This is a genomic window from Streptomyces sp. NPDC104309 (genome assembly GCF_055584025.1).
On sequence record NZ_JBVJMV010000015.1, the window covers coordinates 57,672 to 113,990 of the forward strand.

The following is a 56,319-nucleotide window of genomic DNA, read 5'->3' on the forward strand; positions in this document are numbered from 1 at the left end:
ACCCGGGACCCGGCCGACGGCAGCCTCCACGACGTCACCGCCCTCGACCCACGCACGGCGGGCGCGGCCGGGGAGCTGATCTCCACGCTCACCGACCTGAACCGCTTCTACGCGGCCCTGCTGAGCGGACGCCTCCTCCCGCCCGTCCAGCTGGCGACGCTGCTGAACACCGTTGCCACGCACGGCGTCTACGGTCTGGGCATCTATCCGCAGAAGCTCTCCTGCGGCACCACCGTCTGGGGCCACAACGGTCGCATAGCGGGCAGTTACGTCCGTACCGCCACCACGCGCGACGGCCGGCACACCCTCACATTCCGCGTCGACACGGACACCCTGAACGACGCGGCGACACTCGAACCGGCGCTGCTCAAAGCGGAGTTCTGCACTCGCGTCCCCCGCGCCTGAGCCCCGGCCCCCGCGAGCCCGGCAGGACCCGGACGGGAGGCCCGGCCCAGCAGGACCCGAGCGGGCGCCCCGCCCGAGCCCGATCCGGACGAGCGGCCCGTACGAGCCCGATCCGAGTGGGCGGCCCGTACGAGCCCGATCCGAGTGGGCGCCCCTACAACGGCACGATGTCCGGAGCACCGAGCCGCGCCGCGTCCGCCGTGAGGTCGTCCGGCTGGCGCTGCGACTCCCGCTCCGCCTGCACCCGCTTCTCGTAGCGCTCGACCTCCCGGTCCATCTGCCCGTCGTCCCAGCCCAGCACCGGCGCCATCAGCTTCGCGCAGAGCCGGGCGCTGAGCGTGCCCCGGTCGAAGGTCTCGATGGAGATCCGGGTCCGGCGGGTCAGTACGTCGTCGAGGTGGCGGGCCCCCTCGTGCGAGGCGGCGTAGACGATCTCGGCCTTCAGGTAGTCGTCCGCCGACGGCAGCGGCTCGCCCAGCGTCGGGTCGTCGACGATCAGATCGAGGAGTTCCTCGGTCATGGAGCCGTAGCGGTTGAGCAGATGCTCCACCCGGGCGACATGGAGCCCCGTCCGGACCGCGATCCTCGCGCGGGCGTTCCACAGCGCCCGGTATCCCTCCGCCCCCAGCAACGGAATGTCCTCCGTGACGCACTCCGCCACCCGCTGGTCGAGACCGTGCACCGCCTCGTCCACGGCGTCCTTCGCCATCACCCGGTACGTCGTGTACTTGCCGCCCGCCACGACCACGAGGCCCGGCAGCGGATGCGCCACCGTGTGCTCGCGCGAGAGCTTGCTGGTCGCATCCGACTCGCCGGCCAGCAGCGGCCGCAGGCCCGCGTAGACGCCTTGGACGTCGTCCCTGGTCAGCGGCGTGGCCAGGACCGAGTTGACGTGTTCGAGCAGATAGTCGATATCGGCGCTGGACGCCGCCGGATGCGCCTTGTCCAGGTCCCAGTCGGTGTCCGTTGTCCCGACGATCCAGTGCCGTCCCCACGGGATGACGAAGAGGACGGACTTCTCGGTGCGCAGGATCAGGCCGGTCGAGGAGTGGATGCGGTCCTTCGGGACGACGAGGTGGATACCCTTGGACGCCCGGACGTGGAACAGTCCGCGCTCCCCGATCAGCGCCTGGGTGTCATCCGTCCAGACCCCGGTCGCGTTGACCACCTGCTTGGCCCTGACCTCGTACTCCCCGCCCGCCTCGACGTCCTCCACCCGGACACCGACGACCCGCTCGCCCTCCCGGAGGAAGCCGATGACCCGCGCCCGGTTCGCCACCTGGGCGCCGTATCCGGCGGCGGTGCGCACCAGGGTCGCCACATAGCGGGCGTCGTCCATCTGCGCGTCGTAGTACTGCAACGCCCCGACCAGGGCGTCCTTCCTGAGCGCCGGGGCGACCCGCAGGGCGCGGCGGCGGGAGAGATGCCGGTGGAGGGGCAGGCCGCGGCCGTGCCCCGACGACACCGACATCGCGTCGTAGAGCGCCACACCGGAGCCGGCGTAGAGCCGCTCCCAGCCCTTGTGCTGCAGCGGATAGAGGAACGGCACGGGCTTCACCAGGTGCGGGGCCAGCCGCTCCAGGAGCAGCCCGCGCTCCTTCAGAGCCTCCCGGACGAGCGCGAAGTCGAGCATCTCCAGATACCGCAGCCCGCCGTGGATCAGCTTGCTCGATCTGCTCGATGTGCCCGAGGCCCAGTCGCGCGCCTCGACCAGACCGGTCGAGAGCCCTCTCGTCGCCGCGTCCAGCGCCGTACCGGCGCCGACCACGCCCGCCCCCACGACCAGCACGTCCAATTCGCGCTCGGCCATCGCGGCGAGCGCCTCGGCGCGCTCCGCGGGTCCCAGTGTCGCTGTCCTCACCGCTGCCTCCCGGGGTAGATCGGGGTGGTCCGGCACGGGACGCGACCCGACCGAGCGGTCGGACGCCCCGCGCCCACCTCTCGATTCTGTCCGCCGTCCACGACTTCGGCCACCGCCTGTGGACAACACCAGGACGACGGGAGCCCGACAATGCGACATATAGGTCATATTTACGCCTAGTCTGACATTGCGCTGTCCCCAGCGGTTGCGCTTTCCGCTCTCTCGGTCCAAGGGAAGGACGGCCCATCCACATGCCCGCAGACCTCGCTGTCATCGGACTCGGCCACCTCGGCCTGCCCCTCGCCCAAGCCGCTGTCGCCGCCGGTGTCCAGACCGTCGGCTACGACACCGACCCACGCGCCTACGCGGAGCTCTCCGCGGGCCACACCCCCGTCGAGGGATCGCTCACCGCCTCGGACGTCCGCCGGATGCTCTCGGGGGGTTTCCGGCCCACCACCGACCCGGCCGAACTGGGCCGGGTCCGTACCGCGGTGATCTGCGCGCCCACCCCGCTCGGCGCCGACCGCGCCCTCGACCTCACCGCCGTCGGCGAGGCGACCCGCGCGCTCGCCGCCCGGCTGCGCCCGCACACCACCGTCCTGCTGGAATCGTCCGTCCAGCCCGGCACCACCGAGGGCTACGTGCTGCCCCTGCTCGAAGAGGGCTCGGGGCTGCGCGCCGGCCGCGACTTCCACCTCGCCTGCTCCCCCAACCGCCTCGACCCCGGCAACAGGACACACGTCTACGCCAACACCCCCAAGGTCATCGGCGGCCTCACCCCCGCCTGCACCGAGTCCGCCGCCGCCTTCTACGGCCGCCTCACCGACAAGGTCGTCCGGGCCCGCGGGCCGCGCGAGGCCGAGATGACAAAGGTCCTGGAGACCAACTTCCGGCACGTCAACATCGCCCTGGTCAACGAGATGGCGGTGCTCTGCCACGACCTCGGCGTCGATCTGTGGGACGTCATCAGGTGCGCCGAGACCAAGCCCTTCGGCTTCCAGCCGTTCCGTCCGGGCCCCGGCGTCGGCGGTCACGGCGTCCCCGTCGACCCGGGCTACCTCCCGTACCACAGCCGCACCCCCGGCCACCCCCTGCGGATGGTCTCGCTCGCCCAGGAGATCAACGACCGGATGCCGCAGTACGTGATCCAGCGCTGCGCCACCCTGCTGAACGAGCACGGCAAGTCGGTACGCGGTGCCCGGGTGCTGCTCCTCGGTGTCACCTACAAGCCGGACCTCGCGGACCAGGAGGCCTCCCCCGCCCGGGAGGTCGCGACCCGGCTGATGGACATGGGCGCCCAGATCGGCTACCACGACCCGCACGTCCTGGACTGGCGGGTACGTGAACTCCCCGTTCCGCGCGCCGACTCGCTGTACGAGGCGGCATCGAGCGCCGATCTCACGGTGCTGCTCCAGCACCACCGTACGTACGATCTCCAGGGCCTCGCGGTGAAGGCCCAGCTCCTCCTGGACACCCGGGGCGCGACCCCGGCGGGGGCCGCACACCGGCTGTAGGAACGACCTCCCCGGGGATTTCGGTGGGCTGTGTCACAGGCGGCTGCTAGCCTGCGGCGTCACTTCTCGCACAGCCGTGCGCTTCCGTCCCAGGGGGATACCACCATGAGCCAGCCCGTGCCACCGCCGAACCAGCCGCAGCAGCCGTACGACGCCCAGCCCGGTGGCGGCAACCCGTTCGCCGGCCAGCAGCCCGGCCGGCCCGGTGCCCCCACCGGCAACCCGTTCGCGGGTCAGCAGCCCGGCCCGTACGGCCAGCCCGGTCAGCCCGGCGCCGCGTTCGGCGGAGCGCCGTTCTCCCCGCCGGCCCCCGCCCGCGACAACCTGGGCCTCGGCCTGCTCACGGCGGTGGTCACGGCGCTCGTCGCGGCCTTCCTGTACGGCGTCATCGCGGGTGCGATCGAGCGCGAGGTCGGCTACATCGCCGTCGGCGTCGGATTCCTCGTCGGCTTCGCGGCGAGCAAGGTCGGCGGACAGAACCCGGTGCTGCCCGTGGTCAGCGCCGTTCTGTCGGTGGGCGCCGTCTACCTCGGCCAGCTCGTGGGCATCTCGATCACCTTCTCCGACCTGGCCCACCAGTCCGCCTCCAGCCTCTTCTTCGACCACTTCGACGTGCTGACGAAGGCGTGGAGCGAGGCGGCGAACTTCAAGACCTACCTCTTCCTGCTGCTCGGTGCCGTGGCCGCGTTCGGTGGCGCCAAGAAGGCCGCGTAGCGCCTGTACGGACACGGCAGGAGGCCCGGACCGCGTCTGCGGTCCGGGCCTCCTGCCGTGCTGCCGGGCGTACTCAGCGGCGGTGCTGCGAGTCCGCCACCGTCACCTCGACGCGCTGGAACTCCTTGAGGTCGCTGTACCCCGTCGTCGCCATCGCCCGGCGCAGCGCACCGAAGATGTTCATCGAGCCGTCGGGGGTGTGCGAAGGACCGGTGAGGACCTCCTCGGTCGTGCCGACGGAGCCCAGGTCCACCAGCTTGCCGCGCGGCACGTCCTCGTGGACGGCCTCCATGCCCCAGTGCCGGCCGCGGCCCGGCGCGTCCGTCGCGCGGGCCAGCGGGGAGCCCATCATCACGGCGTCCGCGCCGCAGGCGATGGCCTTGGGCAGGTCGCCGGACCAGCCGACGCCGCCGTCCGCGATCACGTGCACGTACCGGCCGCCGGACTCGTCCATGTAGTCGCGGCGGGCTCCGGCCACATCGGCGACCGCGGTCGCCATCGGGACCTGGATGCCGAAGACGTTGCGCGTGGTGTGCGCGGCGCCGCCGCCGAAGCCGACGAGGACACCGGCCGCACCGGTCCGCATCAGGTGCAGGGCGGCGGTGTACGTGGCGCAGCCGCCGACGATCACCGGGACGTCCAGCTCGTAGATGAACTGCTTGAGGTTGAGCGGCTCGGCCGCACCGGAGACGTGCTCGGCGGAGACCGTCGTACCGCGGATGACGAAGATGTCCACGCCCGCGTCGACCACGGCCTTGGAGAACTGCGCGGTGCGCTGCGGGGAGAGCGCGGCGGCGGTGACGACGCCGGAGTCGCGCACCTCCTTGATGCGCCGGCCGATCAGCTCCTCCTGGATGGGGGCGGAGTAGATCTCCTGCAGGCGGCGGGTCGCCGACTCGACGGGCATCTCGGCGATCTCGTCGAGCAGCGGCTGCGGGTCGGCGTGCCGGGTCCACAGGCCCTCAAGGTTGAGGACACCGAGGCCGCCCAGCTCACCGATGCGGATCGCGGTCTGCGGGGAGACCACGGAGTCCATGGGAGCCGCCAGGAACGGCAGCTCGAAACGGTAGGCGTCGATCTGCCAGGCGATCGAGACCTCCTTCGGGTCGCGGGTACGGCGGCTCGGAACGACGGCGATGTCGTCGAATGCGTACGCCCGGCGGCCGCGCTTGCCGCGCCCGATCTCGATCTCAGTCACGATGGTGTGGCCTTTCCCTCTATGTCTGCGCTGTCCAGTATCCCCGACACACGACTGAGGGGCGGTCCCGGGAACCCCGGGCCGCCCCTCAGCTGCGCTGACGCGTTACTTCCTGCTGTAGTTCGGCGCTTCGACCGTCATCTGGATGTCGTGCGGGTGGCTCTCCTTGAGCCCCGCCGAGGTGATCCGGACGAACCTGCCGTTGGCCTGGAGCTCCGGGACGGTACGCCCGCCGACGTAGAACATCGACTGGCGCAGGCCGCCGGTGAGCTGGTGGACGACCGCCGAGAGCGGGCCGCGGTAGGGGACCTGGCCCTCGATGCCCTCGGGGACCAGCTTCTCGTCGGAGGCGACGCCCTCCTGGAAGTAGCGGTCCTTGGAGAAGGACTTGCGGTCGCCACGGGTCTGCATCGCGGCGAGCGAACCCATGCCGCGGTACGACTTGAACTGCTTGCCGTTGATGAAGAGCAGCTCGCCCGGGGACTCCTCGCAGCCCGCCAGCAGCGAGCCGAGCATCACGGTGTCCGCGCCGGCCACCAGGGCCTTGGCGATGTCGCCGGAGTACTGCAGGCCGCCGTCGCCGATGACCGGGACACCGGCCGCCTTGGCGGCGAGCGACGCCTCGTAGATGGCGGTGACCTGCGGGACGCCGATGCCGGCGACGACTCGGGTGGTGCAGATGGAGCCGGGGCCGACGCCGACCTTGATGCCGTCGACGCCGGCGTCGATCAGCGACTGGGCGCCGTCACGGGTGGCGATGTTGCCGCCGATGACGTCGACACCGGAGGTGTTCGACTTGATCTTGGCGACCATGTCGCCGACCAGCCGGGAGTGTCCGTGGGCGGTGTCGACGACGATGAAGTCGACGCCCGCCTCGATGAGCGCCTGGGCCCGCTCGAAGGCGTCGCCCGCGACACCGACGGCCGCGCCGACCAGCAGCCGGCCTTCCTTGTCCTTGGCGGCGTTCGGGTACTTCTCGGCCTTGACGAAGTCCTTGACGGTGATGAGGCCCTTGAGGACCCCCGCCTCGTCGACCAGCGGAAGCTTCTCGATCTTGTGGCGGCGCAGCAGTTCCATGGCGTCCACGCCGGAGATGCCGACCTTGCCGGTGACCAGCGGCATCGGCGTCATGACCTCGCGCACCTGGCGCGTACGGTCCGACTCGAAGGCCATGTCACGGTTGGTGACGATGCCGAGCAGCTTGCCCGCGACGTCCGTGACCGGGACGCCGCTGATGCGGAACTTGGCGCACAGTTCGTCGGCGTCGCGCAGCGTCGCGTCCGGGTGCACCGTGATCGGGTCGGTCACCATGCCGGACTCGGAGCGCTTGACCAGGTCGACCTGGTTGGCCTGGTCGGCGATGGAGAGGTTGCGGTGCAGCACACCGGCGCCGCCCTGCCGGGCCATGGCGATCGCCATGCGGGCCTCGGTGACCTTGTCCATCGCGGCGGAGAGCAGCGGGATGTTCACCCGCACGTTCCTGGAGATGTACGAGGAGGTGTCGATCTGGTCGGGCGCCATGTCGGACGCGCCGGGCAGCAGCAGCACGTCGTCGTATGTCAGCCCGAGCGTCGCGAATTTCTCGGGCACTCCGTCGACGTTTGCAGTCATGACACCTTCCCCAAATGGCCTTGATCGGTGCGGATGTCCATGCTAACGGCCTTCGGGGGTGTCTCATTCCACGAGCAAGATCACCTAGAGGTTCTGTAGCTTCGTACGGACCGCGGCGGGAGCCGGCTCACTGCTCCGCGAGGGCCCGCAGCCTGCTCAGCGCCCGGTGCTGGGCGACCCGGACCGCACCCGGTGACATGCCGAGCATCTGTCCGGTCTCCTCCGCGGTCAGGCCGACCGCGACCCGCAGAACGAGCAGCTCGCGCTGGTTGTCCGGGAGGTTGGCGAGAAGCTTCTTGGCCCAGGCGGCATCGCTGCTGAGCAGGGCGCGCTCCTCGGGACCGAGTGAATCGTCGGGGCGCTCGGGCATCTCGTCGGAGGGCACGGCCGTCGATCCCGGGTGGCGCATGGCGGCCCGTTGGAGATCGGCGACCTTGTGGCCCGCGATGGCGAAGACGAAGGCTTCGAAGGGCCTGCCGGTGTCCTTGTAGCGCGGCAGCGCCATCAGCACCGCGACACAGACCTCCTGCGCCAGGTCCTCCACGAAGTGACGGGCATCACCGGGCAGCCGGTTCAGCCGGGACCTGCAGTAGCGCAGCGCGAGGGGGTGGACATGGGCCAGCAGATCATGGGTGGCCTGCGCGTCCCCCTCGACAGCACGGTGCACCAGTGCACCGATCACCGTCGTCTCGTCGTCGCGCATCGGACCATGGTGCCTCGGAGCCGCGTCTTCCGCTCCGCCACGTCCGTAGTTGTGCACCGAAGCGTTATGAGCGGGTGCGCCGGAAGTCATGTCCTGCGCCCTCCCCTTCCCCTTGACCGAATCGTTCCCGAGGAACTCCACGTCTCAAGGATGCGGCATCGGCCGGGAAGCGTCACATACCGTCGGCGCGGGGGGCACCACCGGCGGGGCGGAGCCCGCCCCGCGCACGTCGGTCACATCACCCCGTCCGCCGGTGGGCGGACGGGGAACCGCACGACTGCCGGCCATGGCAGGACCTCAGCGGACCAGGCCCCAGCGGAAGCCGAGCGCGACGGCGTGCGCCCGGTCCGAGGCACCGAGTTTCTTGAACAGACGCCTGGCGTGCGTCTTCACCGTGTCCTCGGAGAGGAACAGCTCACGGCCGATCTCGGCGTTCGAGCGGCCGTGGCTCATTCCTTCGAGCACCTGGATCTCACGCGCGGTGAGCGTCGGCGCCGCACCCATCTCGGCCGACCGCAGCCGACGCGGGGCGAGCCGCCACGTCGGATCGGCCAGCGCCTGGGTGACGGTGGCCCGCAACTCCGCACGGGAGGCGTCCTTGTGCAGATAGCCGCGGGCCCCGGCGGCGACCGCGAGCGCGACACCGTCCAGGTCCTCGGCGACGGTCAGCATGATGATCCTGGCGCCGGGATCGGCGGAGAGCAGCCGCCGGACCGTCTCCACACCCCCCAGACCGGGCATGCGTACGTCCATCAGAATCAGATCCGAACGGTCGGCGCCCCAGCGGCGGAGGACTTCCTCGCCGTTGGCCGCCGTCGTCACACGCTCGACGCCGGGCACGGTCGCGACCGCGCGACGAAGCGCTTCTCGGGCAAGCGGGGAGTCGTCGCAGACGAGGACGGATGTCATGACCGTCCTCCGCAGCTGATGCGCGTCACCTTGAGCCTCCAGGCTGTTACAAGTCGTCACCTGAGCGGTTGACGCTCTCGGACACCTGCCCGATCGCTTTTTCTGTCAACCGCCTCCGCCCTCTCAACGATGGTCACTCGAAAGAGTTACGGGTCGGACGGCCGGGATCGGCACTCTACGTGAGGACGCGTGCACAGAGGAGAGCGGCGCGGATCGTCCAACAGTCAACCGAAACTTCACATCAAGATATGCCCCATTTAGCGGGTTTTCTTCCCTTTTGCTGGTGTCTGTGGCTAGATTCGCAATCAGTCATATTTACATCTACTTACACCGTAGATGTGAATGTCATGAACACGGTCACCAATGGACGACAACGACGATTCCGACGCAGCATGGTTTCGAGGGGACAAGCAATGGCAGATTTCTCCCGCCTTCCCGGACCCAACGCCGATCTGTGGGACTGGCAACTGCTGGCGGCCTGCCGCGGGGTCGACAGCTCGCTGTTCTTCCACCCGGAGGGTGAACGCGGGGCGGCACGGAGCGCCCGCGAGAACTCGGCAAAAGAGGTCTGTATGCGATGCCCGGTACGTGCCGAGTGCGCGGCCCACGCACTCGCGGTACGAGAACCCTACGGAGTATGGGGCGGACTGACCGAGGACGAGCGCGAGGAGCTCATGGGGCGGGCCCGCAATCGCCTGATCGCGGCGGCGCCGTCGGGCGTTCCGTCCCCGTCGGGGCACGGCTGACACCGCCCGCCCCGCCCACCAACTAGAAAATCGTTTCCGCACTTCACCCGGCCACCGAGGGGGGCCGGGCCACAGGCAGGCCCCTCAACGGGCGGCGGCCAGGGACAGCCGGTCCAGGGTGGCCGCCACCGCCGGCACCTGGGCCAGGTCGGGCAGGGTCAGGGCGACGATCTCGCGCTCGATGGCCGGTTCCACCGTCACCGTGCGGGCCCCCTTGGGACGCACCGACTCGATCGCCAGCTCCGGCAGTACGGCCACCCCCAGCCCGGCGCCGACGAGACCGACGACCGCCGGGTAGTCGTCGGTGGCGAAGTCGATCCGGGGCGTGAAGCCGGACTCCTCGCAGACTTCCACCAGCTGGCGGCGGCAGCGCGGGCAGCCCGCGATCCACGGCTCCTCGGCCAGTTCGGCGATGCCGACCACCGCCGAACCGGACAGCCGGTGCCCCTCGGGGACCAGGCCGATCAGCCGGTCGGTGAGCAGCGGGCGCACGACCAGGTCGTCCCACTCGGCGCCGGGGACGCCGTAGCGGAACGCCAGCGCGATGTCGCAGTCGCCCTCGCGCAGCATCTCGACCGAGCGCGGCGGCTCGGCCTCGACCAGGGAGACCCGGGTGCCGGGGTGGGCCGCGCGCAGCGCGGCGAGGGCGCAGGGGACCAGAGTGGAACTGCCGCTGGGAAAGGAGACCAGCCGGACCCGGCCGGCCCGTAGTCCGGCGATCGCGGCGACCTCCTCCTCGGCGGCGGTGAGCCCGGCGAGGATGCCGGAGGCGTGCCGGACGAGGGCCTCGCCCGCCTGGGTGAGCCGCATCTCGCGTCCCGTACGAATCAGCAGGGTGGTCCCCGCGGAGGCCTCCAGCGCCTTCATCTGCTGGCTCACCGCGGGCTGGGTGCAGCCCAGTTCGCGGGCGGCGGCGGAGAACGAGCCGGTGGCGGCCACGGCGCGCAGGACACGGAGATGACGGGCTTCGATCACCCTTCAACCATAAGACACTCTTGGATCACATGCGAATTATTGGCATGCATCTTTGGGACTCGATTGGTTAGCGTTTCCCGCATGAAGCCGATGAAGTTGCTCACCGTGAACGTGGGACGGCCCAGGACCGTCGACTACACCGACGCCCCCGGCGGCGCGACCGGGATCGACAAGCAGCCGGTCGACGGCCCGGTACGGGTCACCGACCCAGGCCCCAAGGGCACCGGCGGCAGCGGACTGGCCGGGGACGCGGTGTGCGATCTGCGTCATCACGGCGGCTCCGACCAGGCCGTGTACGCCTTCGCCCGTGAGGAGCTCGACGCCTGGGAGCGGGAGCTCGGCCGGCCACTGCCCAATGGCGCGTTCGGCGAGAATCTGACGACCAGCGGGCTGGACGTGAGCAGCGCGAGGATCGGCGAGCGCTGGCGGATCGGCCCGGAACTGGTGCTGGAGGTCGCGTCGAGCCGGATTCCGTGCCGCACGTTCGCCGCTCATCTCGACGAGCGCGGCTGGGTCAGGCGGTTCACGCGGGCGGCCGCCCCCGGCGCGTATCTGCGAGTGATCGAGCCGGGCGCGATCCGTGCCGGGGACCCGGTCGAGATCGTGCACCGGCCCGCCCACGACGTCACCGTGGACCTGGAGTTCCGGGCCACGACGACGCGGCGCGATCTGCTCCCGGAGCTGCTCGCGGCGCGCGACGCTCTGCATCCCGAGACGCTGAGTGCCGCGCTGAAGTACGTGGAGAAGGAGGCGGCGGGCGGCTGATCGCGGGGGTGCGCGGGGCGCCGGTGCCCGACCGGCCGTGATCCGCCGGACAGGCACTAACGTGCCGCGTATGACGACTGCACTGATTACGGGCGCGACCGCGGGGATCGGAGCCGCCTTCGCGCGGCGGCTGGCGGCCGACGGGCACAACCTGGTGCTGGTGGCACGCGACACCGAGCGGCTGCGCGAGCAGGCGACCGAGCTGCACGACCGGCACGGCATCGAGGCCGAGGTGCTCCGGGCCGACCTGTCCGAGGACAAGGGGATCGCCGCGGTCGAGGACCGCTTGACGGACCTTCACCAACCGGTCGATCTGCTGGTCAACAACGCCGGGTTCGGCAACAAGGGCCGTTATCTGGACGTGCCCATGGCCGACGAGCTGACCATGCTGAAGGTGCACTGCGAGGCGGTGCTGCGGCTGACCTCGGCGGCTGCGGCCGGGATGCGGGAGCGCGGGCGCGGCGGGGTCGTCAACGTGGCCTCGGTGGCGGCGTTCGTGCCGCGCGGGACGTATGGCGCCTCCAAGGCGTGGGTCGTGCAGTTCACCCAGGGCGCGGCGAAGGACCTGGCGGGTTCGGGGGTGCGGCTGATGGCGCTGTGCCCCGGTTTCGTACGGACGGAGTTCCACCAGCGGGCCGGGATGGGGACCGGCAACATCCCCGGCTGGATGTGGCTCGACGCGGACAAGCTCGTGGCGGCGGCCCTGGTGGACCTGGCACGCGGCAAGTCGGTCTCGGTGCCGGACCCGCGGTACAAGGCGTTGATGGGGCTCGTGAAGCTGACGCCGCGCGGCCTGCTCGGAGGGGTCACCTCCAAGACAGGCCGCAAGTACGGTCCTCAGTGAGCGGTCGGTTACCGCACTCCCCGGCCCGCGTAGGCGCCGATGTCGGGGGCGCCGGGCTTCAGCACGTTGCCGAAGTAGTCCTTGCCGCCGTTGTTCTCGATGACGGCTCCGGCGGCGAGGGCGGGCGAACCCGCGCCGAGCCGGAAGTCGGCCCGGAGCTTCGGGTCGGCCGTGATGCCGCCGGGGTTCGGGCGAGTCATGTCGATGCCGTAGAAGGCGTTGTGGTCGAAGGAGAGCCCGGCCGTCGGGTTCTTGAAGGCGTAGCCGCCGACGCCCTCGCTCACGAAGACGTTGTTGCGGATGGCCAGTTCGTGCTGGGTGGTGGCCGGGCTGCCGGCGTCGTCCTGGACGAGGTATCCGGGGATCTGGTCCTTGTTGTGGAAACTGTTGTTGTAGATCTCCGTGCCGAGGATCGGGCCCCAGCAGTTCTGGATCAGGCGGGCGCCGTCGTCACGGCTCACGTTGTAGCGGGCGACCGTGCCGATGGTCCTGGCGCCGCTGTACGGGCAGATCAGCAGGAAGCCGCCCTTGTTGTCGTGGCTGTAGTTGTACTGGAAGACCGTGTTCTGCGAGGCACCGTCGGCGTCGAAGGACATCCCGTCGTGGGTGTTTCCGCCGCCCGAGACCTCGTTGTACTCGACGGTCGTGTCGTCGGTGTTGAAGGTCCAGATGCCCGCGTTGGCGGAGGGCGATCGGAGCTGGAAGCCGTCGACCCGGTTGTGGTCGACGCGGGCGCCGCTGGTGGTGTCGAGCTTCATGCCATCGCCGGCCAGGGACTTCAGCGTGTTGTGGTGGATGCGGACTCCGGTGCTGGGCGTCCACTCCCCCGGGTAGACGTTCGGGTCCTGCTGCTGTCCGACCAGATCGCGCTTGGAGAAGGTCGACTTGAAGTAGATGCCCTCGCGGTCCACGTCCTCGATGCGGTTGTGCCCGATGTCCAGGCCGTCGTACCAGCTGGCCTTCGCCGTGCCCTCGACCGCGACATGGATCGCGCTGGAACCGGACACCGTCTTGTAGTCGCCGCCGCGCACATCGTGGATGTAGAGGCCGGAGAGGCCGAAGCCGCGGGCGACGCCGTAGTCGGTGAGGCGGATGCGGACGCCGTTGCGCTCACTGCCGGGGTTGTCGGCGTTGGTGATCTCCAGGGCCTTCAGGTGCACGTACTGCGTGTTGGAGAGCAGGACGACATCGTGGGCGCCCGCTCCGTCGAGCCTGGCGCGGGCCGGGCCGTTCCCGTAGTCGGCGATGGTGAACGGGGCGCGGGCGGAGCCGGAGCCCTGCGGGGCGAGGGTGCCGGTGCAGGTGGCGCCGCGCTTGAAGAGCAGCCGGTCGCCGGGTCCGTAGGTGTGCGTGTTGGCCTCGGCGAGCGTGGTCCAGGGGTGCTGCTTGCTTCCGGTGGCACCGGCCGGCGCGGCGGCGCAGTCGACATGGAAGGTGCGGCCGGCGGGTGCGGCCTGTGCGGCGCTCTGACCGGCGACGGTCAGCCCGGCGGCGGCCGTCAGGGCCACGAGCGCCGCGGCGGTGACGCGATGTCTCACAATTCCTCCGTACGAACAGTCAGGGACGGGACGAGTCGGCATCGCCGGAATCCTGGACTCGGATTGATCGAACGTCAATGGATTGCCTTTGAATGATCGAAACTCCCATCGTTCGATCACGTTGCTCTAGGGTCGGAGAACGTCCCCGGCACCGGCCGGACCGGGGGCCGGGCCACACACTGCGAGGGGACTGCCGCCGTGCGCGAAAGTGCTGCTGAACGTCATGACCGCCTGCTGGGACTGGTACGGGAGCGGGGCTCGGCCCGGGTCTCGGACCTGGCCTCGCAGCTGGGCGTCTCGCCCGTCACCGTGCGCCGGGACGTGGAGGAGCTGGCCGGCCGGGGCCTGCTCGACCGGGTCCACGGCTCGGTCTCCTGGCCGCAGGACGCCGCCCCCGCGTCCGCCGCTGGGCCCGGCAGCGGCATGGTCCTCGGCATGCTCGCACCCTCGTCGACGTACTACTTCGCGGAGGTCATCCGCGGGGCCCACGAGGCGGCCGCCCGAGCCGGGGCCCGGCTGATCCTGCGGATCTCCGACTACCGGCCGCAGGAGGACCAGGCCCGCACCGAGGGCCTGCTCTCCGCCGGAGCGGAGGGCCTGCTGGTCGCCCCGGGCTGGCAGCACCCCGGCGATCCCGCCGCGTTCGGCGACTGGATCGCCTCGCTGCCGGTGCCGACCGTCCTGCTGGAGCGCAGACCCACCGCGGGCTCCCCGCTGGACGGCCTGGACCGGGTCTGCTCGGACCACGCGCACGGGGTGCTGCTCGCCGTACGCCACCTGGTGGACCTCGGGCACGGGGCGCCGCTGCTCATGGCCCGCGCGGACTCCCCGACGGCCGTCGCGGTGCGGTCCGGGTACGCGGAGGCCCTGGCCCTGCTCGGACTGGGCGCACCGCAGGACGTGATCGAGTCCGTACCGGCGGAACTCGCCCCGGACGCCTTCGAACAGGCCGTGCGGGCACTGCGCGAGGCGGTCCGCTCGGGCGTGGCGACGGCGGCGCTGATCCACAACGACGTGGACGCGATCCAGGTCGTGCAGCGCCTGGCCGAACTGGGCGTACGGGTGCCGGACGACCTGGCGCTGATCGCCTACGACGACGAGGTGGCCGCGCTCGCGGACACCCCGCTCACGGCGGTGGCGCCGCCCAAGCGCGACGTGGGCCGCCATGCCACGGAACTGCTGGTCGAGCGGCTCGGCCAGGGTGCGGGCGCGCCCCGGCGCCATCTGACACTGTTGCCGCAGCTGCGGGTCAGGGACTCGTGCGGGGCACCCCTCCCGTAGGCCGCGGACGGGCGGTGGGCCTGCGCCCGTCGGGCCCAGGCGCAGGCGACGGCGACCGCGACGGCGACTTCGGAACGAGCTCCGGAGCCGGTGTTCCCTCGGTACTCGCGAACCCCTCACGCAGGGCATTCCACCCACTTCCGTACGCAACTTATCTGATCTTTTTTCGATCAATCGCTCTTTCGCTCTTGACTTCGGTCACGGCTGGTCCAAGGATCACGGCCAACGCCAATGTCGCCGCCTGTTCAGGAGCTTCGCTGTGAGCCGCAGTTCGAGCAGAACGTCCCTCGCCGTAGTCGGCGCCGCCACCGCCCTCGCCGTTCTCACGGCCTGTGGCGGCAGCGGCGACGACCATGCCGCCGCCGGAAGCGACGGCAAGCCCGTCAGCATCACCTTCTGGGGCTGGGCCAAGGGGTCCAAGGAGGTCGTCGACGCGTTCAACGCCTCGCACAAGGACATCAAGGTGGTGTACGAGGAGATCCCGTCCGGCAACGCGGGCGGCTACGCCAAGATCTCCAACGCGGTCAAGGCGGGCAACGCCCCCGACCTGGTCTCCATCGAGTACCCGCAGCTTCCGGAGTACGTCAGCCAGGGCGCGCTCCAGGACATCGGCCAGTACTTCACCGACGACATCCGCAAGAAGCTGCTGCCGCAGGCGGTCGAACTGACCACGCTCGGCGGCAAGAACTGGGCCGTCCCGTTCGACGCCTCCCCGCAGTCCTTCTACTACCGCAAGGACCTGTTCGAGAAGTACGGCGTCGAGGTCCCCACGACCTGGGCCGACTTCCGCAAGGCCGCCGAGAAGGTGAAGAAGGCCGACAAGAACGCCCGCATCGGCACCTTCTTCCCCGACGACCCGACCACGTTCCAGGCGATGGCCTGGCAGGCGGGCGCCCAGTGGTACAAGCCCGAGGGCGACACCTGGAAGGTGAGCACGGCAGACGCGGCCACCAACAAGGTCGCCGACTACTGGCAGGGCCTGCTCGACGACGACCTGATCCGCGCCAACGCCTCGTTCAGTCCCGAATGGACCAACTCGCTCAAGAACGGCGGCACCGTCGGCTACCTCGGCGCCGCCTGGGGCGCGGGCGTCCTCAAGGGCACGCTGCCCGAGCAGAGCGGCAAGTGGGCCGTCGCCCCGATGCCCAGCTGGGACGGAAAGCCCGCCAGCGGCATGCTCGGCGGCTCCACCTTCGCGGTGACGAAGACCAGCAAGAAGGCCGAGGCCGCGGTCGAGTTCGCCACCTGGATGTCGACCACCGAGGAAGGCATCAAGGCCCGCATCGAGTCCGGCACTTCGAGCGCCTTCCCGGCCGCGTCGGCGCTGCGCCCGGTGGCGAAGAAGGCCTTCGACGCGGCCTTCTACGGCGGCGAGGACATCTACCAGGTGTTCGAGGGCGCCGCGACGTCCATCGGCCCGAACTGGAACTGGGGCCCGACGACCGGCACCACGAACACCACCATGAAGGACCAGTTCGGCAAGGTCGCCAGTGGCGGCACCACCATCAAGGACGCGGTGCGGGCCGGGCACGACGCCACGGTCGCCGAGCTGAAGAAGCGCGGTCTGAAGGTCGAGGACGCAGGCTGATGAAGCGCGCCCGGACGACCAGAGCCGCCGCCATCCTGCTGGGGCCCTTCTTCGTACTGTTCACCGTGGTCATGGTGCTGCCGATCGGATACGCGGTCTGGCTCAGCCTGTTCACCGAGAAGCAGTCCGGCCTGGGCTTCGGCGGCACCGAGACCGTCTTCAGCGGACTCGACAACTACACGGCGGCCCTGGGCGACCCGGCGTTCCGCGAGGGCTTCGGCGTACTCCTCGGATACTGCCTCTTCTACATTCCGCTGCTGCTCGTCGGGGCCCTCGCCCTTGCCCTGCTGCTGGACTCCGCGCTGGCCCGCGCCCGCAGGTTCTTCCAGCTCGCGCTCTTCCTGCCGCACGCCGTGCCCGGCATCATCGCCGCGCTGATCTGGGTCTACCTCTACACACCCCAGCTCAGCCCGGTGGTCAGCGCCATGGAATCCGGCGGAATCGGCTTCGACTTCTTCTCGCCCGAGGGTGCCCTCCCCTCCGTCGTCAACATCGCCCTGTGGGAGTGGCTCGGCTACAACATGGTGATCTTCTACGCCGCGTTGCAGGCCATCGACCGCTCCGTGCTCGAAGCGGCCACGGTCGACGGGGCCGGTGCCTGGCGCGTCGCGCTCAGCATCAAGGTGCCGTTGATCCGCGCCTCGGTCGTGATGGTCGCGCTGTTCACGGTCATCGGCTCGCTCCAGCTGTTCACCGAGCCGCTGATCCTCAACAAGGGAACCGGCTCCGCCGTCTCCTCCACCTGGACGCCGAACATGTACGCCTACACCGCGGCCTTCGAACGCAACGACTACGGTCTCGCCGCGGCCGCCTCCATCCTGCTGGCGCTCACGGCCGCGCTGCTGTCCTTCGTCGTCACCCGCTTCACCGGCCGGAAGGGCAAGAAAGCATGAACTCCCCCGCCTCCCGCGGCCGCTGGATGTCGAAGACCGCGGTCAACGGCTTCCTGCTGCTCGCCGTCGTCTACATGCTCTTCCCCCTCGTCTGGCTGGTCACCGCCGCCACGAAGGACACCGGCGGTCTGCTCGCGGGCAACGCGTTCTCCTTCGAGGGCTTCAACCTCGGCGAGAACCTGTCGAACCTGGCCTCCTACGGCGACGGGATCTACTTCCGCTGGTACCTCAACAGCCTCCTCTACGCGGGCGGCGGGGCGATCGTCTGCTCGCTGATCTGTGTCGCCGCGGGCTACGCCTTCGACAAGTACGAGTTCCGGGGCAAGGAGAAGCTGTTCGGCCTCGTGCTGATGGGCGTGCTCGTCCCCACCACGGCGCTCGCCCTGCCGATGTATCTCCTGGCCTCCAAGACCGGCCTGGTCAACACCTACTGGTCCGTGCTGATCCCGGTGCTGGTCAACCCGTTCGGCGTGTATCTCGCCCGGGTGTTCAGCACCGGCTACATACCGAACGAGGCCCTGGAGGCCGCCCGTATCGACGGGGCCGGCGAGCTGCGCGTCTTCTGGTCCATCGGCCTGCGCATGGTCATGCCGGGCTTCGTGACCGTCTTCCTCTTCCAGTTCACCGCGATCTGGAACAACTTCTTCCTCCCCCTCGTGATGCTCTCGGACCGCAAGCTCTTCCCGCTGAGCCTCGGTCTGTACTCCTGGAACACCAACACCCATGGCGAGCCGAGCTTCTATCCGCTCGTCGTCACCGGCTCGCTCCTCGCCGTCATCCCCCTGATCGTCGCCTTCGTCTCGCTGCAACGGCACTGGAAGGCCGGTCTGACCGCCGGCAGCGTCAAGTGACCACCGCGCGAGCCCTGAGGAGTACGAGTCCCACCATGTCCCACGCCACTGACAACCGGCCGACGGCCCTGCTCGCGATGGGCCCCGACGTCGCCGACCGCCTGCTCGCCGACCGCCATCGCACCCGGCTGGCCGCCCTCACCCGCACCGACCCGTACCTCGTCGCCCACGACCTGGCCGACCCGACGCCCGAGGTGGCCGCCGCGCTCGCCGATGCCGAGGTGCTGTTCACCTGCTGGGGCGCGACTCCGCTCACCGCCGAGGTGCTGTCGGCCGCGCCCCGGCTGCGCGCCGTGGTGCACGCGGCGGGTTCCGTGAAGCACCACATCACCGACGCCTGCTGGGAGCGCGGGCTCGCCGTCACCTCGGCGGCCGGCGCCAACGCGCTGCCCGTCGCCGAATTCACCCTCGCCGCGATCCTCTTCGCGGGCAAGCGGGTCCTGAGCTCCGCGGACCGCTACCGCACCCTGCGCGCCGACCACGACTGGCTCGCGGAACTCGACGGCTCCGGCAACTACCGCCGTACGGTCGGCATCATCGGGGCCTCCCGCATCGGCCGGCGCGTGATCGAGCTGCTGCGCCCCTTCGATCTGGAGGTCCTGCTGTACGACCCGTACGTGGACGAGCCGCAGGCGGCGCGGCTGGGCGTACGGCTCAGCTCGCTCGACGAGCTGTGCGCGCGCAGCTCGGTCGTCTCGGTGCACGCGCCGCAGCTTCCTCAGACGCGCCATCTGATCGGCGCGGCTCAGCTGTCGGCCATGGCGACCGGGACGACGCTGATCAACACGGCGCGGGGTTCGCTGGTCGACGAGGAGGCGCTGCTGCCGGAGCTGACGGCCGGTCGGCTGCACGCGGTGCTGGATGTGACGGAACCCGAACTCCCGCCCGCACACTCGCCGTTGTACGACCTGCCGAATGTACTGCTCACGCCGCATGTCGCGGGTTCGCTGGGCGATGAGCTGCACCGGATGGCCGACCAGGCGCTGGACGAGACGGAACGGTACGTACGGGGTCTGCCCTTCGCGGACCCGGTGCTGCCGGAGGTGCTGCCGCACTCGGCCTGACGCGGGCTCCGTACCCTGCCCGCACCACCCCGCCGGCGTCCCCGGCCCAAGGGCGCCGCACATGCCGAGGCCCGGTACCCCGCGACGGGGTACCGGGCCTCAGTGGCAGGTGGAGCTACACGCTAGTGCGAGTGGCCGTGGCCGTGGCCGGCCTCGGCCTCTTCCTCGGCCGGCTTCTCGACGACCAGCGTCTCGGTCGTGAGCAGCAGCGACGCGATGGACGCGGCGTTCTCCAGCGCGGAGCGGGTGACCTTGACCGGGTCGATGACGCCGGCCTTCACCAGGTCGCCGTACTCGCCGGTCGCGGCGTTGAAGCCCTGGCCCTTGTCGAGCTCGGAGACCTTCGAGGTGATGACGTAACCCTCCAGGCCCGCGTTCTCGGCGATCCAGCGCAGCGGCTCGACCGCGGCGCGGCGCACGACCGCGACACCGGTGGCCTCGTCGCCGGTCTTGCCGAGGTTGCCGTCGAGGACCTTGACGGCGTGGACGATGGCGGAGCCACCACCGGAGACGATGCCCTCCTCGACCGCGGCGCGGGTCGCGGAGATGGCGTCCTCCAGACGGTGCTTCTTCTCCTTCAGCTCCACCTCGGTGGCGGCACCGACACGGATCACGCACACGCCGCCGGCCAGCTTCGCGAGGCGCTCCTGGAGCTTCTCGCGGTCCCAGTCGGAGTCCGTGGCCTCGATCTCGGCCTTGATCTGGTTGACCCGGCCCTTGACGTCGCCGGGCTCGCCGCCGCCGTCCACGATCGTCGTGTCGTCCTTGGAGACGGTGACGCGGCGGGCGGTGCCCAGTACGTCCAGACCGGCCTGGTCGAGCTTGAGGCCGACCTCCTCGGCGATGACGGTCGCACCGGTGAGGGTGGCGATGTCGCCGAGCATGGCCTTGCGGCGGTCACCGAAGCCCGGGGCCTTCACCGCGACGGCGTTGAAGGTGCCACGGATCTTGTTGACGACGAGGGTCGACAGCGCCTCGCCCTCGACATCCTCGGCGATGATCAGCAGCGGCTTGGAGCCACCGGCCTGGATGACCTTCTCCAGCAGCGGGAGCAGCTCCTGGATCGAGCCGATCTTGCCCTGGTGGATCAGGATGTACGGGTCGTCGAGGACGGCCTCCATACGCTCCTGGTCGGTCACCATGTACGGGGACAGGTAGCCCTTGTCGAAGGCCATGCCCTCGGTGAAGTCGAGGTCCAGACCGAAGGTGTTGGACTCCTCGACGGTGATGACACCGTCCTTGCCGACCTTGTCCATCGCGTCCGCGATGAGCTCGCCGACCTGCGGGTCCTGCGCGGAGAGCGCGGCGACGGCGGCGATGTCGCTCTTGTCGTCGATCGGACGGGCGGTCGCGAGGAGCTCCTCGGACACGGCCTTGACCGCGGCGTCGATGCCCTTCTTCAGGGCGGCCGGGGAAGCACCCGCGGCAACGTTGCGCAGACCCTCGCGGACGAGCGCCTGGGCCAGCACGGTGGCGGTGGTCGTACCGTCACCCGCGACGTCGTTGGTCTTGGTCGCCACTTCCTTCACCAGCTGGGCGCCGAGGTTCTCGTACGGGTCGTCGAGCTCGACCTCGCGCGCGATGGTGACACCGTCGTTGGTGATGGTGGGAGCGCCGAACTTCTTGTCGATGACGACGTTGCGGCCCTTGGGGCCGATCGTCACCTTGACCGTGTCGGCAAGCTTGTTGACGCCGCGCTCAAGGGCGCGACGGGCGTCCTCGTCGAACTTCAGAATCTTCGCCATGGGAGCTGAGCTTTCCTCTCAAATGAACTGCGCCCCCGACCGCCCGGCTGGTTAGTTCGCAGGGGGCCAGGGGCGCAGAACAGAAGCAAACGTGGGTGAATTACTTCTCGATGATCGCGAGAACGTCGCGAGCCGAGAGGACGAGGTACTCCTCGCCGTTGTACTTCACCTCGGTGCCGCCGTACTTGCTGTACAGCACGACGTCGCCGGTCTTGACGTCGAGCGGCAGGCGCTCGCCGTTCTCGAAGCGGCCCGGTCCCACGGCCAGGACGACGCCCTCCTGGGGCTTCTCCTTGGCGGTGTCCGGAATGACCAGGCCGGAGGCCGTGGTCTGCTCGGCGTCGAGCGGCTGGACCACAATGCGGTCCTCGAGCGGCTTGATCGCAACCTTGGAGCTGGCGGTCGACACGATCCGGTCTCCCCCTTCGGAGATCTCACGGGGTTAAGAGTCTTTGGGTGGCGATCAGGTGGATCCGTCGTCGCGGGTGCCGGACCTGCCAGTCGCACAGTACTGCTGGCACTCTCCAGTGGTGAGTGCCAGCACCGAGACTATGACCGGGATTAGCACTCGGTCAAGCGGAGTGCCAATTCAGCCAGTCGTGGCGTGCCGGTGACCCTGCCCATCCCCGCCGCTCCCCACCCCCGCACAGCAGTCCGCACAGCAGTCCGGGCAACAGTCCGGGCAACAGTCCGGGCACCATGAGGACAACGCGGGGACGGACCGAACCGTTCCGTACGACCGTGGGTTCATGCTCGAACCTCCGCACGGACCGTCGAACCCGCTGCCGCCCCGCCCCTGGGCCGCGCAGCACCCCTCGCGCACCGTGAACGGCTGCCTCGACGTGCTGCTGGGTCTGCTGTTGGTGGCCCTGGAAGGGCTGATCTGCGCGGTCGCCGCCTACTCCCTGACGGTCTCGCGACTGGACCTCGACGGCCGGGAGACGCCCGGTCCGCCGCCGATGGACTGGAGGCCCGTCCTCGTCTTCGGCGGGATCACCGCGGTGGTCTCCTTGTTCGCCGTGGTCCTGATCCGCTCGAACTGGCCCTGGGCGGGCGGCATCCAGGTCCTGGCCGCGCTGCTGCTGTGCCTGGTCACGGTACTGACCGGGCACGAGGACTACCGCCGCTCGCACCCGGCACCGGCCCCCGCACCCTCGTACGATCCAGGCCGGTCCGGCCACCAGTGCCTCAGCGGCGGCGACAACCACGAGTGCCTGGACTCCGGCGGCTGAGGGCAGGCGACGACGACCAGCGACCCCAGCGCCCCGTGATCGCCGCGCGGACGCGCCCGCGGGCCGGCCTCGGGCGCCGGCCGCGGCCGGGTCATCTTCTGCGCGGCCTTGCGGCCCAGCCGTTCGATCGGATCCACCGACTGCGCGCACGCGGTGGTGGCGGTCAGCAGCGCACCGGCTGTCAGCAGTCCGGCGAGCAGCCGGTGCGCCCTCCTCATACGTAGTCCTCCAGCCGGGCCACGGCGTACCCCTTGTCCGTGATGGTCTTCATGACCGCGCGGACCAGGTCGGTCATGCTGCCGCTCCACTCCTTCCGGCCGCGGAAGTGCGTGAGGATGATGTCGCCGGGGCGCAGGTCCTGGTCCCCCTCGCGCCATTCCATGTGGTCCGGGAACGCCTCCTCGTTCCAGAGCGGCACGGCCTTGATGCCGCAGGACTTCGCGATGCGGAGCGTGTCCCCGTTGTAGTTGCCGTACGGCGGGCGGAAGAGGGTCGGACGCTTGCCGAACTGCTTCTCGATGATGTCCTGCTGGCCGCAGATCTCGCGCTTCTGCCCGCTGTAGGAGAGGCCGGGCAGGTAGGGGTGGCTGAGCGTGTGATTGTTGAGCGATACGCCCAGCCGCTGCGCCTCGCCGAAGTAGCCGTAGTTGTCTCTCACCTCGTAGTCGCTGAGGAACGCGCTGTACGGGATGTCCAGCTCGTCCATCATCCGCAGCAGTTCGGGGTCCTTCTCGGCACCGTCGTCCATCGTCAGGAAGACGACCCGGTCCTTGGTCGGGACGGTGGTGAACACCGGCGGCAGCGAGTCGTCGCCGCCCTTGACCTCGAACCCCTCCCGGGTGGTGAGGTGCGGCTTCACCGCGGGCGGCGGGGGTGCGACCAACGGCGGCCCGCCCAGTCCCCATTTCTTCGCGAGGGCCGCCCGTACGGCCGGGGCGAACTTCGCGTTCTCGTGGGATCCGGCGGGCGCGCGGCCCTGTTCGGCCGGTTGCCCGGGGCCCGCCTTCTGCCCGGGACCGCCCGGGTGTCCGGCGGAGGGTCGGGCCCGGTGCTCGGTGTCCGCGTCGCCCCGGCCGCCGGCTGCGGACGCACAGCCCGAGCCGACGGCGGCGAGCAGGAGTACGGCCAGGACCACGCGGGCCGGCCGGTGCGCGCCGGGAGCCCGGCGCGCACCGGCATCGAGTGTGCCCGATTGTCGCCTTTCCATGCTTAATTCTTCCTTTTGTCGCATAAGTCACATGGCGTCGCATCCTGCCAGCCCGTGAGGGACCCCGGGGTGCGACACCGCCGCCGGGTCCGCCGGTCAACCCGCCTGGCTCACAATGGGACGGGTGAACGCTCTCGCCCCGAACGACCCGTCCGACGCCCCCGACCCGTCCGACGCCGACGGCCGGCCCGGCGCCGACGCCCCGTCCGACGCCGACCCGCTCGCCGCCTTCATGGCCCTGCGCACCCCGGAGGGCGCGGCGCTGCTGGAGGGGCTGCGCTCGTACGACCCCGCCCAGGAGCTCGCCACCGCCACCCGGCTGCGCCGCACCCACCCGGCCTCCCTGGTGTCGGCCGCGCTGGGGCAGGCGCGGCTGCGGCAGCGGGCGGTGGCGAAATTCGGCGCCGAGGACGCGTACCGGATGTTCTTCACGCCGAACGGCGTCGAGCAGGCGACCCGTACCTCGGTGGCCACCCATCGCGCGCAGCGGTTCGTGGCGGCGGGGGTGCGGAGCGTCGCCGACCTCTGCTGCGGGATCGGCGGCGACGCGATCGCGCTCGCGCGGGCGGGCATCCCGGTCCTGGCCGTGGACCGCGATCCGCTGACCGCCGAGGTGGCGCGTGCCAACGCCGCCGCGCTCGGTCTGGACGGTCTGATCGAGGTGCGCCGCGCCGATGTCACCGGGATCGACACCTCGCCGTACGACGCGGTCTTCGTCGATCCGGCGCGGCGCGGCGGCCGGGGCAGGATCTTCGACCCCGAGGCGTACTCGCCACCGCTCTCCTGGGCGACCGGCGCGGCACTCGGGGCCCCGCGCGCCGCGCTGAAGATCGCCCCCGGCATCCCGCACGAGGCGATCCCGGCGCGGGCCGAGGCCGAGTGGATCTCGGACGGCGGCGATGTGAAGGAGGCGGTGCTCTGGTTCGGCGAGGGCTTCACGGCCGGTTCCTACCGCGCCACCGTGCTGCCGGCCGGCGCCTCGCTGTGGTCCGCGGCCCCACTGCCCGCCCCGCCCGTCGGCCCGGTCGGCCGCTATCTGTACGAGCCGGACGGCGCCGTCATCCGCGCCCATCTGGTCGCCGACATCGTGGCGCGGTGCGACGGCCGGCTGATCGACGAGACCATCGCGTACGTCACCAGCGACGAGCTGTACGACTCCCCGTACACCACCGGGTACGAGATCACCGACCGGCTGCCGTTCAACATGAAGAAGCTGAAGGCGCTGCTGCGGGAGCGGAAGGTCGGCGTCCTGACCGTGAAGAAGCGCGGCTCGGCCGTCGAGCCGGAGGAGCTGCGCCGCAGGATGAAGCTCCAGGGGCCGAACGCCGCGACGGTCTTCCTCACCCGGGTGGCCGGAGCCCCGACGATGCTGATCGGCCACCCGCTGACCGGTCCCGCCTGACCGGCGGGGGCGGCCGTCAGGCCAGGTCCGTCAGGTCCTCGGCATACACCTGGGAGAGTGGCTGAGGACCCACGTACTGCTGGCAGTTGCACTGGCCCGCCTCGAAGCGGACCGGCTTCTTGGCCTCGTCCCAGGCCGTCGGCACCTCGACCCGCTCATGGCACCTGCCCCGCTTGTCGTGCTTGGCGAGATGGTGCGTGCAGCCGCAGACCGGCTCCGGCGGCTTGTGGGCCGCTTCGACGGCCAGCCGCTCCTGCCTGGCCGCCTCCAGCAGCTCCAGCTTGCGGCTGTGCCGGTTGCGCAGTGCGGTACGGACGTTGTCGACGGCCCATCCGAAGCCGCCCGTCCAGAAGATGATGAGCACCCACCAGTACCACTCCATGCGACACTCCTCCCCCTGCGTGACTCATGTATCCGGCCAGGATAGGTCCGGGCTCACGACGCCGCGACGCCCCTGACCATCGTGGGCGAGGCCGTCAGCGGTGCGCGCCGCCCCCGGCGGAGAACAGCGGCTCCGGGGCGGGCGCCCCGACCAGTACCCGCAGCACCCAACGACGGTGGGCGAAAGCCTTGGTGACGCCGATCAGTCCGACGATCCAGCAGGTCATCCCGAGTCCCATGACGAGGGCGCCGAGGCCGAGACTGCCCCGGGCCGCCTCGTCGGTCGCCGGGACCGCGATGCAGGTGTACAGCCCGAGTGCGCACAGCGCGAAGGACAGCAGCAGCCAGACGAGACTGACGCCCGGCATCCTCAGCCGCGCGTCGCGCACCGGATCGCGGTCCAACCCGCCCCAGGCCACGAGCAGTCGGCGGATCTCACTGTCGCGGCACAGCCCGACGACGACGAAGACGACCGCGGGCACCGCGCAGCAGGCCCCCATTCCGGCGAGGATCAAGGCGAGCACGGCGCTGAAGATGTCGTAGGTCTCCTCGAACGTGATGAGCGCCGCGCCCACCAACGACCAGCCGACCGCGCAGAGCGCCCCCACAGCCACAGCGTCACCAGCCGCGCCGGGGAGACATGCCTCTTCACCAACTCCCCCAGCACCACGGCCCGGTCGGCGAGCAGCGCCTCGCGGTCGGGCCAGGAACGTATCTCCACGGATGGTGGGGGCGGCGGCAGTTGTGCGCGGCTGAACATGGGCCAGACCCTATCGACCGTGCGCACCTGTGGACGGCACGGTGCGTCGGGGCCGCCGGGGTGCCATGCTGGGAAGGAACACACGGAGGTTCACGATGGGGTTCTATGCCGAACGGATCGTGCCCCGGATCGCCGATGCCGCCGGCCGCTCGAAGGCGTTCGAGCCGCTGCGGCGCCGGGTCTGCGAAGGCCTGTACGGCGAGATCATCGAGATCGGGTTCGGCTCCGGGCACAACGTCCCGTTCTACCCGGAGGCCGTCACCGACGTGGCCGCGGTCGAGCCGTCCGATCTCGGCTGGAAGCTGGCCCGGGACCGCATCGACGCGGGGCACGCCCTGGTGCGGCGCGCCTGCCTGGACAGTCAGTACCTGCCGTTCGAGGACAACACCTTCGACGGCGCCCTCTCGACGTGGGCGCTGTGCACCATCCCCGACGCCGACGCGGCGCTGCGCGAGGTGCGGCGGGTCCTCAAACCCGGTGCGACCCTGCACTTCCTGGAGCACGGGCTGGCGCCGGAGGAGGACGAGGACGTACGCCGCTGGCAGCGCCGCCTCGATCCACTGGAGCGGCGGCTCTTCGGCGGGTGCCATCTGACCCGGCCGATCCCCGAGATGCTGGCGGCCGCGGGGTTCACGATCGTCGATCTCGACGTGTTCTACGCGAAGGGCGCCCCGAAGCCGATGGCGGCCGACTCGATGGGGATCGCCGCCCCCTGACCCGCGTGGCCCGGCCCGGCGCCCGGAACTCATCGCCCGGCGCGGTCCGGATGGGCGGCGCGGTCCAGGAGCAGCGCGCGTTCCCGTGCGTTGCGGGTCAGTCCGGCCGCCCGTACGAACTCCGCCCGTGCCTCGTCCGTACGGCCCGTCCTGGCCAGCAGGTCCCCGCGGACGCTGGGCAGCAGGTGGTAGTTCCTGAGCGCCGGATCGTCGGCCAGGGCGTCGGCCAGGGCGAGGCCGGCCGCGGGGCCCTCGGCCATCGCGACCGCGACAGCCCGGTTGAGCTCGACGACCGGGGACGGCGCGATCGCAGCGAGGCGGCCGTAGAGCGCGGCGATGGTGCTCCAGTCCGTGTCCTCGTACGTCACCGCCCGCGCGTGGCACGCGGCGATCGCCGCCTGCACGGTGTACGGGCCGAGCCCGGCACCCTCCTCCGTCGCCGCCACGGCCCGTTCCAGGGCCGCGACGCCGCGCCGGATCAGCAGGTGGTCCCAGCGGGCCCGGTTCTGGTCGGCGAGCAGCACCGGCGCTCCGTCCGGCCCGGTCCTGGCGGCGGTGCGTGAGGCCTGGAGTTCCAGCAGCGCCGCCAGGCCGTGGACCTCCGCCTCCCGTTCCATCAGGGCGGCCAGCACCCGGGCCAGCCGCAGCGCGTCCTCGCACAGCGTCGGCCGCAGCCAGTCGTCGCCCGCGGTCGCGGCGTACCCCTCGTTGAAGATCAGATAGATGACGTCGAGCACGGAGGCGAGGCGGGCGGCGCGCTCGGGTCCGTACGGCACCTCGAAGGGGACGCCCTCCCGGCCCAGGGTCCGTTTCGCCCGGACGATGCGCTGGGCGACGGTCGGTTCGGGGGCCAGGAACGCGCGGGCGATCTCTTCGGTGGTGAGTCCGCCGAGCAGCCGCAGGGTGAGGGCGATCCGGGCCTCGGTGGACAGCACCGGATGACAGGCGGTGAAGATCAGCCGGAGCAGATCGTCGTCGATGTCGTCCGCTTCCGCGGGCTCGGGCGGTGGCACGTCCTCCAGGGTCCGCCCCACCTCGGCGAGCTTGCGCGCGTACGTCTCCTTGCGGCGTACGAGATCGATCGCGCGGTGTCTGGCGGTGGCCATGAGCCAGGCGCCCGGCCGGTCCGGGACACCCGACTCCGGCCACTGTTCCAGCGCGGCCACCAGGGCGTCCTGCGCGAGTTCCTCGGCGATGCCCACGTCCCGCACGATGCGGGTGACACCTGCGATGATCCGCGCGGACTCGATCCTGAAGACCGCTTCGACCGTCGTCCTCGCACTTGCTGCCGTCACGGTCACCCATCAGAGCAGCGGTACGGGGGCGCGGCAAACGGGGCCGGTCAGATGCCCGGGGCCTCGTCGATCTGCCGGACCTCGGAGGTGACGGTCCAGCTCTCCGGGTGGATCTGCAGGAACCGCTTGGTCCATTCCAGGGCTTCGGCCTTGTCCTTGACCTGGAGGATGGCGTAGCCGCCGACGACCTCCTTGGTCTCGGTGAAGGGGCCGTCGGTCAGGCTGAGCCTGCCGCCGGACCAGGTGACCCTGGTGCCCTGGGAGGTCGGGGTGAGTCCGGCCGTCTCCAGCATGACCCCGGCCTTGGTGATCTCCTCGAACAGGGCGCCCATGCGCTTCTCGAAATCGGGGCCCGGGTTCTCGGAGGGGATGTTCTGCTCGTCGATGCGGATCAGCGACATGAAGCGGGGCATGGTGACTCCTCGGTCGGAAGGGGCGGGGTCCTTCCCCGCCTCTCACCCTTGCGTCGAACGGGAGACACCCGGATCGACAGCTCCCATGGAATTCTTCTGAGAATCTTCCAGAGCGGCCACCGGAGCGGCCACCGCAGCGGTCCGTTCCGGTGCCGGGAGCAGCACCAGGGCCACCAGCGCCGCAGCCGCGAGCAGCCCCGCGCAGACCGGAACGCCGCCGCGTACCCCGCCGCCGGATCGGCCGGCCGGTCCCCGCCACCGGTGACCTGTGCGGCGACGGTGACCAGCACCGCGCGTCCCGGCGAGCCGCCCACCCGGCGGGAGCTGTTCAGCAGCCCGGAGGCCATCCCCGCCTCGTCGGGCGCGACACCGGTCGTGGCCGCGGTGCCGAGCGGTACGAAGCACATCCCGATGCCGATGCTGCAGACCGGGGAGCCCGCCCGGGTCGGTGCGCGCGTACCGGGTGGTCCGGAGCCATGTCCACGGCGACGCCCCCGGCCGAAGGGCCCCTCCCGCCGAGGGGCTCGCCCCGCCCCGAGTACTCCCCCGTCCGCGAGCCTCTACGACCCCAGGGACTCGAAGCGCCAGCGGTGCACCGGACGGGTGATCAACTCGGCGGCCGGTTCGGGGAGTTCGGGCAGCTCGTCGCCGTAGGCCGCCGCCCACCAGGTGATGACCAGGACCCGGTCCTTCGGGGCGCGCAGCAGCTCGCGGCGCAGCGGCTCGCGGGCCAGCTCGGCCGCGCGGGCGCGCGCCCACTCCAGGAGTTCGGGGCCCCTGCCGTCGACGGCGCGGGCCTCCCACATCAGCGCGACGGTCGTACCGCCCGTGCCGCTCATGAGTACAGGTTGTCCTTGCTGATCTCGTGCACGTGGTCGTGATCGTGCGCGTGGGCACCCGGGACGTGCGGGTCGGTCACCGGCAGCGACGAGTCCGCGGACAGCTCCAGGTCCGACGCCGGCCTGCCCCGGGCCACCATCTCCGCGCCCAGCGCCGCGACCATCGCGCCGTTGTCCGTGCACAGCCCCGGCCGCGGCACCCGCAGCCGGATGCCGGCCCGCTCGCACCGCTCCTGGGCCAGCGCCCGCAGCCGCGAGTTGGCCGCGACGCCGCCGCCGATCATCAGGTGGTCGACGCCCTCGTCCTTGCAGGCCCGGACGGCCTTGCGGGTGAGCACGTCCACGACGGCCTCCTGGAAGGACGCCGCCACGTCCCTCACCGGTACCTCCTCGCCCGCCGCCCGCTTGGCCTCGATCCAGCGGGCCACCGAGGTCTTCAGACCGGAGAAGGAGAAGTCGTACGCGGGATCGCGCGAACCGCTCAGACCGCGCGGGAACGCGATCGCCTTCGGATCGCCCTCCCTCGCCAGCCGGTCGATGACCGGACCGCCGGGAAAGCCGAGATCCAGCACCCGGGCGATCTTGTCGAAGGCCTCGCCCGCCGCGTCGTCGATGGTCGCGCCCAGCGGCCGTACGTCGTTGGTGATGTCCGGTGCGAGGAGCAGCGAGGAGTGGCCGCCGCTGACCAGCAGCGCCATCGTCGGCTCGGGCAGCGGGCCGTGCTCCAGCTGGTCGACGCAGATGTGCGAGGCGAGGTGGTTCACCCCGTAGAGCGGCTTGTTCAGCGCGTACGCGTACGCCTTCGCCGCCGAGACGCCGACGAGCAGCGCGCCCGCGAGTCCGGGGCCCGCGGTGACGGAGATGCCGTCGAGGTCGCGGGCGCTGATCCCGGCCTGCTTCAGGGCGCGCTCGATGGTGGGGACCATCGCCTCCAGATGCGCCCGGGAGGCGATCTCCGGGACGACGCCGCCGAAGCGGGCGTGCGTGTCGACGCTGGACGCCACGGCGTCCGCCAGCAGCGTCGTACCGCGGACGATGCCGACGCCGGTCTCGTCGCAGGAGGTCTCGATGCCGAGTACGAGCGGTTCGTCAGCCATCAGTCAGTCTCTGTCTCTTGTACGGGCTCTTGCACCGTCAGGCGCATGACGAGTGCGTCGATGTTGCCCGGCTGGTAGTAGCCGCGGCGGAAGCCGATCGGTTCGAAGCCGAAGCGTTCGTACAGCTTCTGCGCCCGGGTGTTGTCGACGCGGACTTCGAGGAGCACCTCGGCGCACTCGAAGGCCGTGGCGTGCTTCAGCAGATCGCCGAGGAGTTCGGAGCCGAGGCCGCCGCCCCAGTGGTCACGGGTGACACCGATGGTCTGTACGTCGGCGAGGTCACCGGCCGCGGCGAGCCCGGCGTAGCCGACGATCCGGCCGGTGACGGGGTCCTCGGCGACGACGTAGCGGCGGGTGGCCCGCGCACCGCGGGAGTGCGCCAGCTCGGACCAGAACATGCCGGCCGACCAGGCGTCGTCCGGAAACAGCTCGTGTTCGAGCTCCAGCACCGGATCGATGTCCCACCAGCGCATCTCGCGCAGTACGGCAGTCGTGCTCGTCACTTGGGGGTGACCACCTTGTAGTTCTTCGGGACCTGGGCGTCGGGCCTGCGGAGGTAGAGCGGCTGCGGCGGCAGCAGTTCCGCGCCCGCGGCCAGGCGCTCGGCGGCGAGGGCGGCCAGCGCACCGGCGCCGACGTGCTCGGGGCCCCGGGCGTCCGGGAATGCCTCCGGGTAGAGCACGGCGCCCGCGCCGACGACGGGAAGTCCGGCGAGCCGCTCGGCGATGTCGGCGGGCCGGTCGACGGCGGGCTCCGTGGCACGCGTACGGAAGTCCTCGTATCGCGCCCAGTACACCTCCTTGCGGCGGGCGTCCGTCGCGACGGCGAACGGGCCCTCCAGGCCGCCTTGCCCGGCGGCGTACGCGAGAGCGTCCAGGGTGCACAGCCCGTGCACGGGCACGGAGAGGGCGGAGCCGAAGGTCGCGGCCGTGACGAGGCCGACCCGCAGCCCGGTGTACGGGCCGGGGCCGACACCCACGACCACGTCGGTCACGGCGTTGAGTTTCATCCCGGCCTCGGCGAGGACCCGGTCGACGGCGGGCAGCAGCAGCTCCCCGTGCCTTCGGGCGTCGACCTGGCCGTACTCGGCGACGACGGAGCTTCCGTCGTGAAGGGCGACGGTGACGGCGGGGGTGGCGGTATCCACGGCGAGCAAGAGCACGCAAACAGCCTACGGCTCCTCCGACGGGGGCACGGCGTCCCGTACGGCGTCCCGGTACGACCGGCACCGGCTGCTACCGTCACCGTGTACACGCGGGTACGACGTAAACGCTTGTACTACATACGGAAGCGAAAGGGGCGCGCACGGTGGCTAGGGGCAGCTCGGGAATCGTGGCCGGGCTCACCGCGGCGGCTCTCGCCGTGGTCGGTTTCCTGGCCTACCAGGCATCGGCGAACGCCCCCGATTCCGTGGCCGCGCCCAAGCCGAAGGTCTCCAGCACCGCCCCTGCCGCCGGCCATGACAAGCCGAAGGACAAGAAGAAGTCTCCGCCCGCGCTCCCGGCCGGCTCCGGTACCGGCAAGCGCGTGGTGTACGCCCTCAAGGACCGTCAGGTGTGGCTCGTCGACGAGGCCGGGAAGGTGACCCGGACCTTCGAGGTCATGCCGAGCGCGCTGAGCCCGAAGCCCGGGACGTACCAGGTGGGTACGCCGCGCCAGGGGCCGCCCACCAAGGGCTCGGACGGCGTGATGATCGAGCACGTGGTGCGGTTCACGATGGTGGACGGCGTGTCCGTCGGATTCAGCGCGGCGGTGGACGGCTCGATGGAGAGCCCGAATCCGGCACTGAAGACGGGCGGCGTACGGATGGCCCGGGCCGACGGGGACGCGGTGTGGGAGTTCGCGACCGTACGCACGCCGGTGGTCGTCGTCCCGTAACCCGCGGGTTCAGCCGGCCCGGCGTCCCGGGACGGATGCGGCAGGTTCCGATTCCGTTTCCGCGTCCGCGTCCGTTTCCGTGTCGTCCGCGGGAACGGCGGTGGCCCGGTCCTGGTCAGCGGACGGCGCGGGCGGGGTCGAGACCGCCGTGGCCGCGGCGCAGGCCGACAGCAGGTCTCTCATCGATGGCGGCGGCGGCACTTCACGGTCGGCGGACGTCGTCATGGATGCCTCCTGAGGCTCCGGCGGAAGGCGTGGTTAGGCAGACCTAACCCGCTCTCACCATCCATGTGACCACGCCCGCCCCGCTCGGCGCAACAATGTGCCGACACACTGTCGGAAAGCGCGTCCCGCGCTCAGACCTCGCCCAGCCCCGCCCAGCGCGCGCCGATGCCGACCAGCGTCACCGTGCGCCGTTCGTCGTCCGTGTCACCGACCGCGCGGTGGATCACCACCTGCAGCCGGTCGTCCGAGAGCTCCTCGACCTTGCCGTCGCCCCACTCCACGACCACCACCGACTCCGGCAGCGACACGTCGAGGTCCAGGTCCTCCATCTCGTCGAGCCCGCCGCCCAGGCGATACGCGTCGACATGGACCAGCGCGGGACCGCCGGTCAGCGACGGGTGGACACGGGCGATCACGAAGGTGGGCGAGGTCACGGCGCCACGCACCCCGAGGCCCTCGCCGAGCCCCCGGGTCAGCGTCGTCTTCCCGGCGCCGAGCTCACCGCTGAGCATCACGAGGTCGCCGGGGCGCAGGACAGCGGCGATCCGGCGGCCGAGGGCCTGCATCTGTTCGGGGGATTCGACGGCCAGGCGCACGGTGACGGTGCCCGGCGCGGCGCCTTCGTCTGGCTCAGCCGTCAGGCTGTTGTGCGGTGCTTCCATGCCCGCCAACGTTAGCCGCTGCCGGCACCGCTCCGACGCGTACCAGCAGGTCCGCCAGCCGGTCCGTCACCGTCTCCGGGTGTTCCAGCATCACCAGATGACCGGCGTCCGGGACGATGACCAGCTCCGCCTCCGGGAGCTGGTCCGCGATGGCCTCGCTGTGCGAGCTGGGCGTCACCAGGTCCTTGTCGCCCGCCAGGATCAGCACCGGGAGGTCGCGGAAGGCGGGCAGCACGTGGCTCTTGTCGTGTTCGGTGAAGGCCGGGTAGAACTCGGCGACCACATCGATCGGGGTGGATTCGATGAGCCGCTCGGCGAACCGTTCGACCGCCGGGTCCACGTCCCGCGAGCCGAACGAGTACCGCTTGATCAGACCGGCGAAGAGATCGGCGGTCGCCCGCCGGCCCCGTTCCACCAGTTCGGCCTGGGAGCCGAGCGCCCTGAGCACCCCGGGCAGCACCCGTCGCACCGCGTTCACGCCCGCGATCGGCAGCCCGAAACTGACCTCGCCGAGCTTCCCGCTCGATGTGCCGACGAAGGCCACGGCGGCGACCCGGTCCCGGATGAGCTGGGGGTACTGCTCGGCGAGCGCCATCATCGTCATGCCGCCCATCGAGTGCCCGACCAGCACCAGCCGCCCTTCCGGGGCGGCCGCGTCGATGACCGCCTTCAGATCCCGGCCGAGCTGGTCGATGCCGACCGTCACCCCGTCCGCCTGGGCCCGGCCCCGCTCGGAGCGGCCATGGCTGCGCTGGTCCCAGTGGACGGTACGGACCAGACCGCGCAGCGCCGCCCGCTGGAAGTGCCAGGAGTCCTGGTTGAGGCAGTAGCCGTGACTGAAGACCACGGTGACGGGTGCGGGCGCCTTGCGGCCGAAGAGCCGGCGGCGGCGGGTGCCGGCCCCGGTGGCGGTGGTGCTCTCGCCGTCCGGACCGGTCCCCGTACCGCCGTCCGGTTCGACCTCGTCGACCTCGTAGTACAGCTCGGTGCCGTCGTCGGCCGCGGCCCGGCCGGGCAGTCCGCGCAGCGAGCCGTACGGCCCCGAGGCGTCCAGCGCCAGCCTGGCCCTCCTGCGCATGCCCCGGCCCACGGTCAGCCGCTCGACCGCGACGCCCGCGGCGGCTCCGGCCGCGATCACACCTATGGCGGCGCCGGCGAACCCCGCCCGGCGCCAGCCGACCGCCGTAGCGGCGTCCGTCACCGCGTCCCCCGCGCTGATCTCGCTCACCGTGCCGCGCTCCTCGTCGGTCGTATCCGTCAGGTCAGGGCTGGTCTGTTCCAGTCGTGCTCAGATCGTGCCTGGTCAGGGGCGCTTGATCGGTCAGGACTCGGCCGGGGTGCCATGCAGATGGACGCGCGGCACACGGGTGCCGATCCGGGTGACGATCTCGTAGGCGATCGTGTCGGCGGCCTGCGCCCAGTCCTCGGCGCTCGGCTCGCCCCGGTCGCCGGGGCCGAAGAGGACCGCTTCGCTGCCCACCTCGATCTCGTCCCCGTCGAGGTCGACGACGAACTGGTCCATGGCCACCCGGCCCGCGATCCGCCGCCACACGCCACCGACCAGGACGGGCGCGCGGCCGGAGGCATGGCGCGGGATGCCGTCCGCGTAGCCGACCGGCACCAGGCCCAGGGTCGTCTCGGCGGAGGTCGTGTAGTGGTGTCCGTAACTGATCCCGTGACCGGCCGGCACCTGCTTGACCAGGGCGATCGACGCGACGAGCGTCATGACGGGACGCAGTCCGAAGTCGGCCGGGGTGCCGAGCTCGGGGCTGGGCGAGATGCCGTACATCGCGATCCCGGTCCGTACGAGATCGAAGTGCGCCTCGGGGATCGTCAGGGTCGCCGGGGAGTTGGCCATGTGGCGCACCTCGGGATCGACGCCCTCCTTCTCCGCGTACGCGACCATGTCCCGGAACACGTTCAGCTGGGCGGCGATGGAGGGGTGGCCCGGTTCGTCGGCGCAGGCGAAGTGGGACCAGAGGCCGGTGATCCTGACCGTGCCCGCGTCCTCGGCGGCGCGGGCGGCGGCGACCAGCTCGGGCCAGTCGGCGGGCTGGCAGCCGTTGCGTCCGAGGCCGGTGTCGGCCTTGAGCTGGACACGGGCCGGGACGCCGGCCTCCGTGGCCGCGGCGACGACCTCGCGCAGGGCCCACATCCCGCTCACCGACACATCGATGTCGGCCTCGATCGCCTCGCGCCAGGGACCGCCCGGCGTCCACAGCCAGCACATCACCCGGCCGCCGAGCCCGGCGGCCCGCAGCGCGAGCGCCTCCTGCGGCGTCGCGGTGCCCAGCCAGGTCGCCCCGGCCTCCAGCGCGGCGCGGGCGCAGGGCACCGCCCCGTGCCCGTACGCGTCGGATTTGACGACGGCCATGAGTTGCGCACAGGCCGCCCGCGCGCGCAGTTCACGCACATTGGCGCGCAATGCGTCGAGGTCGATCTCGGCACGGGCTCTCAAGGACGCTGTCTCGTTCATCGCGCCCAGTCTCTCAGAGGCGTACGACAGGCCCTGCGGGCGACGGGTCGGGCCGGGGCCGTCACCCGGGGCGTCCGCTGTGCCGCGGGGGTCCATCTCAGTGCCGGCGCAGCTCGTGTTCCAGATGGTCGACGAGGACCGGGACATGGCTGTGCGGTACGTCCTTGACCGCCGTGACGAGCGTCACCGGGCCGCCCTCGCGGACCAGTTCCACCAGCTCGTCGACGGCCGCCGTGTGGGCGGGGTCGGCCAGTTCGGCGCGGTAACGGTCGGTGAACTCGTCGAAGCGGGTGCCGGTGCGGTCCTCGTGGTACCAGGCACGGAGCTCGTTCGACGGGGTGACGTCCTTGAGCCACTTGTCGATCCGGGCCCGGTCCTTGGCCACGCCGCGCGGCCAGAGCCGGTCGATGAGGACGCGGGTGCCGTCGCCGTCCTCCTGCGGGTCGTACACCCGGCGTACGCGCACGTCGCTGCCGCTGCCCTTGCTGGTGCCCACGATCGGCCTCCTGTCGGCGTCCGCCCGCCGTGCCCCCTGCTGCCCGGCGCTCTCCGGCCCAGGATCACTCAGGCCCGTACGTCCCGCCACGCCGCGGGAATCGCCTCCGCGACGTCCTGCGCGGCGACGGGAGCGCCGTCCGCGGCGTGGCGGGCGGCCAGGCCGTGCAGATACGCGCCGACCGACGCGGCGTCGCGCGGGGCGAGGCCCGCCGCCAGCAGGGAGCCCGTCAGGCCGGAGAGGACGTCGCCGCTGCCGGCCGTGGCCAGCCAGGAGGTGCCGGTCGCGTTGACCCGTACGGGGGTGTGCGCGGTGTCGGTGGCGACCAGGGTCGTCGACCCCTTGAGCAGGACCGTGGCGCGGTGACGGGCGGCCAGTTCCCGTACGGCGGCGAGCCGCCCCGCCTCGACCTCCCCGCGCGGGACGCCGAGCAGGGCCGCCGCCTCACCGGCGTGCGGGGTGAGGACGGTCGGCGCGGTGCGCGCGCGTACGACGGCGGCGTCGAGCAGCCGAAGCCCGTCCGCGTCGACGAGCACCGGGACGTCCGTGTCCAGCACGTCTCGGACCGCCTCGACGGCCTCCGCGCCGTCACCGAGCCCCGGCCCGACGACCCATGCCTGCACCCGTCCCGCCTTCGACGGCGGGCCCTCGTGGACCAGCGTCTCCGGATGGCGGGCGATCACCGCGTCCGCGCCCGGACCGACGTACCGCACCGCCCCCGCGCCGCCCCGCAGCGCCCCGGAGACGGCCAGCACCGCCGCCCCCGGATACCGCGCCGACCCGGCGACGATGCCGACGACACCCCGCCGGTACTTGTCGCTCTCGCTCGCGGGCACCGGCAGGAGCGCGGCGACGTCCGCGTACTGCAGTGCCTCCAGGTCGGGTACGTCGGGCAGCTCCGGCCCGAGCCCGATGTCGACCAGGTGCAGCGCGCCCGCCAGGCCGGCGGCCGGGTCGATGAGCAGCCCCGGCTTGTACGTGCCGAAGGTGACGGTGGCGTCGGCCCGCACCGCCCCGCCGAGCACCTCGCCGGAGTCGGCCTCGACCCCGCTGGGCAGGTCGACGGCGACGACGGCCGCGCCGGTCGCCTCGAAGTCCCGCACCAGCGCGGCGGCGTCCGGCCGCAGTCCGCCCCGCCCGCCGATGCCGGTGATCCCGTCCACGACGAGATCGATGTGCCCGCCCCAGGCGCTCGTCGCCCCGTCGCCCTCCGCCACGCGCCCGCCCGCCGCCAGCAGCGCCGCGAGCCCTCCCTCGTGGGCGCGGCCGGGCGAGGTGAGCACGGCGCGCACGCCCGCGCCGCGGCGGGCCAGCCGGGCGCCCGCGTACAGCGCGTCGCCCCCGTTGTCGCCGCTGCCGACGAGCAGGACGACCCGCGCCCCGTACACCCGTCCGCGCCGGCGCAGCACATCGGCGCAGGCCGCCGCGAGTCCCGCCGCGGCGCGCTGCATCAGGGCGCCCGCGGGGAGCCGGTCCATCAGGGCGCGCTCGGCGGCCCGTACGGTCTGAACGCTGTACGCGGTACGCATGTGCTCAACCCTCCGCGATCACCACGGCCGACGCCACCCCCGCGTCATGGCTGAGCGACACATGCCAGTTCCGTACGCCCAGTTCGGCCGCGCGCGCGGCGACGGTGCCACTGACCCGCAGCCGGGGCTGTCCGCTGTCCTCGACGTACACCTCGGCGTCCGTCCAGAGCAGACCGGCCGGCGCGCCGAGTGCCTTCGCGAGGGCCTCCTTGGCGGCGAACCGCACGGCGAGCGAGGCGATACCGCGCCGCTCGCCGCTGGGCAGCAGCAGCTCACTTTCCACGAAGAGCCGGTCGGCCAGGTGCGGTGTACGCTCCATCGCCGCGTCGAACCGTTCGATCTCGGCCACATCGATCCCGACCCCGATGATCACGCGTGTTCCTTCACTGCTCGCTACTCCACGGTCACGGACTTCGCCAGATTGCGCGGCTGGTCCACATCGTTGCCGCGGGCCGTCGCCAGCTCACAGGCGAAGACCTGCAGCGGCACGGTGGACACCAGCGGCTGAAGCAGCGTAGGCGTAACGGGAATCCTGATGAGGTGGTCGGCGTACGGCACGACCGCTTCGTCGCCCTCCTCGGCGATGACGATGGTGCGGGCGCCGCGGGCCCGGATCTCCTGGATGTTCGACACGATCTTGTCGTGCAGCACCGACCGGCCGCGCGGCGAGGGCACGACCACGACCACGGGCAGATCGTCCTCGATGAGCGCGATCGGCCCGTGCTTGAGCTCGCCCGCGGCGAACCCCTCGGCGTGCATGTACGCCAGTTCCTTGAGCTTCAACGCGCCTTCCAGGGCCACGGGGTAGCCGACGTGGCGGCCCAGGAAGAGCACGGTGTCGTGGTCGGCGAGGGAGCGGGCCAGCGCGCGAACGGGCTCCATGGTCCCCAGGACCTGTTCGACCGCCCCGGAGATCTCGGAGAGCTGGCGGATGACGGTCCGGATCTCGTCGCCCCACTTCGTGCCGCGGAGCTGCCCGAGATACAGGGCGACGAGATAGCAGGCGACGAGCTGGGTGAGGAAGGCCTTGGTGGAGGCGACGGCGACCTCGGGCCCGGCGTGCGTGTAGAGCACGGCGTCGGACTCCCTGGGGATGGTGGAGCCGTTCGTGTTGCAGATGGCCAGGACCTTCGCGCCCTGTTCGCGGGCGTGCCGCAGGGCCATCAGAGTGTCCATGGTCTCGCCGGACTGGGAGATCGCGACGACGAGGGTGCGGTGGTCGAGGATCGGGTCGCGGTAGCGGAACTCGCTGGCCAGCTCGGTCTCGCAGGGAACACGGGTCCAGTGCTCGATGGCGTACTTGGCGATCATCCCGGCGTGGAACGCGGTGCCGCAGGCCACGATCACGACCTTGTCGACCTCGCGGAGCTCGCGGGGGGTGATCCGCACCTCGTCGAGGTGGAGCGTGCCCGCGCCGTCGATCCGCCCGAGGAGGGTGTCGGCGACGGCCTTGGGCTGTTCGGCGATCTCCTTGAGCATGAAATAGTCGTGGCCGCCCTTCTCGGCGGCGGAGACGTCCCAGTCCACGTGGTACTCACGGACGTCGGCGGGCCGCCCGTCGAAGTCGGTGACGGTGACGCCCTCCCGCCGCAGCTCCACCACCTGGTCCTGCCCCAGCTCGATCGCGGAACGGGTGTGCGCGATGAACGCGGCCACGTCGGAGGCCAGGAACGACTCGCCCTCCCCCACCCCGACCACGAGCGGCGAGTTGCGCCGGGCCCCGACCACCGCGTCGGGCGCGTCCGCGTGCACGGCCACCAGAGTGAAGGCGCCCTCAAGGCGCCGGCACACCTGGCGCATCGCCTCCGCCAGGTCCGCGCAGGACGAGAACGCCTCGGCGAGGAGATGCGCGACGACCTCGGTGTCGGTCTCGGAGGCCAGATCGTGGCCGCGCTCGGCGAGTTCGGCGCGCAGCACGGCGAAGTTCTCGATGATCCCGTTGTGCACGACGGCGACGCGGCCGGCGTTGTCGAGGTGCGGGTGGGCGTTGGCGTCGGTGGGGGCGCCGTGGGTGGCCCAGCGGGTGTGGCCGATGCCGGTGGTCCCGGCCGGCAGCGGCGCCTCGGCCAGTGCCTTCTCCAGATTGACGAGCTTGCCCGCCTTCTTCGCGGCGGCCAGACCGCCGTCCGCGAGGACGGAGATGCCCGCCGAGTCGTAGCCCCGGTATTCGAGGCGCTTCAGGCCCGCGACGACGACGTCCTGCGCCGACTGCCCACCGACATATCCGACGATTCCGCACATACCGTTCCCTTCCTGGTCGCCCGCCCCTCTTCTCCGCATCGTCGCAGAAGGCGAACGGAGCGGCAGAAATCGAGACAGAACGACGAAAACAGAGATCGTCCGGCGGCCTCGAACCGGCCCGGTGGGGAACCAGGGCCTTTCATTTGGATCAGGCCGGATCAGCGAGCGGGGTCCGGTGCCGTGGATCGCGAGGCGGAGGAGGGAGGCAGATGGAGTCTCCCCTGCCGGCGGGTCCGGCTCCGGCGGATCCGGCTCCGCCGGCAGGTCCGAAGGCGGCCGCACCACGCGATCACCGCCCTGGGCGGACTTCGGCGCCCGAGATCACGGCGTGGCAGCCGATGGATTCGGCGAACCCTGCCGCGCACCGGGACATCCGGCGTTTCAGTGCTTGAGGAAGTCCAGGAGGTCCTTGTTGAACCTCTCCTTGTAGCCCGGCACAACGGCGATGCCGTGGGGGCCGCCTTCGTAGACCTTGAGGGTCGCGTCCTGGATGAGTTGGGCGGTCTTGCGGCCCGTGGCGTCGATGGGGACGATCTGGTCGTCGTCACCGTGCACGACGAGCGTGGGGATGTCGAACTTCTTCAGGTCCTCGTGGAAGTCCGTGGCCGCGAAGGCGTCGACGCAGGCGACGCCGCCCTCGATGGTCTCGGCCATGGCCATGGACCAGAAGGCGTCCTGGTTGCCCTGTGTGACCTTGTTGCCGTCGCGGTTGGCGCCGAAGAAGGCGACCGCGGTGTCCTTCCAGAACTGCGAACGCTCGGCGAGGATGCCGTTCTTGATGCCGTCGAAAACCGACTGCGGTACGCCCTCGGGGTTGTCGGGGCCCTGGAGCATCAGCGGACAGATCGCCGAGAGCAGCACCGCGGACCTGATCCGGTCCGTTCCGTGACGGCCGATGTAACGGGCGAGTTCGCCGCCGCCCATCGAGTGCGCGACCAGCGTGACGTCCCGCAGGTCCAGTTGGGTGATCAGGTCGTGGAGGTCGTCCGCGAAGGTGTCGAAGTCGTAGCCGTCCCAGACCGGGGTGGAGCCGCCGTGACCGCGACGGTCGTGGGCGATGCCGCGGAACCCGTTGTCCGCGACCGCCTTGAGCTGGTCCTGCCAGGCGTCCCCGCTCAGGGGCCAACCGTGGATGAAGACGACAGGGCGGCCGCGGCCCCAGTCCTTGTAGAAGATGTCGACACCGTCGCGTGTGATCACCGTGGGCATGCGTGTTGTCCTCTCGGATCTACTGCCGGGCCCCCAGTCCAGAGTGCGGCCGGACGCGCGGGCCGCAAATCGGAATCGGGGGGACCCGCCGGCCGCGCCCGTCGTTCCGGGCACGCCACCACGCCGCCTCGGCTAGGGCCGGGCTCGCTCAGCGGCCACGGCATCCGCACCGCACCTTCAGGGGCCTGGGACAGCGAGCTCGGGCGGGGCCTGACCACGAGCCGTAAAGTAGGAGTGACACATACTTTGAACCACTCCTACTTCAGGGATGCTGATGGCCTTCACCGGACGCAGTCGCGAGTTGCGCATCCTCGGATCCTGGCTGGACAAGGTCAGGGCCGCTTCGGGCGGCAGCGCCGGGCAGGCGCTGGTGATCAAGGGTCGGCGACGAATCGGCAAGACCCGGCTGGTGCAGGAGTTCTGTGCACGGTCGGGACTACCGTACGTGTTCTTCCAGGCGACCCGCGGACAGCCCGCGCCACTGGCCCGGCGGGCCCTGTTCGACGCGGTCGCCGGAGGGCACGGCATGAGGGAACACGGCGCCGCCCTGGGGCAGGCCGCCGCTCCCGAGGACTGGGTCCGAACGCTGGCCGCAGTGGCCGCGGCGCTACCCGCGGACGAGGCGGTCGTTCTCGTGCTGGACGAGGTCCCCTGGCTGGCCGAGGCCGATGCGGGATTCGATGCGGCACTCAAAACCGCCTGGGACATGCACCTGTCCGCGAAGCCCGTGCTCCTGCTGATCCTCGGCTCCGATCTCGCGATGATGGACCGGCTGACGTCGTACGAGCATCCCTTCTACGGGCGAGCGGGCCAGTACACCGTGGGTCCGCTCAACCCTGCGGACGTACAGGATTCCACCGCGCTCGATGCCGCGGACGCGCTGGACGCGTACCTGGTCACCGGGGGTTTCCCGGAGGTCGTGACCGACTGGCGGACCGGTGAGTCGGTGGCCGGCTATCTCGAACGCCAGGTGGAGGACCCTTCATCAGTGCTGCTGACGACGGGCGAGCGTTCCCTCGCGGCGGAGTTTCCCGCAAGGTTGCAGGCCGGCAGGGTGCTGCGTGCGATCGGTTCCGGCGAACGGACCTTCTCCGGCATCGCCGCAAGTACGGGAGGAGCCGATGGACGTCCGCTGGCGCACGGCACGCTCGCCCCGATACTGACCGAACTCATCGAGGCGAAGAAGATCGTGGCCGCAGAGCTTCCGTTGGCCACCCGGCCCGCCCCGAAACTCAAGCGCTATCGGATCGCCGACACCTACCTGCGGTTCTGGCTGGCGCATCTGGAGAACGCCGTTGCGCAGGCGGAGAGAGGCAGAGGGGACGTATCAGCTGCGCGAATTCAGCGGTCGTGGCCGTCCTGGCGAGGCCGTGCGGTGGAGCCGGTGATCAGGGAGGCACTGGCCCGCAGAGTGCCGGACGGCATGTTCCCCGAGGCGACCGAGGTGGGCGGCTGGTGGAACCGCCAGAACAACCCGGAGATCGACCTCATCGGCGCGGACGCGCAGCCTGTGGCACGTCGTGTCTTCTTCGTCGGATCGGTGAAGTGGCGCGACGAGACACCCTTCGGGGTAAGGGATCTGACGGAGCTCGCGTCAGCGGCACAGCAGGTGCCGGGCGCGGAAGGCGCCGCCCTGATCGCGGTCAGCCGTCGGCCGCCGACGGGTGCGGCAGCGGAGGGGCTGGCCGCGCACTGGGGGCCCGAAGACGTGCTCACGGCGTGGCGGTGACGGCGGCGGCAGTCAAGTCGGAGGCGCTGTCAGCACGGTGGCCGCCCCGCCCCCAGGACGACCGGGAACGAGGCGGGCGCCGACGGGCGCGGTGGTCAGTTGCCGGAGGCGTACGTGACGAACTCCGCCCACGCGCACGGCGCGAAGCCGAGGTGAGGGCCGCCTGGCAGGTTCTTGGAGTCGCGTACGTGGATCGCGCTCGCGGTCTCCGCGACCTCGACGCACTGGGGGCCGTCGTTGGTGCTGTAGCTGCTCTTGAACCACGTCAGTTCGGTGTCCATACGTCTCCCTGGTGAGTCAGCTTCCCGACGCGTACGTCACAAAGTCTTCCCACGCCGAGGGCGTGAATCCGAGCTGGGGGCCGCCCGGCAGGTTTTTGGAGTCGCGTACGTGGATCGCGCTTGCGGTCTCCGCGACCTCGACGCACGCCGGGCCGTCATTGGTGCTGTAGCTGCTCTTGAACCACGTCAGCCCGGAAGTGTCTCCGGCGGAGGGCTTGGCACTCATGTCTCTCCCAGCAATTTCGTGATGAAGGCCCGCGAGAACCGAGGTGTGAACGCCTGGGCTCGGACCAGGCCGTACCGCATCTCAAGGATCTGGACCTCCTTGGGATCAGTGATCAGTCGGCTGGTGAGCTGAACCTCGTTGTGCCCCACAGCCGTGCCATCACTCAGCTTAAGCACCCGGTGCGAGCCGGCCAGCCCCGCATGCTCCTCGGTGTCCGTCGGCATGACCTGGATCTCGACATGCCTCAACGTGCTCAGTTCTAGCAGGTGTTCGAGCTGCCGACGCAATACCATTTTCCCACCGGTCGGCCGCCTCAGCGTCGCCTCTTCCTGGACGAATGTCAGCAGCGGGGCAGGACATCGCTTGAAGAGCGATTGGCGAGCCATGCGCGCAGCCACCAGACGGTCCACCTGGTCCTCGGTGTACGCGGGACGCCGCTCTTTGTACAGAGCACGGGCGTACTCCTCGGTCTGCAAAAGGCCTTCGACGACATCACCGGCGTACGCGCCCATCTCCACCACGCCCGCCTCCAGCTTGGCCAGGTCACGGACCTTCTTCGGATACCGCGCCTCCGCCACGTCCTGCTTCATCGCGGCGATCTTGCCGCCCGCGCCCAGAGCCTTGTCCGCCTTGTCCAGGAACTCCGGCTTGGGGATACGCTTCCCGGCCTCCACCTTGTAGACCTGGTTCTCCCCGTAGCCGATCGCTGCACCCAGCTCCGCCGCGCGCAGTCCGGCCGTCTCGCGCCAGAGCCGGATCTGGCGGCCGACCGCCGCGATCACCGCGCCCGAGTCGTCCTCGACGTCGAACTCCCAGTCAGGGCCGTCCGCCGTGTTGTCTCCATTGCCCCGGTTGTCCTCGCTCGCCATACGACACCCGCCTCCACCCGTGCCCGCACCGTCTCGCGTTGGACGCCGTACCGGATGGACAGACCCGTACAACCGCTGGACAGTCACTGTCCGTACGCACGTCATTGCTGTTCAGAGTAGGCATCTCCGGCCACGCTGAGTGACGTGAACCGAGAAATCACCCAACCGCGTGCCCGCAGCGGCCAGTTCGCCGTGCAGCTCTCCGCCACCCGTCGAGGTGCCCGACTCGCCCGGCTCCTCGCGACCGAGCAACTCCGTTCCTGGGGGCTGCCGCTGGAGGACGCCGGGCATGTCATCGCCGAGCTGGCGTCCAACGCCGCGCTGCACGGGTACGTCCCGGGGCGGGACTTCCGCATCATGCTGACCGTCACCGGGGACACGCTCCGTATCGAGGTCACCGACGCCCGCGGGGACGTACTGCCCCGCCTCCCGGAGCGGAACGACGATTCCGAAGCGGGTCGCGGGCTGTTGCTCGTCGAGGCGATCGCCATCCGGTGGGGGGTGCAGGTGGGGCCCTTCCCCCGCAAGACCGTCTGGGCGGAGGTCGCCCTCACCGGATCGTGACAATCACACCCCCATCTGTCACGTTCCGGGAACCGCGCCGGCGCATCGGGGGAGAGGGACAACGGGCCGGAGTCGGTTTTCCCCGCCAAGACGGTCAACGCGACCATCCCGCCGGGCAAGCACTCGCTCCAGTGGTGGGGCACGCAGGGCGAACCGACTGCTGTGCCGACGACCCGCGGCCAGTAGACGCCGACACGGCACTGCTCAGCGTACGTCGATGAAACCACCGTCTGCGGGCGTCGATGGATGCCCTGACGGTGGCCTTCAGGGCGCCCGTGCTGCCGAACGCCACTGGCCCACTCCGAACGCAACACTCCCTGCGACCCTCCCGGCCATGGATCACTTGAAGCGGGGCAGCTTGTCGGGAAGCTCTTGGGCTTCCCGACACTGTTGAATTTTATAGTTGTACTTCAGTAGCTGATAGGAAAAGTCAGTGACCGCCTGCCGCAGCTCTATTCCGGTTGCCCGGGTTTCACCGATTGCCCTGGACTCCACGATCAGCGCATAGGCATTTCGCGCCTCTTCAGGCTTCTTTCCGGGCGGCGTACAAGGGACGTACATAGAAACATCATCCGGGGATGCAATCACGCTGACACCTCCCGCTCGCGCCTCGACCTTCCCTTCCTCCCGACCGTGGCCGTAACCTTCTCGCCAGTCGTCAAAGGAGGCGTCGTGCACCGATCCATCGCCGGAAATGATTGAGTCCTGGCTGCGAGTCTTGACGTTGCAGGAGAAGACGAAGCTCTCCTTGAAGGGGGAAACTGTTCTTGCGCGTTCGTGAGCCGTCATCGTACTCGGAAGAATTTTTGCCACTATCCCCCGATCAATTGCTCCCGAACACACCTTGGCAGGCAATCGGTCAATTCCCTTGGTAAAAATCTCCACATAGCCGAAAACGCCCACACCCAGAACAGCCAGACCCAGAACGGCTTGAATGGCCACTCTTTTCTCGATACTCATTGCGGCAACCCCATCTTCACTCTCACGAACTGGGGCGGGCATGACTGTCCTCCAAAACTTGGTCACTCCGTGTCCATCCTTCATTGACTCCTTCCAGAATCAACATATCTGTAGAATCGCCAGGCAGCTTTGACTCATGCACGGAAATTGCATCACGTGCTGAATCCTGCGTTTGCACTACTGCTGAATCCTGCGCGTGAGCAAGCCCCTTCCCTGATGCGTACAGGGAAGCATCGAGTGCGCTCTCCTCCTCGCGTCCGTCCATCAGGCGATCGACCGCCATGCCGACGATTCCACCGAAAAATCCACCGCCTGCCGCTCCCACCATTGCACCCGACAGGTTCTGAGGTGCCAGCGCCACAGCCCCCACTCCAACACCTGCAGACGTGACGGCCTTGTAGAAGTCACCCTGGCTCTTGAGAGCCTCGTTCTCACTCTTTTCAGATTCCAGCTTTCCCGCAATCGCGGCATCGGCAACCGAGTGGCCCACGATCCCCTCAACCAGTCCGGCGTTGGTAGCGACCGCCTTGATCGCAACGTTCGGATCACCATCAAAAAGAGAAGGATCCGAGACATGAGCCTCAAGGAGGCTACTGGTATAGATCGACTCGCCCAATCGAATCGCAGCTCTCCCATCCTTATCGCGGGCAACCTCGTACAAAAATCTCTCGCTATCCACCCTTTCCAACCCGGACGGGTCGGCACTGTCGGAAAGGAAGATCGAGTCGGACCGTTCCCCGGTCAGGGCTTGGCTGATCTCAGGCATGTAGGCAGAGGCCATATGTCCAAAGCTTGCACCAATGGCAGAGTCCACGAGATCAGCCCCATTGCCGGGCTGCGCAACAGCGTTCATAACGTTTTTCATGATCTCGACCTGCGTCTTGGTGTGCGGCGCCGGCTCGGTCGGCACCTCGCCGAATGACACACTCGTCACGGCCGCTTCGAGCGCGTGCCCCACCGACTCCCCTCTGTCCGTGTACCTGGTGCTCTGGAGTACATGGTCAAGGACTGCCTTGTCGTCGAAGGTGTTCGTGGCCGCTTCGGCGTTGTGAGAAAGGGCGTCCATGAAGCCGGTCACCGGATCGTGCCCATTACCGTCCCCGAATATGAGGTCGGCCGACTGGTCCGGAACCGTCCAGGCGTCCTTGGTGTTCATTCCGACACCACCCGCCGGAGCCATGTCCGACTTGAGCAGCTTCTTGCCGTACTCGTCGAGGAATTCACTGTCGTACTTGCCGTGGCCCATCAAACTGCTGATGACCTGGAACCCCATGGCCCCGACCGGACCCTTCATCGGATTTGTCGGGTCGGCCCTGAAATCGGTGTTGCCTTCGTTGATCAGGTCATGCTTCCACTCCTTCATCTGAGCGGAATCGGAGTACGTGGCCGAGGCCAGCGTCAGGCTCAGGTTCTTCTGAAGATCCTTGAGCCCCTCCAGTTCGGCTCCCTTGACTCCTGCATACCGGTCGGTGACCGACGCCCAGAACTGCAGCGTGTTCTTCGGCTCGGCCGAAAGAGCGAACTGCTCAGAGAAGAGTGGGTCGTCGTGGTACTTCTTCAGGTACGTGTTGAGCCTGGCGAGGTCCTCGGCAGTGCGGTCCTCGGGATCCTTCTTCACGATCTTCGCCATGTCCTTCGCCGCCTGCAGGGCGTCGGCGGCGGTATCGCGGTCCTTGTAGGAAGTGTCGGAGAAGCCGTACTCGGCATGGTTGGCGATGGCCTTCAACACCTGGGCGGCGGTGCTGTCACTCTCGGTGGCCTTGTTGAGGATCTCCTGGAGATCGTCCCGCAGTAGCTTCATCGCCTCCTTGCTGCCGGCGGGCTCGGGGTGGACGTTCACGAAGACGGTGAAGCCACCGCCCTTCGTGCCGACGACCGAGAGATGCTTGTCCCAACCCCGGTCAATCACCCGATTGAGCTCGTCGCGGTAACTGATGAGCTCACTACGGGTATCGCGGAGAATGTTCCGGATGCTGGTGGCCTGGGTGACGGCATCGGCGAACTCTCCTGCCGTCCTGTTGATGAACTCCCGCGAGACCGTGGCATTGACGCCCGCCCAGTTAGCCCTGTTCGCTTTGGCCATCAGATCGTCCCGCGCAGTCTTCTCCATCGCCGTGAGGTGCGTGATCATTCCGGTCCAGTCCTCGACCGCGGTCCCGAGCGATGCGAAGTTGCCGTGACGCAGCGCCTCGATGTCCATCAGGCCTTGGTCCCCTCGTCGAAGCCCTTGTCCAGCGTCGAGATGCTACTGACGGTGGACGCGATGAAATATTCGTCGCCCCGGTGCGCCTTCTTGGTGTAGTCCATGTGATTCGAGATGTGGGCGCAGGCATCCACTAGCGACTGCAGTTGCTTCTCCCACTTCTTCTGCACCTGGTCGAGGCCACCACCGAGTTCGAACTCCTGGGAGGTAAGGTCCTTTGCGGCAGTCTGGCTGCTGGACCAAGCGTCCCGGCCGTGCTGCGCAAGGTCCTCGAACAGTCTGAAGGCGCTGTCGCCGACCGCGGCCAGGTCCTGCTGATCGACTTTCAGGTCACCCTGTTCACCTCCCCCTTGCGGTGCGGCTTCGTTCAGCTGCAACCGTGTAGCACGCCTGTCTGCTGCATCCTCCTTCAGCTGCTCCCACTCGTCCCAAGCCACTTCCGGGCCCTCCTCGTGTGCACGGCGAACTTGGCAATTTTGCACTGCAAACTTAGCAATCCGATGTGCACGAGGGGCAGTTACGGGTGAACCGGCGGTCGTTTTCCGGCCTGCAACAGAACCCAGGTCACCACGCCGCAACCACGTCGTCCGGCCCCGGGTGAACAGCCCGCCCCTCCGACACCGCCTCAGCCACCTCCTCCCACCCCCCACCACCCCCACTCACCAGCCCACCCCGCTCCAGAACTGCGACCACTGCGACCGCGCCTTCCGCTCCCCCACCCCCGGCAACTGCCGCGACTGCGAGAGCGGGCTGTCGCTCACGGAGTAGCCCATGGGCGGTCCGGTCCCGGCCCACGGAAGCCGCTGTCTCGCTGTCAGTACGGACTGCACGGAGTTCGACCCGCGCGTCACACCTCCGCGACGGCTTCCAGCGGGCTCAGGGCGGCTGCCCGGCGGGCCGGTACGGCGGCCGCGACCGCGCCGATCGCGAGGGACAACGGGCACACGAGGAGCAACGTCCCCCAGGGCAGTGCCAGGGAGTACTGCTCCATCGCGCCGTTGGCCAGCGCGCCGACCGCCCAGGCGCTGAACAGTCCTGCTGCCAGGCCCAGCAGTGTGCCGAACGCGGCGACAGTCATCGCTTCCAGGCGGATCATCCGCCGGATGCCCGCGCGATCCATGCCGATGGCGCGCAGCACGCCGATCTCGCGGGTGCGTTCGGCGACCGACATGGCGAGGGTGTTCACGATGCCGAGCGCGGCGATCACGACACCGATGGCGAGCAGCCCGTACATCAGGGTCAGCAGGTCGCTCATGGTGCCCGCGGCCTCACGGACGAGTTCCTGCCGGTCCTGCACCTTCAGCAGCGGGTTGTTGCCGACGGCCGTGCGCAGCCGGTCCTCGGTGGTCCTGGAGACCGCACTGCTGTCGGTGCGGACGAGGATCCGCTGGACGGAGTGGGGCAGGAAGCTGTCCTGCTGTACCTCCGTGCGGGCGCCGAGCGCGTCATGGGCGGTGGGGTTGTCCTTGTAGACGCCCACGACGGTGTACTTCCGGAAGTCCTGGCTTCGGCCGATGCGGGCGTCGACCCGGCTGCCCGTGCTCAAGCCGGTTTCCCGCGCGACGGTGCTGGATACGGCGATCCGGCCCGGCCCGAGATCCTTGACGGAGCCGCTGACGAAGTCGAGCTTCAAGACGTCGTCAGCGCTGCCGGGGTCGACGCCGGAGATGTCGCGGACGCTGCCGCCCATGAACAGGGTGGAGTCCGCGACGGCGCTCACGGTCCGCGTCCCGGGGGTGTCGGCCACCCGCTGTACGGCGGTCGGGTCGATGCCGGTCATGTGGTTGCCGGTGCTGATCACGTAGTCGGCGCCGAGGCCGGCCGCGGCCTGGCGGTCGAGGGCCTGCCCGGTGGAGTTGCCGATGACGGCGAGGCCGCTGACCAGTGCGGTGCTGATCAGCAGGGTGGCGGCGGTGGCCGCGGTGCGCCTCGGGTCGCGCAGCGTGTTCCGCTGTGCGAGACGGCCGGTGATCCCGAAGCGGTCGGTCAGTCGTCCGGTCAGCCGGATCACCGGGACGGCGAGCAGCGGCGCCAGCACGATCAGGGCGACGACGAGGACGCCGCAGCCGAGCATCGCGCTTCGCAGGTTCTCCTCCGAGGCGTCCTTCGCCCCCGCGAGCGAGATCAGCATGCCGATGCCGAGCACGAGCAGGGCCGACCCCACCATGGCGCGGACGCGGGATCGGCCGGTGGGCGGCTGCTGGGCCGTGCGCAACGCCTCGATGGGCGCGACCCGCGCCGCCTTGCGGGCGGGCAGCCACGCGGCGAGCACGGTGATCCCCACGCCTACGCCGAGCGCCGCCAGGACGGGGCGCGGGCCGATCACCAGAGGGCCGCGGGGCAGTGCGTTCCCACCGGTGCTCAGGACGTCGGGCAGCACCGAGGCGATGCCGAGACCGAGCAGGAAACCGGCTGCTGACGCGGCGAGGCCTACCAGGACGGCTTCGGCGAGGACAGAGCGGACCACTTGACGGCGTGAGGCGCCGATGGCACGCAGCAGCGCGATCTCCCGGGTGCGCCGGGAGACGAGCATGGTGAAGGTGTTGATGACGAGGAACGAGCCGATGAACAGAGAGACCCCGGCGAAGACCATCGGCATCTTTTCGTAGCCGCGGGTCAGGACGCCGACGTAGATGGCCTGCTGATCGGCCTGGGCGGTGCCGGTGGTGGCCTCGGCGCGGTCGGCCGGGAGCACGTCGGTGACCCGGCGGGCGAGCTCGAACTCGTCGGTGCCGGGCGCGGCGGACAGTTCGATGCCGGTGTAGTGGCCCGGGGTGGCGAACAGCTTCTGGGCGGTGGCCTTGTCGAACAGGGTGAGGGTGCCGCCGGCGGTCACCCGGGTGTCTTTGGTGGTGACGACGCCGACGAGCCGCTTGGTCATGGCCGGGCCGTCGGTGGCCAGCGTGATCGTGTCGCCGATGCGGTGGTGGCCTGCGGCGGCGGTGCCGCTGTCCACGGCGATCTCGTCACTTCCGGTCGGGGCGTGCCCCTCGATCAGGGGGTGGTGGCTGTCCTTGCCGTCCGTGCCGGGTACGTAGGCGGCGGCCAGGTTCGCCCCCAGTTTGACGCGCAGCGGGGTGCCGTCTGCCGCGTTCAGGGTGGCCGAGCCGTCGACGGAGGGGCGCACGGCGGCGACGCCGGGCACGGTCGCGAGTTTCCGCGCGAGCGCGTCGTCGAGCACGCCGTTGCGCTGGTCCGCGGCGGCCCCCGGCGGGGGCTCCTTCGCGGTGACGCTCACCGCGATGTCGGCGAAGTTCCTCGACGCGGCGGCCCGGTGGGCCGCGGCGGTCGAGTCGGCGAAGACAAGGGTGCCGGAGACGAACGCGACACCCAGACAGACGGCGAGGACGGTCATGAGCAGACGGGCCTTGTGCGCCAGGACGTTGCGCAGGGCTGTGGTCAGCATGGGCAGCTTTCGGGAAGGGAGGGACGGGGGATGTTCGGCGCGGTCAGCCGGTGAAGGTCTTCATGACATCGAGGACCCGGTCGGGGGTGGGGTCTGTCATCTCGCCGGCCAGGCGGCCGTCGGCGAGGAAGACCACGCGGTCGGCGTATCCGGCGGCGACGGGGTCGTGGGTGACCATGACCACGGTCTGGCCCAGTTCGCGTACCGAGTCGCGCAGGAAGCCGAGGACCTCGGCTCCGGCGCGGGAGTCGAGGTTGCCGGTGGGCTCGTCACCGAAGACGATTGCGGGCTGCGAGGCCAGGGCGCGGGCGACCGCGACGCGCTGCTGCTGCCCGCCGGACAGCTGTGCGGGCCGGTGGTCGAGGCGCTGGGAGAGGCCGACCATGGAGACCACGCGATCCAGCCACTGCGGGTCGGGCCGGCGTCCGGCGAGGGACAGCGGCAGGGTGATGTTCTCCAGCGCGGTCAGCGTCGGCAGCAGGTTGAACGCCTGGAAGATGAAGCCGATCCGGTCACGGCGCAGCTGGGTGAGCTGCCGGTCGTCGAGCGTGCTCAGTTCGGTGGTGCCGATGCGTACGGAGCCGGAGCTGGGCGAGTCGAGCCCGGCGACGCAGTGCATCAGGGTGGACTTGCCGCAGCCGGAGGGGCCCATGATCGCGGTGAACTCGCCCTCACGGAAGCCGATACTGACCCGGTCCAGGGCTACGACCCGGGTGTCGCCGCTGCCGTAGACCTTCGTCAGGTCGGTGGTGGCGGCCGCGGTCCCGGGCGTCGTGTGCAGCGGGTGCGGGGAACGGGGGGCGGTGGTCACGGGGGACTCCTCTTCAGTGCGCAAGGGTGCACTTCGAAGGGTGTCCGGGGAACGTATCGGGGCCTGAGCCGCTGTGTATCGGCGGCCGCGCCGCTTCGTAGCAGTTCTGTACGGGGCGGGCGCCGGGCGGTCAGTCCGGCAGGCGCAGGGTGGCGACGGCGCCGCCGTCCGGGGCGTTGTCCAGGCGGAGCTCGGCGCCGAGAAGCCGGGCCTGTCCCAGGGCGATGGTCAGGCCCAGGCCGTGGCCCGAGCCGCGCTCGGCGGCGCCCGTGTGGAAGCGGCGCGGGCCGTGGAGCAGCAGGTCCGCGGGGAAGCCGGGGCCGTGGTCGCGCACGACGACCGCACGGCCCTCGACGGTGACCCGCACCGGGGTGCCCCCGTGCCGGTGGGCGTTGACGACGAGATTGCTGACGATCCGCTCCAGGCGGCGAGGGTCGGTCTCCACGCTCCGGGCGACCCCGGGGCCCTCGGCGGCCTCGGCGACGATGACCTCGGTGTCGAGGCCGGTGCGTGCCACGGCCTCGAAGACGACTGCGCCGAGCGGCACCCGGGCGCGGCTGGGCTGTTCGGCGCCGGCGTCCAGGCGGGAGATCTCAAGGAGGTCCTCGACCAGGGCACGCAGATCGCGTACCCGGGCACGGAGCAGGTCCTCCGTCTCACCGGACGGCAGCAGGTCGGCAGCGACCAGCAGACCACCGACGGGGGTGCGCAGCTCGTGGGCCACGTCTGCGGTGAACTGGCGCTCGGTGCGCAGCCGTTGGCCGAGACTGTCGGCCATGAGGTCGACGGTGGCGGCGATGTCGGCCACCTCGTCGCGGCCGTTGGTGGGCCCGGTCCGGGCGTCGAGGTCCCCGGCGGAGATCCGGCTCGCGGTCTCGGAGACCCGCCGCAGCCTGCGGGCCAGCAGCCCGGCCCCGTAGACCGCCAGGGGCGCGGCCACCGCGAGCGCGACCAGCGACGCCAGCGTCATGGTCACGTCCAGCCGGTGGAGCCGGTAGAGCTCCGGGCTCATGTTGACCCGGACGGCGAGGACCGGGCTGCCTGGTCCGCCGGTCCGCTGGGCGGCCCAGACGCTCGGCCCCAGATTTCCCTCGACGCGTCCGTCGTAGGCCGCATGCCGCCTGCTGTCGGCCGGGTGCCGCAGTGCGGCGGGCAGCTCGGCCGGATCGAGCTCGGCACCGTCCGCCAGGGTGCCGGTACGCCGGTAGACGTCCATGGCCGAGTACACGGAGTTGAGGGCCTGCCCCTGGGACCGGTCGCGGATGTCCTGCGCCGTCCACACGTGCACCAGCACCCCGACCGCCGCTACGACCAGACAGGCTGTGGCCGCCGCCAGCGCGGCGATCTTCCAGCGCAAGGACGCGCGGGCCGGCCACAGCCGGTGGAACGAACGCACCGGGCTCAGCGCCTGAGCTTGTAGCCGAAGCCGCGGACCGTCTCGATCCGGTCCCGGCCCAGCTTCCTGCGCAGCCGCTGCACGCACAGATCCACGACCCGGCTGTCGCCGTCCCAGCCGTAGTCCCAGACGTCACGCAACAGGGTGTGCCGCTCCAGCACGACGCCCGGGCTGGCGGCGAACGCGAGGAGCAGCTTCAGCTCGGTCGGGGTCAGCGCCACCGGGCTTCCGGAGACGAACACCTCCATACCGGCGGTGTCGATGGTCAGGTCCCCGAAGACCAGCACCTCTCTCTCGGACGGCGCCCCCTCGCCCGCAGCCCGCTCGGGCCCTGGAGTGGGCGCGTAGGTCGCCCGCCTCAGCAGCGAGCGGATACGTGCCACCAGCACGAACGTGTCCACGGGCTTGACCACGTAGTCGTCCGCTCCGGCCTCCAGACCGGCGACGACATCGAGCCCGTCGCCGCGCGCGGACATCATCAGAACGGGCACCAGGCTGGTCTCCCGGACTCTGCTGCACAGGCCGATCCCGTCCAGACCGGGCAGCATCACATCCAGAATCAGCAGGTCGAAGTCCTCGTCCCGGAAGAGCTCCAGACCCGCAAGACCGTCGGCCACGGCCGTCATCTCGTAGCCGTAGCGCTCCAGGGCGACGGTGAAGGACCGGCGCATCAGGTCGTCGTCCTCCACCAGCAACACGCGAACAGGGCGCGAGGAGGCCCCGGTCGGGGCGGACGAGGGCACGGGCGGATGACTCCTGTTCGGTTGGTCCGGACATCAGCCGGCTGCACGCGCAGTCGGCGACCTGAAAGGAACGATACGGCAGACATCGGACGCGGCGACCGCGTCGCGCAGCGGGACACGCAGCACCCTCCCCGCAGCCTCTCCCATCCGTGAATCCCCAGGTCGGACCGGGTGACACCGGCCAGGACACCTGGCGAAGCCACGGCATTCCGGCTCCCTGCGGGCCCCTTCGCCATGGGCCGGCGCACCGATTCGATGGGCAACCGAGCGCTCCCTGATACCCACCGGATACAAAGCCCGCACGGCCAGAGCCGGCCGCGGGTCGGCAGGACCGTCCGGGCGGACGTCACACCCGGCGGGCTGAATCCGGAAGGCGCGGGCATGTCCGGACTGTGCCTCACCCCTGTCGGCACCGCCACGTAAAAACCGGTGACCACGAGCCGGTTGGCGTGGCCGGCGACGACGTGGGCCGGGGCGGGCCGCAGCGGCGGCGGCGCCCCTCCTCCCCCGCCGTGCCGTACCCGGGCGCCGCGACCCGTGCGAACCTTTCCGCGCCCTGCGGGGAACAAGGGGTGACACGCTCACCCACCGAGTCCACAGGAGCCGATGTGACCGGACCGCCGGCCAGCCCCGACGACGACGCCGAGCTCGTCGCGCAGTCGCTGGAGCAGCCCGAGATCTTCGCCGGGCTCTACGACCGCCACGCGCCCGACATCCACCGCTATGCCGTCCGCCGCCTCGGCGAGGGCGCGGCGGACGACATCACGGCGGAGACCTTCCTCATCGCGTTCCGCTCGCGGCGCCGTTACGACAGCACACGCCGCAGCGCCCGCCCCTGGCTGTACGGCATCGCCGCGAACCTCATCGGCAAGCAACGGCGTGGCGAGGAGAGGGCGCTGCGAGCCCTGGCCCGTACCGGGCAGGACCCGGTGGCCGCCTCCTGGAGCGACCGCTGCGACGACCGGCTCTCCGCGCAGGGGCCGCTGGCCGGGGCGCTCGCCTCGCTGTCTCCCGGCGACCGCCATGTGCTGCTGCTCGTTGCCTGGGCCGACCTCGGATACCAGGAGGTCGCCGAGGCGCTCGGCATCCCGCTCGGCACCGTACGGTCGCGGCTCAACCGCGCCCGCCGCAAGGTGCGTGAAGCGCTCAGCCTGGATCCCTCGTTCACGCCCGACGCCCTGGAGCTGACCCCGTCATGGACGAAATGACCCGGCTGCGCGAACTGCGCGCCGACGCACCCGTTCCGGACCATTTCGCACTCGCGCCCGGTCGGCAGCGGCTCACCGAGGCCGCCGCCGCGGGCCGCCGTGCCCGCCGGCTGCGGGCCGACTGGCGCCTCGCCTCGTTCGGCGCCGCAGCCGCCATCACCGTGGCGGCCGTGCTCGGCACCCAGCTCGTCGACGCCGCCGCCCCCGACCGCTCCGGACCCGCCTCGACGACCGGCACCCTGCGGCTGGACAGCCCCGCCGAGGTGCTGAACCGGGCCGCCGACGCACTGGAGAAGCAGCAGGCCGCGCCGGAGCCGCGCGACGACCAGTGGATCTACACGAAGACGGTGATGGCCCAGCCGGAGGGCTCAGGATTCGGCCGCTTCTCCTACGCCCCCGACAACTGGGTCCCGTACGACAACTCCGCCGCGGCCAAAGACGGGAAGGACGACGACTACCGCACGGCCCGCCAGGTCTATCGGGCCGCCAATGAGCTACCCGCCGATCCGGCGCGGCTGCTGGCGGAGGTCCGCTCGTTCTATCCGACGGGCCACACCGCCGAAAGCCCGCCCGAGCCCGAGGCCGTGCACAGCTTCCGCGCGATGAGTCTGATGGTCGAGGCGTACCCGATCGCACCGGCCGCCCTCGCCCGGATCTACC

The 56,319-nt window shown here is 70.4% G+C and carries 56 protein-coding genes (2 of these 56 running past the window's edge); 19 read left to right on the plus strand and 37 right to left on the minus strand.

Annotated elements, in window-relative coordinates; all coding sequences use genetic code 11:
* Positions 1-405, plus strand: the final stretch of a protein-coding gene (locus ACZ68L_RS22565) for a serine hydrolase domain-containing protein (protein WP_469579584.1). 675 nt of this gene lie to the left of the window's left edge; the window shows 405 of its 1,080 coding nt (coding positions 676-1,080); its start codon lies off the left edge, out of view; the stop codon is at positions 403-405.
* A 154-nt stretch (positions 406-559) separates the two neighbouring features.
* Here the strand turns inward: ACZ68L_RS22565 and ACZ68L_RS22570 are convergent, their stop codons facing one another.
* Positions 560-2,266 carry a glycerol-3-phosphate dehydrogenase/oxidase gene (locus ACZ68L_RS22570; RefSeq protein ID WP_469579585.1) on the minus strand — a complete coding sequence of 569 codons (1,707 nt, stop codon included), beginning with the start codon at positions 2,264-2,266 and terminating at the stop codon, positions 560-562.
* Between the two features lie 251 nt (positions 2,267-2,517).
* On the opposite strand from ACZ68L_RS22570, the gene ACZ68L_RS22575 reads away from it, so the two are divergent.
* Both ACZ68L_RS22575 and ACZ68L_RS22580 read left to right on the plus strand, forming a co-directional pair.
* Positions 2,518-3,780: a nucleotide sugar dehydrogenase gene (locus tag ACZ68L_RS22575; protein ID WP_469579587.1), complete on the plus strand. Its 1,263-nt coding sequence runs from the start codon at positions 2,518-2,520 to the stop codon at positions 3,778-3,780.
* 105 nt (positions 3,781-3,885) lie between these two features.
* A complete protein-coding gene (locus tag ACZ68L_RS22580; protein WP_469579588.1) occupies positions 3,886-4,494 on the plus strand; it encodes a hypothetical protein in 609 nt (202 codons plus the stop codon).
* Between the two features lie 73 nt (positions 4,495-4,567).
* Here ACZ68L_RS22580 and ACZ68L_RS22585 read toward each other — a convergent pair whose 3' ends face one another.
* From ACZ68L_RS22585 to ACZ68L_RS22600, 4 genes are all read right to left on the minus strand, one after another.
* Positions 4,568-5,692, minus strand: coding sequence for a GuaB3 family IMP dehydrogenase-related protein (locus ACZ68L_RS22585; protein WP_361441581.1), 1,125 nt, complete (start codon positions 5,690-5,692; stop codon positions 4,568-4,570).
* Positions 5,693-5,797: 105 nt separating this feature from the next.
* Positions 5,798-7,303: an IMP dehydrogenase gene (gene guaB / locus ACZ68L_RS22590; protein ID WP_469579590.1), complete on the minus strand. Its 1,506-nt coding sequence runs from the start codon at positions 7,301-7,303 to the stop codon at positions 5,798-5,800.
* Between the two features lie 127 nt (positions 7,304-7,430).
* A complete protein-coding gene (locus ACZ68L_RS22595; protein ID WP_093893485.1) occupies positions 7,431-8,006 on the minus strand; it encodes a sigma-70 family RNA polymerase sigma factor in 576 nt (191 codons plus the stop codon).
* Positions 8,007-8,303: 297 nt separating this feature from the next.
* Complete coding sequence (locus ACZ68L_RS22600; RefSeq protein ID WP_003948568.1) at positions 8,304-8,915, minus strand: response regulator transcription factor; 612 nt, start codon at positions 8,913-8,915, stop codon at positions 8,304-8,306.
* Positions 8,916-9,328: 413 nt separating this feature from the next.
* On the opposite strand from ACZ68L_RS22600, the gene ACZ68L_RS22605 reads away from it, so the two are divergent.
* Positions 9,329-9,661 (plus strand): WhiB family transcriptional regulator, encoded by a 333-nt coding sequence (locus ACZ68L_RS22605; RefSeq protein ID WP_469579592.1) that lies wholly within the window; start codon positions 9,329-9,331, stop codon positions 9,659-9,661.
* A gap of 84 nt (positions 9,662-9,745) precedes the next feature.
* Here the strand turns inward: ACZ68L_RS22605 and ACZ68L_RS22610 are convergent, their stop codons facing one another.
* A complete protein-coding gene (locus ACZ68L_RS22610) occupies positions 9,746-10,636 on the minus strand; it encodes a LysR family transcriptional regulator (protein WP_469579595.1) in 891 nt (296 codons plus the stop codon).
* Between the two features lie 90 nt (positions 10,637-10,726).
* Here ACZ68L_RS22610 and ACZ68L_RS22615 point away from each other — a divergent pair, with 90 nt between their 5' ends.
* Both ACZ68L_RS22615 and ACZ68L_RS22620 read left to right on the plus strand, forming a co-directional pair.
* Complete coding sequence (locus ACZ68L_RS22615; RefSeq protein ID WP_469579763.1) at positions 10,727-11,401, plus strand: MOSC domain-containing protein; 675 nt, start codon at positions 10,727-10,729, stop codon at positions 11,399-11,401.
* Between the two features lie 70 nt (positions 11,402-11,471).
* Entirely contained in the window at positions 11,472-12,245 is a 774-nt protein-coding gene (locus tag ACZ68L_RS22620) for an SDR family NAD(P)-dependent oxidoreductase (RefSeq protein ID WP_469579597.1), read from the plus strand.
* A gap of 8 nt (positions 12,246-12,253) precedes the next feature.
* Here ACZ68L_RS22620 and ACZ68L_RS22625 read toward each other — a convergent pair whose 3' ends face one another.
* The gene (locus ACZ68L_RS22625) at positions 12,254-13,783 is read right to left on the minus strand and encodes a right-handed parallel beta-helix repeat-containing protein (RefSeq protein WP_469579599.1); all 1,530 of its coding nucleotides are present in this window, start codon (positions 13,781-13,783) and stop codon (positions 12,254-12,256) included.
* Positions 13,784-13,981: 198 nt separating this feature from the next.
* Here ACZ68L_RS22625 and ACZ68L_RS22630 point away from each other — a divergent pair, with 198 nt between their 5' ends.
* The 5 genes from ACZ68L_RS22630 to ACZ68L_RS22650 all read left to right on the plus strand — a co-directional run bounded on the left by ACZ68L_RS22630 (position 13,982) and on the right by ACZ68L_RS22650 (position 19,460).
* Entirely contained in the window at positions 13,982-15,064 is a 1,083-nt protein-coding gene (locus ACZ68L_RS22630) for a LacI family DNA-binding transcriptional regulator (RefSeq protein WP_469579601.1), read from the plus strand.
* Positions 15,065-15,323: 259 nt separating this feature from the next.
* Entirely contained in the window at positions 15,324-16,652 is a 1,329-nt protein-coding gene (locus ACZ68L_RS22635; protein WP_469579603.1) for an ABC transporter substrate-binding protein, read from the plus strand.
* Positions 16,652-17,545 carry a carbohydrate ABC transporter permease gene (locus ACZ68L_RS22640; RefSeq protein WP_469579605.1) on the plus strand — a complete coding sequence of 298 codons (894 nt, stop codon included), beginning with the start codon at positions 16,652-16,654 and terminating at the stop codon, positions 17,543-17,545. Before ACZ68L_RS22635 ends, ACZ68L_RS22640 begins: the two co-directional genes overlap by 1 nt.
* Positions 17,542-18,396 (plus strand): carbohydrate ABC transporter permease, encoded by an 855-nt coding sequence (locus ACZ68L_RS22645; protein ID WP_376222237.1) that lies wholly within the window; start codon positions 17,542-17,544, stop codon positions 18,394-18,396. Before ACZ68L_RS22640 ends, ACZ68L_RS22645 begins: the two co-directional genes overlap by 4 nt.
* A 35-nt stretch (positions 18,397-18,431) precedes the next feature.
* Entirely contained in the window at positions 18,432-19,460 is a 1,029-nt protein-coding gene (locus tag ACZ68L_RS22650; protein ID WP_469579606.1) for a hydroxyacid dehydrogenase, read from the plus strand.
* Positions 19,461-19,582: 122 nt separating this feature from the next.
* Here ACZ68L_RS22650 and groL read toward each other — a convergent pair whose 3' ends face one another.
* A complete protein-coding gene (gene groL / locus ACZ68L_RS22655) occupies positions 19,583-21,205 on the minus strand; it encodes a chaperonin GroEL (protein ID WP_469579608.1) in 1,623 nt (540 codons plus the stop codon).
* A gap of 100 nt (positions 21,206-21,305) precedes the next feature.
* Positions 21,306-21,614 (minus strand): co-chaperone GroES, encoded by a 309-nt coding sequence (gene groES / locus ACZ68L_RS22660; protein WP_018101172.1) that lies wholly within the window; start codon positions 21,612-21,614, stop codon positions 21,306-21,308.
* A 340-nt stretch (positions 21,615-21,954) separates the two neighbouring features.
* Between groES and ACZ68L_RS22665 the strand changes: the two genes are divergently transcribed.
* A complete protein-coding gene (locus ACZ68L_RS22665; protein ID WP_469579610.1) occupies positions 21,955-22,437 on the plus strand; it encodes a DUF6234 family protein in 483 nt (160 codons plus the stop codon).
* A gap of 214 nt (positions 22,438-22,651) precedes the next feature.
* On the opposite strand, the gene ACZ68L_RS22670 is transcribed toward ACZ68L_RS22665, so the two are convergent.
* Complete coding sequence (locus ACZ68L_RS22670) at positions 22,652-23,644, minus strand: polysaccharide deacetylase family protein (protein WP_469579612.1); 993 nt, start codon at positions 23,642-23,644, stop codon at positions 22,652-22,654.
* 115 nt (positions 23,645-23,759) lie between these two features.
* Between ACZ68L_RS22670 and ACZ68L_RS22675 the strand changes: the two genes are divergently transcribed.
* Complete coding sequence (locus tag ACZ68L_RS22675; RefSeq protein WP_469579614.1) at positions 23,760-25,046, plus strand: THUMP-like domain-containing protein; 1,287 nt, start codon at positions 23,760-23,762, stop codon at positions 25,044-25,046.
* Between the two features lie 16 nt (positions 25,047-25,062).
* Here ACZ68L_RS22675 and ACZ68L_RS22680 read toward each other — a convergent pair whose 3' ends face one another.
* Positions 25,063-25,428, minus strand: coding sequence for a hypothetical protein (locus ACZ68L_RS22680; RefSeq protein ID WP_351077933.1), 366 nt, complete (start codon positions 25,426-25,428; stop codon positions 25,063-25,065).
* A 94-nt stretch (positions 25,429-25,522) separates the two neighbouring features.
* Positions 25,523-26,035, minus strand: coding sequence for a hypothetical protein (locus ACZ68L_RS22685; protein WP_469579616.1), 513 nt, complete (start codon positions 26,033-26,035; stop codon positions 25,523-25,525).
* 247 nt (positions 26,036-26,282) lie between these two features.
* On the opposite strand from ACZ68L_RS22685, the gene ACZ68L_RS22690 reads away from it, so the two are divergent.
* Entirely contained in the window at positions 26,283-26,903 is a 621-nt protein-coding gene (locus ACZ68L_RS22690; protein ID WP_469579617.1) for a class I SAM-dependent methyltransferase, read from the plus strand.
* Between the two features lie 29 nt (positions 26,904-26,932).
* Here the strand turns inward: ACZ68L_RS22690 and ACZ68L_RS22695 are convergent, their stop codons facing one another.
* From ACZ68L_RS22695 to tsaB, 6 genes are all read right to left on the minus strand, one after another.
* Entirely contained in the window at positions 26,933-28,204 is a 1,272-nt protein-coding gene (locus ACZ68L_RS22695; RefSeq protein ID WP_469579618.1) for an RNA polymerase sigma factor, read from the minus strand.
* A gap of 41 nt (positions 28,205-28,245) precedes the next feature.
* Positions 28,246-28,611 carry a YciI family protein gene (locus ACZ68L_RS22700; protein WP_469579620.1) on the minus strand — a complete coding sequence of 122 codons (366 nt, stop codon included), beginning with the start codon at positions 28,609-28,611 and terminating at the stop codon, positions 28,246-28,248.
* Positions 28,612-29,171: 560 nt separating this feature from the next.
* Positions 29,172-29,450 carry a hypothetical protein gene (locus ACZ68L_RS22705; RefSeq protein WP_469579622.1) on the minus strand — a complete coding sequence of 93 codons (279 nt, stop codon included), beginning with the start codon at positions 29,448-29,450 and terminating at the stop codon, positions 29,172-29,174.
* On the minus strand, positions 29,447-30,547 hold the full coding sequence (tsaD, locus tag ACZ68L_RS22710; protein ID WP_469579624.1) for a tRNA (adenosine(37)-N6)-threonylcarbamoyltransferase complex transferase subunit TsaD: 1,101 nt from the start codon (positions 30,545-30,547) through the stop codon (positions 29,447-29,449). The genes ACZ68L_RS22705 and tsaD overlap by 4 nt, the downstream gene beginning before the upstream one ends.
* Positions 30,547-31,050, minus strand: coding sequence for a ribosomal protein S18-alanine N-acetyltransferase (rimI, locus tag ACZ68L_RS22715; RefSeq protein WP_365690025.1), 504 nt, complete (start codon positions 31,048-31,050; stop codon positions 30,547-30,549). The genes tsaD and rimI overlap by 1 nt, the downstream gene beginning before the upstream one ends.
* Positions 31,047-31,709: a tRNA (adenosine(37)-N6)-threonylcarbamoyltransferase complex dimerization subunit type 1 TsaB gene (gene tsaB, locus ACZ68L_RS22720; RefSeq protein ID WP_469579627.1), complete on the minus strand. Its 663-nt coding sequence runs from the start codon at positions 31,707-31,709 to the stop codon at positions 31,047-31,049. Before tsaB ends, rimI begins: the two co-directional genes overlap by 4 nt.
* A 170-nt stretch (positions 31,710-31,879) precedes the next feature.
* On the opposite strand from tsaB, the gene ACZ68L_RS22725 reads away from it, so the two are divergent.
* Positions 31,880-32,425: a hypothetical protein gene (locus tag ACZ68L_RS22725; RefSeq protein ID WP_469579764.1), complete on the plus strand. Its 546-nt coding sequence runs from the start codon at positions 31,880-31,882 to the stop codon at positions 32,423-32,425.
* Positions 32,426-32,434: 9 nt separating this feature from the next.
* On the opposite strand, the gene ACZ68L_RS22730 is transcribed toward ACZ68L_RS22725, so the two are convergent.
* From ACZ68L_RS22730 to ACZ68L_RS22770, 9 genes are all read right to left on the minus strand, one after another.
* A complete protein-coding gene (locus tag ACZ68L_RS22730; protein WP_469579628.1) occupies positions 32,435-32,650 on the minus strand; it encodes a hypothetical protein in 216 nt (71 codons plus the stop codon).
* 131 nt (positions 32,651-32,781) lie between these two features.
* Positions 32,782-33,312 (minus strand): tRNA (adenosine(37)-N6)-threonylcarbamoyltransferase complex ATPase subunit type 1 TsaE, encoded by a 531-nt coding sequence (gene tsaE, locus ACZ68L_RS22735; RefSeq protein WP_469579630.1) that lies wholly within the window; start codon positions 33,310-33,312, stop codon positions 32,782-32,784.
* Complete coding sequence (locus ACZ68L_RS22740; RefSeq protein WP_469579632.1) at positions 33,281-34,540, minus strand: alpha/beta fold hydrolase; 1,260 nt, start codon at positions 34,538-34,540, stop codon at positions 33,281-33,283. Before ACZ68L_RS22740 ends, tsaE begins: the two co-directional genes overlap by 32 nt.
* A gap of 93 nt (positions 34,541-34,633) precedes the next feature.
* On the minus strand, positions 34,634-35,788 hold the full coding sequence (gene alr, locus ACZ68L_RS22745; RefSeq protein WP_469579634.1) for an alanine racemase: 1,155 nt from the start codon (positions 35,786-35,788) through the stop codon (positions 34,634-34,636).
* 97 nt (positions 35,789-35,885) lie between these two features.
* Positions 35,886-36,284 (minus strand): DUF488 domain-containing protein, encoded by a 399-nt coding sequence (locus tag ACZ68L_RS22750; RefSeq protein WP_469579636.1) that lies wholly within the window; start codon positions 36,282-36,284, stop codon positions 35,886-35,888.
* 68 nt (positions 36,285-36,352) lie between these two features.
* Positions 36,353-37,813 (minus strand): NAD(P)H-hydrate dehydratase, encoded by a 1,461-nt coding sequence (locus tag ACZ68L_RS22755; protein WP_469579637.1) that lies wholly within the window; start codon positions 37,811-37,813, stop codon positions 36,353-36,355.
* Between the two features lie 4 nt (positions 37,814-37,817).
* On the minus strand, positions 37,818-38,186 hold the full coding sequence (locus tag ACZ68L_RS22760) for a holo-ACP synthase (protein WP_361441496.1): 369 nt from the start codon (positions 38,184-38,186) through the stop codon (positions 37,818-37,820).
* A 20-nt stretch (positions 38,187-38,206) separates the two neighbouring features.
* The gene (gene glmS, locus ACZ68L_RS22765; RefSeq protein WP_469579639.1) at positions 38,207-40,054 is read right to left on the minus strand and encodes a glutamine--fructose-6-phosphate transaminase (isomerizing); all 1,848 of its coding nucleotides are present in this window, start codon (positions 40,052-40,054) and stop codon (positions 38,207-38,209) included.
* A 381-nt stretch (positions 40,055-40,435) separates the two neighbouring features.
* On the minus strand, positions 40,436-41,263 hold the full coding sequence (locus ACZ68L_RS22770; RefSeq protein WP_469579640.1) for an alpha/beta fold hydrolase: 828 nt from the start codon (positions 41,261-41,263) through the stop codon (positions 40,436-40,438).
* 274 nt (positions 41,264-41,537) lie between these two features.
* Between ACZ68L_RS22770 and ACZ68L_RS22775 the strand changes: the two genes are divergently transcribed.
* A complete protein-coding gene (locus ACZ68L_RS22775; RefSeq protein WP_469579642.1) occupies positions 41,538-42,992 on the plus strand; it encodes an ATP-binding protein in 1,455 nt (484 codons plus the stop codon).
* Between the two features lie 95 nt (positions 42,993-43,087).
* Here the strand turns inward: ACZ68L_RS22775 and ACZ68L_RS22780 are convergent, their stop codons facing one another.
* Genes ACZ68L_RS22780 through ACZ68L_RS22790 form a run of 3 tightly spaced genes read right to left on the minus strand, consistent with a single transcriptional unit; the run spans position 43,088 to position 44,368 of the window.
* Positions 43,088-43,273, minus strand: coding sequence for a DUF397 domain-containing protein (locus tag ACZ68L_RS22780; protein ID WP_469579644.1), 186 nt, complete (start codon positions 43,271-43,273; stop codon positions 43,088-43,090).
* A gap of 16 nt (positions 43,274-43,289) precedes the next feature.
* Positions 43,290-43,499: a DUF397 domain-containing protein gene (locus tag ACZ68L_RS22785; protein WP_469579646.1), complete on the minus strand. Its 210-nt coding sequence runs from the start codon at positions 43,497-43,499 to the stop codon at positions 43,290-43,292.
* Complete coding sequence (locus ACZ68L_RS22790) at positions 43,496-44,368, minus strand: helix-turn-helix domain-containing protein (protein ID WP_469579648.1); 873 nt, start codon at positions 44,366-44,368, stop codon at positions 43,496-43,498. Before ACZ68L_RS22790 ends, ACZ68L_RS22785 begins: the two co-directional genes overlap by 4 nt.
* A 144-nt stretch (positions 44,369-44,512) precedes the next feature.
* Here ACZ68L_RS22790 and ACZ68L_RS22795 point away from each other — a divergent pair, with 144 nt between their 5' ends.
* Positions 44,513-44,932, plus strand: coding sequence for an ATP-binding protein (locus ACZ68L_RS22795; protein WP_469579650.1), 420 nt, complete (start codon positions 44,513-44,515; stop codon positions 44,930-44,932).
* Between the two features lie 339 nt (positions 44,933-45,271).
* Here ACZ68L_RS22795 and ACZ68L_RS22800 read toward each other — a convergent pair whose 3' ends face one another.
* The 7 genes from ACZ68L_RS22800 to cseB all read right to left on the minus strand — a co-directional run bounded on the left by ACZ68L_RS22800 (position 45,272) and on the right by cseB (position 54,451).
* A complete protein-coding gene (locus ACZ68L_RS22800) occupies positions 45,272-45,892 on the minus strand; it encodes a hypothetical protein (RefSeq protein WP_469579651.1) in 621 nt (206 codons plus the stop codon).
* A gap of 22 nt (positions 45,893-45,914) precedes the next feature.
* Positions 45,915-48,092 (minus strand): hypothetical protein, encoded by a 2,178-nt coding sequence (locus ACZ68L_RS22805; RefSeq protein ID WP_469579653.1) that lies wholly within the window; start codon positions 48,090-48,092, stop codon positions 45,915-45,917.
* Positions 48,092-48,532 (minus strand): hypothetical protein, encoded by a 441-nt coding sequence (locus tag ACZ68L_RS22810; protein WP_469579654.1) that lies wholly within the window; start codon positions 48,530-48,532, stop codon positions 48,092-48,094. The genes ACZ68L_RS22805 and ACZ68L_RS22810 overlap by 1 nt, the downstream gene beginning before the upstream one ends.
* A gap of 410 nt (positions 48,533-48,942) precedes the next feature.
* Entirely contained in the window at positions 48,943-51,501 is a 2,559-nt protein-coding gene (locus tag ACZ68L_RS22815) for an ABC transporter permease (RefSeq protein ID WP_469579656.1), read from the minus strand.
* 43 nt (positions 51,502-51,544) lie between these two features.
* On the minus strand, positions 51,545-52,312 hold the full coding sequence (locus ACZ68L_RS22820) for an ABC transporter ATP-binding protein (RefSeq protein WP_469579658.1): 768 nt from the start codon (positions 52,310-52,312) through the stop codon (positions 51,545-51,547).
* Between the two features lie 130 nt (positions 52,313-52,442).
* Positions 52,443-53,708: an ATP-binding protein gene (locus tag ACZ68L_RS22825; protein ID WP_469579661.1), complete on the minus strand. Its 1,266-nt coding sequence runs from the start codon at positions 53,706-53,708 to the stop codon at positions 52,443-52,445.
* 5 nt (positions 53,709-53,713) lie between these two features.
* Positions 53,714-54,451: a two-component system response regulator CseB gene (cseB, locus tag ACZ68L_RS22830; protein WP_469579663.1), complete on the minus strand. Its 738-nt coding sequence runs from the start codon at positions 54,449-54,451 to the stop codon at positions 53,714-53,716.
* A gap of 608 nt (positions 54,452-55,059) precedes the next feature.
* Between cseB and ACZ68L_RS22835 the strand changes: the two genes are divergently transcribed.
* Both ACZ68L_RS22835 and ACZ68L_RS22840 read left to right on the plus strand, forming a co-directional pair.
* The gene (locus ACZ68L_RS22835) at positions 55,060-55,659 is read left to right on the plus strand and encodes an RNA polymerase sigma factor (RefSeq protein ID WP_469579664.1); all 600 of its coding nucleotides are present in this window, start codon (positions 55,060-55,062) and stop codon (positions 55,657-55,659) included.
* A protein-coding gene (locus tag ACZ68L_RS22840) for a CU044_5270 family protein (RefSeq protein ID WP_469579667.1) crosses the window boundary here: on the plus strand, positions 55,647-56,319 show its 5' portion. The gene runs 302 nt beyond the window's last position; only the first 673 of its 975 coding nucleotides appear in the window; the start codon lies at positions 55,647-55,649; its stop codon lies off the right edge, out of view. Before ACZ68L_RS22835 ends, ACZ68L_RS22840 begins: the two co-directional genes overlap by 13 nt.

Bases quoted from the DNA above. Each gene is read 5' to 3' on its own strand.
- ACZ68L_RS22785 (WP_469579646.1), bottom strand. From the start codon at position 43,499: ATGAGTGCCAAGCCCTCCGCCGGAGACACTTCCGGGCTGACGTGGTTC.
- ACZ68L_RS22665 (WP_469579610.1), top strand. From the start codon at position 21,955: ATGCTCGAACCTCCGCACGGACCGTCGAACCCGCTGCCGCCCCGCCCC.
- alr (WP_469579634.1), bottom strand. From the start codon at position 35,788: ATGAACGAGACAGCGTCCTTGAGAGCCCGTGCCGAGATCGACCTCGAC.
- tsaE (WP_469579630.1), bottom strand. From the start codon at position 33,312: ATGGAAGCACCGCACAACAGCCTGACGGCTGAGCCAGACGAAGGCGCC.
- ACZ68L_RS22800 (WP_469579651.1), bottom strand. From the start codon at position 45,892: ATGAGTATCGAGAAAAGAGTGGCCATTCAAGCCGTTCTGGGTCTGGCT.
- glmS (WP_469579639.1), bottom strand. From the start codon at position 40,054: ATGTGCGGAATCGTCGGATATGTCGGTGGGCAGTCGGCGCAGGACGTC.
- guaB (WP_469579590.1), bottom strand. From the start codon at position 7,303: ATGACTGCAAACGTCGACGGAGTGCCCGAGAAATTCGCGACGCTCGGG.
- ACZ68L_RS22615 (WP_469579763.1), top strand. From the start codon at position 10,727: ATGAAGTTGCTCACCGTGAACGTGGGACGGCCCAGGACCGTCGACTAC.
- ACZ68L_RS22815 (WP_469579656.1), bottom strand. From the start codon at position 51,501: ATGCTGACCACAGCCCTGCGCAACGTCCTGGCGCACAAGGCCCGTCTG.
- ACZ68L_RS22595 (WP_093893485.1), bottom strand. From the start codon at position 8,006: ATGCGCGACGACGAGACGACGGTGATCGGTGCACTGGTGCACCGTGCT.
- ACZ68L_RS22600 (WP_003948568.1), bottom strand. From the start codon at position 8,915: ATGACATCCGTCCTCGTCTGCGACGACTCCCCGCTTGCCCGAGAAGCG.
- ACZ68L_RS22790 (WP_469579648.1), bottom strand. From the start codon at position 44,368: ATGGCGAGCGAGGACAACCGGGGCAATGGAGACAACACGGCGGACGGC.
- ACZ68L_RS22770 (WP_469579640.1), bottom strand. From the start codon at position 41,263: ATGCCCACGGTGATCACACGCGACGGTGTCGACATCTTCTACAAGGAC.
- ACZ68L_RS22670 (WP_469579612.1), bottom strand. From the start codon at position 23,644: ATGGAAAGGCGACAATCGGGCACACTCGATGCCGGTGCGCGCCGGGCT.
- ACZ68L_RS22705 (WP_469579622.1), bottom strand. From the start codon at position 29,450: ATGAGCGGCACGGGCGGTACGACCGTCGCGCTGATGTGGGAGGCCCGC.
- ACZ68L_RS22650 (WP_469579606.1), top strand. From the start codon at position 18,432: ATGTCCCACGCCACTGACAACCGGCCGACGGCCCTGCTCGCGATGGGC.
- ACZ68L_RS22780 (WP_469579644.1), bottom strand. From the start codon at position 43,273: ATGGACACCGAACTGACGTGGTTCAAGAGCAGCTACAGCACCAACGAC.
- ACZ68L_RS22645 (WP_376222237.1), top strand. From the start codon at position 17,542: ATGAACTCCCCCGCCTCCCGCGGCCGCTGGATGTCGAAGACCGCGGTC.
- groL (WP_469579608.1), bottom strand. From the start codon at position 21,205: ATGGCGAAGATTCTGAAGTTCGACGAGGACGCCCGTCGCGCCCTTGAG.
- ACZ68L_RS22605 (WP_469579592.1), top strand. From the start codon at position 9,329: ATGGCAGATTTCTCCCGCCTTCCCGGACCCAACGCCGATCTGTGGGAC.
- ACZ68L_RS22730 (WP_469579628.1), bottom strand. From the start codon at position 32,650: ATGACGACGTCCGCCGACCGTGAAGTGCCGCCGCCGCCATCGATGAGA.
- ACZ68L_RS22805 (WP_469579653.1), bottom strand. From the start codon at position 48,092: ATGGACATCGAGGCGCTGCGTCACGGCAACTTCGCATCGCTCGGGACC.
- ACZ68L_RS22755 (WP_469579637.1), bottom strand. From the start codon at position 37,813: ATGCGTACCGCGTACAGCGTTCAGACCGTACGGGCCGCCGAGCGCGCC.
- ACZ68L_RS22575 (WP_469579587.1), top strand. From the start codon at position 2,518: ATGCCCGCAGACCTCGCTGTCATCGGACTCGGCCACCTCGGCCTGCCC.
- ACZ68L_RS22700 (WP_469579620.1), bottom strand. From the start codon at position 28,611: ATGCCCCGCTTCATGTCGCTGATCCGCATCGACGAGCAGAACATCCCC.
- ACZ68L_RS22640 (WP_469579605.1), top strand. From the start codon at position 16,652: ATGAAGCGCGCCCGGACGACCAGAGCCGCCGCCATCCTGCTGGGGCCC.
- ACZ68L_RS22775 (WP_469579642.1), top strand. From the start codon at position 41,538: ATGGCCTTCACCGGACGCAGTCGCGAGTTGCGCATCCTCGGATCCTGG.
- ACZ68L_RS22680 (WP_351077933.1), bottom strand. From the start codon at position 25,428: ATGGAGTGGTACTGGTGGGTGCTCATCATCTTCTGGACGGGCGGCTTC.
- ACZ68L_RS22675 (WP_469579614.1), top strand. From the start codon at position 23,760: ATGGGACGGGTGAACGCTCTCGCCCCGAACGACCCGTCCGACGCCCCC.
- ACZ68L_RS22620 (WP_469579597.1), top strand. From the start codon at position 11,472: ATGACGACTGCACTGATTACGGGCGCGACCGCGGGGATCGGAGCCGCC.
- tsaD (WP_469579624.1), bottom strand. From the start codon at position 30,547: ATGGCTGACGAACCGCTCGTACTCGGCATCGAGACCTCCTGCGACGAG.
- ACZ68L_RS22690 (WP_469579617.1), top strand. From the start codon at position 26,283: ATGGGGTTCTATGCCGAACGGATCGTGCCCCGGATCGCCGATGCCGCC.
- ACZ68L_RS22580 (WP_469579588.1), top strand. From the start codon at position 3,886: ATGAGCCAGCCCGTGCCACCGCCGAACCAGCCGCAGCAGCCGTACGAC.